Annotated in this window: 73 protein-coding genes and 1 tRNA gene (1 of these 74 cut by a window edge); 3 read left to right on the forward strand and 71 right to left on the reverse strand. The window is 47.6% G+C overall.

What is annotated here, in order from left to right:
• The 27 genes from WC592_03365 to WC592_03495 all read right to left on the reverse strand — a co-directional run.
• Positions 1–1,620, reverse strand: a 1,620-nt coding sequence (locus tag WC592_03365) for an NAD+ synthase (GenBank protein MFA4981490.1), incomplete at its 3' end; no start/stop codon positions are given.
• A 3-nt stretch (positions 1,621–1,623) separates the two neighbouring features.
• The gene (locus WC592_03370; protein MFA4981491.1) at positions 1,624–2,340 is read right to left on the reverse strand and encodes a GAF and ANTAR domain-containing protein; all 717 of its coding nucleotides are present in this window, start codon (positions 2,338–2,340) and stop codon (positions 1,624–1,626) included.
• 4 nt (positions 2,341–2,344) lie between these two features.
• Complete coding sequence (locus tag WC592_03375; GenBank protein MFA4981492.1) at positions 2,345–3,295, reverse strand: radical SAM protein; 951 nt, start codon at positions 3,293–3,295, stop codon at positions 2,345–2,347.
• Between the two features lie 5 nt (positions 3,296–3,300).
• Positions 3,301–4,188 (reverse strand): HD domain-containing phosphohydrolase, encoded by an 888-nt coding sequence (locus WC592_03380; GenBank protein MFA4981493.1) that lies wholly within the window; start codon positions 4,186–4,188, stop codon positions 3,301–3,303.
• Positions 4,189–4,210: 22 nt separating this feature from the next.
• Positions 4,211–4,924 (reverse strand): PilZ domain-containing protein, encoded by a 714-nt coding sequence (locus WC592_03385; protein MFA4981494.1) that lies wholly within the window; start codon positions 4,922–4,924, stop codon positions 4,211–4,213.
• A gap of 10 nt (positions 4,925–4,934) precedes the next feature.
• A complete protein-coding gene (locus WC592_03390; protein ID MFA4981495.1) occupies positions 4,935–5,075 on the reverse strand; it encodes a hypothetical protein in 141 nt (46 codons plus the stop codon).
• A 21-nt stretch (positions 5,076–5,096) separates the two neighbouring features.
• Positions 5,097–5,624, reverse strand: coding sequence for a M23 family metallopeptidase (locus WC592_03395; GenBank protein ID MFA4981496.1), 528 nt, complete (start codon positions 5,622–5,624; stop codon positions 5,097–5,099).
• A 116-nt stretch (positions 5,625–5,740) separates the two neighbouring features.
• Complete coding sequence (locus WC592_03400) at positions 5,741–6,172, reverse strand: hypothetical protein (GenBank protein MFA4981497.1); 432 nt, start codon at positions 6,170–6,172, stop codon at positions 5,741–5,743.
• A gap of 89 nt (positions 6,173–6,261) precedes the next feature.
• Positions 6,262–6,708, reverse strand: coding sequence for a GatB/YqeY domain-containing protein (locus tag WC592_03405; GenBank protein ID MFA4981498.1), 447 nt, complete (start codon positions 6,706–6,708; stop codon positions 6,262–6,264).
• Between the two features lie 73 nt (positions 6,709–6,781).
• Complete coding sequence (locus WC592_03410) at positions 6,782–6,985, reverse strand: cold shock domain-containing protein (protein ID MFA4981499.1); 204 nt, start codon at positions 6,983–6,985, stop codon at positions 6,782–6,784.
• 174 nt (positions 6,986–7,159) lie between these two features.
• Positions 7,160–7,663, reverse strand: a complete 504-nt coding sequence (def, locus tag WC592_03415; protein MFA4981500.1) for a peptide deformylase — start codon at positions 7,661–7,663, stop codon at positions 7,160–7,162.
• Positions 7,664–7,666: 3 nt separating this feature from the next.
• Complete coding sequence (gene panD, locus WC592_03420; GenBank protein MFA4981501.1) at positions 7,667–8,014, reverse strand: aspartate 1-decarboxylase; 348 nt, start codon at positions 8,012–8,014, stop codon at positions 7,667–7,669.
• Between the two features lie 16 nt (positions 8,015–8,030).
• A complete protein-coding gene (locus WC592_03425; GenBank protein MFA4981502.1) occupies positions 8,031–8,381 on the reverse strand; it encodes a hypothetical protein in 351 nt (116 codons plus the stop codon).
• Positions 8,375–8,764 (reverse strand): PilZ domain-containing protein, encoded by a 390-nt coding sequence (locus tag WC592_03430; protein MFA4981503.1) that lies wholly within the window; start codon positions 8,762–8,764, stop codon positions 8,375–8,377. The genes WC592_03425 and WC592_03430 overlap by 7 nt, the downstream gene beginning before the upstream one ends.
• Before the next feature lie 63 nt (positions 8,765–8,827).
• Complete coding sequence (locus WC592_03435; GenBank protein ID MFA4981504.1) at positions 8,828–10,540, reverse strand: alpha/beta hydrolase; 1,713 nt, start codon at positions 10,538–10,540, stop codon at positions 8,828–8,830.
• Positions 10,541–10,544: 4 nt separating this feature from the next.
• Positions 10,545–11,123, reverse strand: a complete 579-nt coding sequence (locus WC592_03440; GenBank protein ID MFA4981505.1) for a hypothetical protein — start codon at positions 11,121–11,123, stop codon at positions 10,545–10,547.
• On the reverse strand, positions 11,120–11,659 hold the full coding sequence (locus WC592_03445) for a DUF4416 family protein (GenBank protein MFA4981506.1): 540 nt from the start codon (positions 11,657–11,659) through the stop codon (positions 11,120–11,122). Before WC592_03445 ends, WC592_03440 begins: the two co-directional genes overlap by 4 nt.
• A gap of 2 nt (positions 11,660–11,661) precedes the next feature.
• The gene (locus WC592_03450) at positions 11,662–12,159 is read right to left on the reverse strand and encodes a PilZ domain-containing protein (GenBank protein MFA4981507.1); all 498 of its coding nucleotides are present in this window, start codon (positions 12,157–12,159) and stop codon (positions 11,662–11,664) included.
• A 26-nt stretch (positions 12,160–12,185) separates the two neighbouring features.
• Positions 12,186–12,548 carry a PilZ domain-containing protein gene (locus WC592_03455; GenBank protein MFA4981508.1) on the reverse strand — a complete coding sequence of 121 codons (363 nt, stop codon included), beginning with the start codon at positions 12,546–12,548 and terminating at the stop codon, positions 12,186–12,188.
• A 27-nt stretch (positions 12,549–12,575) separates the two neighbouring features.
• Positions 12,576–12,926: a histidine triad nucleotide-binding protein gene (locus WC592_03460; GenBank protein ID MFA4981509.1), complete on the reverse strand. Its 351-nt coding sequence runs from the start codon at positions 12,924–12,926 to the stop codon at positions 12,576–12,578.
• 1 nt (position 12,927) lies between these two features.
• The gene (locus tag WC592_03465) at positions 12,928–14,001 is read right to left on the reverse strand and encodes a DUF362 domain-containing protein (protein ID MFA4981510.1); all 1,074 of its coding nucleotides are present in this window, start codon (positions 13,999–14,001) and stop codon (positions 12,928–12,930) included.
• A complete protein-coding gene (locus tag WC592_03470) occupies positions 13,991–14,488 on the reverse strand; it encodes a DUF523 domain-containing protein (GenBank protein MFA4981511.1) in 498 nt (165 codons plus the stop codon). Before WC592_03470 ends, WC592_03465 begins: the two co-directional genes overlap by 11 nt.
• Entirely contained in the window at positions 14,485–15,045 is a 561-nt protein-coding gene (locus tag WC592_03475; protein MFA4981512.1) for a flavin reductase family protein, read from the reverse strand. Before WC592_03475 ends, WC592_03470 begins: the two co-directional genes overlap by 4 nt.
• 28 nt (positions 15,046–15,073) lie before the next feature.
• Positions 15,074–15,406, reverse strand: coding sequence for a hypothetical protein (locus tag WC592_03480; GenBank protein ID MFA4981513.1), 333 nt, complete (start codon positions 15,404–15,406; stop codon positions 15,074–15,076).
• 29 nt (positions 15,407–15,435) lie between these two features.
• Positions 15,436–15,786: a PilZ domain-containing protein gene (locus tag WC592_03485; protein MFA4981514.1), complete on the reverse strand. Its 351-nt coding sequence runs from the start codon at positions 15,784–15,786 to the stop codon at positions 15,436–15,438.
• Between the two features lie 138 nt (positions 15,787–15,924).
• A complete protein-coding gene (locus WC592_03490) occupies positions 15,925–16,257 on the reverse strand; it encodes an exosortase system-associated protein, TIGR04073 family (GenBank protein ID MFA4981515.1) in 333 nt (110 codons plus the stop codon).
• A gap of 78 nt (positions 16,258–16,335) precedes the next feature.
• Positions 16,336–16,704: a PilZ domain-containing protein gene (locus tag WC592_03495; protein MFA4981516.1), complete on the reverse strand. Its 369-nt coding sequence runs from the start codon at positions 16,702–16,704 to the stop codon at positions 16,336–16,338.
• Positions 16,705–16,853: 149 nt separating this feature from the next.
• Between WC592_03495 and WC592_03500 the strand changes: the two genes are divergently transcribed.
• Both WC592_03500 and WC592_03505 read left to right on the forward strand, forming a co-directional pair.
• A complete protein-coding gene (locus tag WC592_03500; protein MFA4981517.1) occupies positions 16,854–17,669 on the forward strand; it encodes an XrtA/PEP-CTERM system-associated ATPase in 816 nt (271 codons plus the stop codon).
• Positions 17,666–18,229 carry a hypothetical protein gene (locus tag WC592_03505; protein ID MFA4981518.1) on the forward strand — a complete coding sequence of 188 codons (564 nt, stop codon included), beginning with the start codon at positions 17,666–17,668 and terminating at the stop codon, positions 18,227–18,229. The genes WC592_03500 and WC592_03505 overlap by 4 nt, the downstream gene beginning before the upstream one ends.
• 8 nt (positions 18,230–18,237) lie before the next feature.
• Here the strand turns inward: WC592_03505 and WC592_03510 are convergent, their stop codons facing one another.
• The 43 genes from WC592_03510 to WC592_03720 all read right to left on the reverse strand — a co-directional run bounded on the left by WC592_03510 (position 18,238) and on the right by WC592_03720 (position 53,613).
• Complete coding sequence (locus WC592_03510; protein MFA4981519.1) at positions 18,238–18,645, reverse strand: thioesterase family protein; 408 nt, start codon at positions 18,643–18,645, stop codon at positions 18,238–18,240.
• 3 nt (positions 18,646–18,648) lie between these two features.
• The gene (locus tag WC592_03515) at positions 18,649–19,110 is read right to left on the reverse strand and encodes a GNAT family N-acetyltransferase (protein ID MFA4981520.1); all 462 of its coding nucleotides are present in this window, start codon (positions 19,108–19,110) and stop codon (positions 18,649–18,651) included.
• Between the two features lie 62 nt (positions 19,111–19,172).
• On the reverse strand, positions 19,173–19,607 hold the full coding sequence (locus WC592_03520; protein MFA4981521.1) for a secondary thiamine-phosphate synthase enzyme YjbQ: 435 nt from the start codon (positions 19,605–19,607) through the stop codon (positions 19,173–19,175).
• On the reverse strand, positions 19,604–20,701 hold the full coding sequence (gene aroB, locus WC592_03525; protein MFA4981522.1) for a 3-dehydroquinate synthase: 1,098 nt from the start codon (positions 20,699–20,701) through the stop codon (positions 19,604–19,606). The genes WC592_03520 and aroB overlap by 4 nt, the downstream gene beginning before the upstream one ends.
• A complete protein-coding gene (locus WC592_03530; protein MFA4981523.1) occupies positions 20,701–21,006 on the reverse strand; it encodes a small basic protein in 306 nt (101 codons plus the stop codon). Before WC592_03530 ends, aroB begins: the two co-directional genes overlap by 1 nt.
• A gap of 100 nt (positions 21,007–21,106) precedes the next feature.
• The gene (locus tag WC592_03535) at positions 21,107–21,736 is read right to left on the reverse strand and encodes an SPOR domain-containing protein (GenBank protein ID MFA4981524.1); all 630 of its coding nucleotides are present in this window, start codon (positions 21,734–21,736) and stop codon (positions 21,107–21,109) included.
• Positions 21,737–21,787: 51 nt separating this feature from the next.
• Entirely contained in the window at positions 21,788–22,483 is a 696-nt protein-coding gene (locus WC592_03540; GenBank protein ID MFA4981525.1) for a hypothetical protein, read from the reverse strand.
• A gap of 6 nt (positions 22,484–22,489) precedes the next feature.
• Positions 22,490–25,585, reverse strand: a complete 3,096-nt coding sequence (locus tag WC592_03545; GenBank protein MFA4981526.1) for an ATP-dependent DNA helicase — start codon at positions 25,583–25,585, stop codon at positions 22,490–22,492.
• A gap of 31 nt (positions 25,586–25,616) precedes the next feature.
• Positions 25,617–25,877: a hypothetical protein gene (locus tag WC592_03550; protein MFA4981527.1), complete on the reverse strand. Its 261-nt coding sequence runs from the start codon at positions 25,875–25,877 to the stop codon at positions 25,617–25,619.
• Positions 25,878–25,905: 28 nt separating this feature from the next.
• The gene (locus tag WC592_03555) at positions 25,906–27,426 is read right to left on the reverse strand and encodes an HD domain-containing phosphohydrolase (GenBank protein MFA4981528.1); all 1,521 of its coding nucleotides are present in this window, start codon (positions 27,424–27,426) and stop codon (positions 25,906–25,908) included.
• A 63-nt stretch (positions 27,427–27,489) separates the two neighbouring features.
• A complete protein-coding gene (locus WC592_03560; GenBank protein ID MFA4981529.1) occupies positions 27,490–28,641 on the reverse strand; it encodes a deoxyguanosinetriphosphate triphosphohydrolase in 1,152 nt (383 codons plus the stop codon).
• Positions 28,642–28,661: 20 nt separating this feature from the next.
• Positions 28,662–29,129, reverse strand: coding sequence for an HIT domain-containing protein (locus tag WC592_03565; protein ID MFA4981530.1), 468 nt, complete (start codon positions 29,127–29,129; stop codon positions 28,662–28,664).
• A gap of 11 nt (positions 29,130–29,140) precedes the next feature.
• Positions 29,141–29,968, reverse strand: coding sequence for a thymidylate synthase (locus WC592_03570; protein ID MFA4981531.1), 828 nt, complete (start codon positions 29,966–29,968; stop codon positions 29,141–29,143).
• Positions 29,969–30,025: 57 nt separating this feature from the next.
• Complete coding sequence (locus tag WC592_03575; protein MFA4981532.1) at positions 30,026–30,511, reverse strand: metallophosphoesterase family protein; 486 nt, start codon at positions 30,509–30,511, stop codon at positions 30,026–30,028.
• Entirely contained in the window at positions 30,508–32,193 is a 1,686-nt protein-coding gene (locus WC592_03580) for an ATP-binding protein (protein ID MFA4981533.1), read from the reverse strand. The genes WC592_03575 and WC592_03580 overlap by 4 nt, the downstream gene beginning before the upstream one ends.
• Positions 32,194–32,245: 52 nt before the next feature.
• Entirely contained in the window at positions 32,246–32,914 is a 669-nt protein-coding gene (locus WC592_03585) for a LysM peptidoglycan-binding domain-containing M23 family metallopeptidase (protein ID MFA4981534.1), read from the reverse strand.
• Positions 32,915–33,306: 392 nt separating this feature from the next.
• Positions 33,307–33,380: transfer RNA gene (locus tag WC592_03590), tRNA-Gly, on the reverse strand.
• A gap of 22 nt (positions 33,381–33,402) precedes the next feature.
• Positions 33,403–34,302, reverse strand: a complete 900-nt coding sequence (locus WC592_03595; protein ID MFA4981535.1) for a PfkB family carbohydrate kinase — start codon at positions 34,300–34,302, stop codon at positions 33,403–33,405.
• Positions 34,303–35,580 (reverse strand): phosphomethylpyrimidine synthase ThiC, encoded by a 1,278-nt coding sequence (gene thiC / locus WC592_03600; GenBank protein ID MFA4981536.1) that lies wholly within the window; start codon positions 35,578–35,580, stop codon positions 34,303–34,305. It abuts the gene before it with no gap.
• Positions 35,581–36,213 carry a thiamine phosphate synthase gene (gene thiE / locus WC592_03605; GenBank protein ID MFA4981537.1) on the reverse strand — a complete coding sequence of 211 codons (633 nt, stop codon included), beginning with the start codon at positions 36,211–36,213 and terminating at the stop codon, positions 35,581–35,583.
• Positions 36,158–36,604 (reverse strand): thiamine-phosphate pyrophosphorylase, encoded by a 447-nt coding sequence (locus tag WC592_03610; protein MFA4981538.1) that lies wholly within the window; start codon positions 36,602–36,604, stop codon positions 36,158–36,160. Before WC592_03610 ends, thiE begins: the two co-directional genes overlap by 56 nt.
• Entirely contained in the window at positions 36,601–37,071 is a 471-nt protein-coding gene (gene rfaE2, locus WC592_03615) for a D-glycero-beta-D-manno-heptose 1-phosphate adenylyltransferase (protein ID MFA4981539.1), read from the reverse strand. The genes WC592_03610 and rfaE2 overlap by 4 nt, the downstream gene beginning before the upstream one ends.
• A gap of 1 nt (position 37,072) precedes the next feature.
• Positions 37,073–37,639 carry an SIS domain-containing protein gene (locus WC592_03620; protein ID MFA4981540.1) on the reverse strand — a complete coding sequence of 189 codons (567 nt, stop codon included), beginning with the start codon at positions 37,637–37,639 and terminating at the stop codon, positions 37,073–37,075.
• A complete protein-coding gene (locus WC592_03625) occupies positions 37,636–38,667 on the reverse strand; it encodes an ATP-dependent 6-phosphofructokinase (GenBank protein ID MFA4981541.1) in 1,032 nt (343 codons plus the stop codon). Before WC592_03625 ends, WC592_03620 begins: the two co-directional genes overlap by 4 nt.
• Positions 38,668–38,793: 126 nt before the next feature.
• Positions 38,794–39,399: an alkaline shock response membrane anchor protein AmaP gene (gene amaP, locus WC592_03630; protein ID MFA4981542.1), complete on the reverse strand. Its 606-nt coding sequence runs from the start codon at positions 39,397–39,399 to the stop codon at positions 38,794–38,796.
• Positions 39,400–39,424: 25 nt separating this feature from the next.
• A complete protein-coding gene (locus tag WC592_03635; protein ID MFA4981543.1) occupies positions 39,425–39,814 on the reverse strand; it encodes an Asp23/Gls24 family envelope stress response protein in 390 nt (129 codons plus the stop codon).
• A gap of 32 nt (positions 39,815–39,846) precedes the next feature.
• Positions 39,847–41,196 carry an acetyl-CoA carboxylase biotin carboxylase subunit gene (gene accC, locus WC592_03640; protein MFA4981544.1) on the reverse strand — a complete coding sequence of 450 codons (1,350 nt, stop codon included), beginning with the start codon at positions 41,194–41,196 and terminating at the stop codon, positions 39,847–39,849.
• Between the two features lie 41 nt (positions 41,197–41,237).
• The gene (gene accB, locus WC592_03645) at positions 41,238–41,684 is read right to left on the reverse strand and encodes an acetyl-CoA carboxylase biotin carboxyl carrier protein (protein MFA4981545.1); all 447 of its coding nucleotides are present in this window, start codon (positions 41,682–41,684) and stop codon (positions 41,238–41,240) included.
• 113 nt (positions 41,685–41,797) lie between these two features.
• On the reverse strand, positions 41,798–42,853 hold the full coding sequence (locus tag WC592_03650; GenBank protein MFA4981546.1) for a Xaa-Pro peptidase family protein: 1,056 nt from the start codon (positions 42,851–42,853) through the stop codon (positions 41,798–41,800).
• A complete protein-coding gene (gene aroQ / locus WC592_03655) occupies positions 42,853–43,290 on the reverse strand; it encodes a type II 3-dehydroquinate dehydratase (GenBank protein ID MFA4981547.1) in 438 nt (145 codons plus the stop codon). Before aroQ ends, WC592_03650 begins: the two co-directional genes overlap by 1 nt.
• Positions 43,241–44,269, reverse strand: a complete 1,029-nt coding sequence (locus tag WC592_03660) for a lysylphosphatidylglycerol synthase transmembrane domain-containing protein (protein ID MFA4981548.1) — start codon at positions 44,267–44,269, stop codon at positions 43,241–43,243. The genes aroQ and WC592_03660 overlap by 50 nt, the downstream gene beginning before the upstream one ends.
• Positions 44,270–44,315: 46 nt before the next feature.
• The gene (locus WC592_03665; protein ID MFA4981549.1) at positions 44,316–45,245 is read right to left on the reverse strand and encodes a DNA recombination protein RmuC; all 930 of its coding nucleotides are present in this window, start codon (positions 45,243–45,245) and stop codon (positions 44,316–44,318) included.
• A gap of 5 nt (positions 45,246–45,250) precedes the next feature.
• Entirely contained in the window at positions 45,251–45,550 is a 300-nt protein-coding gene (locus WC592_03670) for a DUF1844 domain-containing protein (GenBank protein MFA4981550.1), read from the reverse strand.
• Between the two features lie 27 nt (positions 45,551–45,577).
• Positions 45,578–46,363 carry a patatin-like phospholipase family protein gene (locus WC592_03675; GenBank protein MFA4981551.1) on the reverse strand — a complete coding sequence of 262 codons (786 nt, stop codon included), beginning with the start codon at positions 46,361–46,363 and terminating at the stop codon, positions 45,578–45,580.
• A gap of 1 nt (position 46,364) precedes the next feature.
• Positions 46,365–47,201 carry an AmmeMemoRadiSam system protein B gene (gene amrB / locus WC592_03680; GenBank protein MFA4981552.1) on the reverse strand — a complete coding sequence of 279 codons (837 nt, stop codon included), beginning with the start codon at positions 47,199–47,201 and terminating at the stop codon, positions 46,365–46,367.
• Positions 47,198–49,834: a pitrilysin family protein gene (locus WC592_03685; GenBank protein MFA4981553.1), complete on the reverse strand. Its 2,637-nt coding sequence runs from the start codon at positions 49,832–49,834 to the stop codon at positions 47,198–47,200. Before WC592_03685 ends, amrB begins: the two co-directional genes overlap by 4 nt.
• Entirely contained in the window at positions 49,819–49,989 is a 171-nt protein-coding gene (gene rpsU / locus WC592_03690) for a 30S ribosomal protein S21 (GenBank protein MFA4981554.1), read from the reverse strand. The genes WC592_03685 and rpsU overlap by 16 nt, the downstream gene beginning before the upstream one ends.
• 58 nt (positions 49,990–50,047) lie before the next feature.
• Positions 50,048–50,446 carry an NYN domain-containing protein gene (locus WC592_03695; GenBank protein ID MFA4981555.1) on the reverse strand — a complete coding sequence of 133 codons (399 nt, stop codon included), beginning with the start codon at positions 50,444–50,446 and terminating at the stop codon, positions 50,048–50,050.
• A gap of 23 nt (positions 50,447–50,469) precedes the next feature.
• Positions 50,470–50,715, reverse strand: a complete 246-nt coding sequence (locus tag WC592_03700) for a hypothetical protein (GenBank protein ID MFA4981556.1) — start codon at positions 50,713–50,715, stop codon at positions 50,470–50,472.
• Between the two features lie 17 nt (positions 50,716–50,732).
• The gene (locus WC592_03705; GenBank protein MFA4981557.1) at positions 50,733–51,290 is read right to left on the reverse strand and encodes a LemA family protein; all 558 of its coding nucleotides are present in this window, start codon (positions 51,288–51,290) and stop codon (positions 50,733–50,735) included.
• A gap of 25 nt (positions 51,291–51,315) precedes the next feature.
• The gene (locus tag WC592_03710) at positions 51,316–52,203 is read right to left on the reverse strand and encodes a TPM domain-containing protein (protein MFA4981558.1); all 888 of its coding nucleotides are present in this window, start codon (positions 52,201–52,203) and stop codon (positions 51,316–51,318) included.
• Positions 52,200–52,925: a hypothetical protein gene (locus WC592_03715; GenBank protein MFA4981559.1), complete on the reverse strand. Its 726-nt coding sequence runs from the start codon at positions 52,923–52,925 to the stop codon at positions 52,200–52,202. Before WC592_03715 ends, WC592_03710 begins: the two co-directional genes overlap by 4 nt.
• A 43-nt stretch (positions 52,926–52,968) precedes the next feature.
• Positions 52,969–53,613: a hypothetical protein gene (locus tag WC592_03720; protein ID MFA4981560.1), complete on the reverse strand. Its 645-nt coding sequence runs from the start codon at positions 53,611–53,613 to the stop codon at positions 52,969–52,971.
• Positions 53,614–53,749: 136 nt separating this feature from the next.
• On the opposite strand from WC592_03720, the gene WC592_03725 reads away from it, so the two are divergent.
• Positions 53,750–54,469, forward strand: coding sequence for a lysophospholipid acyltransferase family protein (locus WC592_03725; protein ID MFA4981561.1), 720 nt, complete (start codon positions 53,750–53,752; stop codon positions 54,467–54,469).
• A gap of 1 nt (position 54,470) precedes the next feature.
• Here the strand turns inward: WC592_03725 and WC592_03730 are convergent, their stop codons facing one another.
• A protein-coding gene (locus WC592_03730; protein MFA4981562.1) for a glycogen/starch/alpha-glucan phosphorylase crosses the window boundary here: on the reverse strand, positions 54,471–54,784 show its 3' end. It continues 2,164 nt past the right edge of the window; 314 of the gene's 2,478 nt are visible here — the last part of the coding sequence; the start codon falls outside the window, past its right edge — the gene reads right to left on this strand; the stop codon is at positions 54,471–54,473.

A 54,784-nucleotide genomic window follows, 5' to 3' on the forward strand; every position in this document is an offset into this window, starting at 1 on the left:
GGTGATCTTGATTCCCGGCGGAGACTGTCTGCGCTTATACTCGCTCTTATCTACCATAGACAGTACTTTGTTTACAAGCCCCTTTTCAAACCCCATGCTTACAATCTCGTCACTGCCTTTGTCCTCTTCCACATATGCTTTTAGCACCTGGTCCAATATGTCATAAGGCGGAAGCGTATCACGGTCTTTCTGGTTATGTCTTAGTTCGGCAGTCGGCTCCTTCGTGAAGACCTCATTTGGTATTACGGCGTTGATGGAATTCCTGTATTTGGCCAATTTATAAACCAGGGTCTTTGGAACATCCTTTATAACGGCGAACCCGCCGGCCATATCCCCATATAATGTGGCGTATCCTGTACTCATCTCTGACTTGTTGCCTGTCGTCAAGGTAAGACAGCCGAATTTGTTCGATAGCGCCATCAACATATTACCCCTGATGCGCGCCTGCAAATTTTCCTCGGTAATGTCCCTTGCCATGCCGGAAAATTGCGGCTCGAGCGCCATTAAATAGAGCTTAAATATCTGCTCTATCGAGATTACTTTGAATTCTATACCAAGTTTTTTGGCCAGATCCCTGGCATCGGCCTCTGACTGGGCGGAAGAGTAATGCGTAGGCATATATACGCCTATACAATTATCCCTGCCTAGCGCATCGGCTGCCAGCACTGCCACGAGAGATGAATCTATCCCGCCGGACAGTCCAACCGCCACTTTCTTGAAACCGTTCTTTTGAACATAATCTTTGAGGCCTAATACGAGGGCCTGATATATTTCAGCAGTCGGGTCGAACGGACGGGAATCTGCTTTTTGCAAGCCGGGCCTTGGCTTTTCTGTGATATTACCATCTAATAGGATAGCCCACTTGTCCGCCGTCTTCTTACCTGTAGGGATGTCGATATCTAGCGCCAGTAGTTCTTCCTTGAAAGCGGCCGCTCTTCCCGTGATCTTACCGGCGCTATCGACGATCATGCTCTGCCCGTCGAATACCAGCTCATCCTGGCCTCCGACGAGATTTGTATAAGATATCGATACATTATTTGCCTTGGCCTGGGAACGAACCAGTTCTTCCCTTTCCCTGATCCTACCCGCATGATATGGCGAAGAATTTATATTGATTATTAAACCGGCCCCGAGAGACGCCTGGGTTTTTACAGGCCCTTCCTTATGCCAGATATCTTCGCATATGTTTACGCCGAACAATAATCCGCCCAGGCTGAAAATAACCGCATCGGATCCGGGTTTGAAATAGCGTTTTTCGTCGAATACACCGTAATTCGGAAGGAACATCTTATGGTATATGCCCCTGACCGCTCCTTTATATATTACAGCGGCTGCGTTATATATGTCGTGCCCTGCCTTGTCTACAAACCCGATGATCGCAACCGTCTCACCCACCATTTTTGCCAGGTCCCGCAGACTTTCCAGATTATCGTCGACAAATCCTGTCTTCAGCAAAAGGTCTTCCGGAGGATAGCCGGTTATTGCAAGCTCCGGGAACGATATTATATCCACCCCCAGGCCTTTTGATTCTTTCAGGCGATCAGCTATCTTGCGGCAATTACCTTCCAGGTCGCCGACAGTGCAATTTATCTGCGCAATACCAAGACGAATCTTCCCCATAGACTATTTCCTCTTCATCTTCTCGATGAGTATGATGGCTTCGGCTATCTCGCGCATCGATTTTCTCGAATCCATGCTCTGTTTCTGTATCTTCCTGAACGACTCTTCTTCAGACATGCCCTGCTCCCGCATTAATATCCCCTTGGCGCGCTCTATCATCTTGCGGGTCTCAAGCTCTTCCTGGATAACCTTAGTCTTGACCATGAGTTCGGCGTTTTCTATTACTATAGCCGCCTGATTGGCGACTGTAGTGAGTATGTTTATCTCATCTTTCGTAAATTTATGCGGATACGATGTGTAATTATTGAGCACTCCTATTACCTCGCCTTTTACAGCAAGCGGTACTGAGAGGAGCGATTTCAGGCTCTCCTTAGCCGCTATGTCCTTATATTTATACTCCGGCTCCTTCGATAGTTCATATACCGCTATAGCTCTGCTCTCACGGGCGACTTTTCCCGCAATTCCTTCTCCAAGCCTAAGATTAGGTTTTTTATTGTAAACCTCGCTCATTGACTGCGTGGCTTTTAATACCAGTTCGCCCGTCTTGTCGTCGAGCAGCATAAGAGAACATATCTTAGAGTCCATAATCTCTGCGGTCACAGTGACTATCAGCTTAAGTATATCCTCCAGGTAGAGATTGGACGTTATGGTCTTGCTGACTCTCGAGATGGCCTCAAGCTGTCTTGCCGCAGATACCGATTTTTTATGCTTGGCTGCCATTGCTTTACCTTGGTTGTATGTTGGTCCCCAAAAAACGGCCGTTCTGGTCGTCCGGCATTTCCTGTATCCAGCCATTATTTAATCCCAAAACGGCTGCCTCGTCAACTACATTCTTATATTCGGCATTAGTTACGCCTCGGGATATTCCCTTAAAGTTATAAGCCTTGTAGGTCGGATAGTACTGGCTCATTATGCTCAGATAAGCGTTTTTCGATACGGAATCCTTGATAAACCGAAGGCTTTCGATAGTTCCGGATATATTTTCCGGCAATACCAGAAGCCTTATTATCAACCCTCTCTTTGCTAACCCGTTGTCGTCAAGTATCAGGTCGCCGACCTGCGCTTGCATCTCTTTTAAGGCGCTCCTGTTGAATTCCCGATAACCCGGCGCGTCAGAATGCAGCTTAGCCATCGAATTATCCGAATACCGCATGTCAGGCATATAGATATCGATTACGCCGTCCAGGATCTGTACTGTTTCAGGCAGGTCATAACCGCTCGTATTATAGACTATCGGTATGGAAAGCCCTTTTTCAACGGCGATCTCAAGCGCGTCTACAATTTGAGGCACAAAATGGGTCGGACTGACGAGATTAATATTGTGGCATAATTTTTTCTGTAGATAGAGCATTGATTCCGCAAGGCCTGATGCGGAGATCTCTTTTCCCTTGTCTAACTGGCTGAAGTAGTAATTCTGGCAATACGCGCATTTCATGTTGCAATGAGTGAAAAATATCGTCCCGGAACCTTTTGTGCCTGAAAGGGGCGGCTCCTCACCATAATGGGCAGAATAACTATATACTGCGGGATTTAATCCGGCGCGGCAAAACCCTAGTATACCGTTTGTCCTATCGACGCCGCATTTTCTGGGGCAGATCCTGCATTTTTCAAGAGAGCCGTTTAGCAGTTTCTTCGCATGCCTTATTGAATTCAGCCTGGCGTGTGCATTTTTCAAAGGATTTACCTGTATTTATCATGGGTCATCTCTTCAGGGATTTTCTCTCTCGGTATCTCGGATATACGGATATCCCCTGCCTTAGGCTTATTTTTCCTGGCGAAGCTTATAAGCATCAGGACAATTTCCCTGTCTATCCTGCCCTCCCGTGATTCTTTAATGAGATAATCAAGGCTCGCTCTTAATGAAAAGGCCTTTCCCCTATACGGCCTTTTTGTCATAAGCGCATCCATTATATCAACAGGGCTTATCAATTTCGTATACTTATGAATCTTGGAAGAGCTCTTTGGATATCCGCTGCCGTCCAACTTTCTATGGTGTTCGAGGCACGAAAAGGAGCACTCTCTCCTGTCTTTCTTCAGGTAATAATTCAGGAGAAGGAATCCGCAAACCGGATGCGTCTCAATGATAGCCCTCTCCTCATCGGACAGTTTATCTCGTTTGTTCAATATCTCTATTGGTACGCGGGTCTTGCCGATATCGTGCGTAAAACCGCAATGAGACGCTATTTCTCTGTCGTATTCTTTCGGCTTGAAAGCAAGCGATAACTTGATGACGAAAGCCGCGACGACCAGTACGTGGTAATAGGTATATAGCAGGTTATTCTTCATGATGCTAAGTTCGAAGATAATGTCGTTTTCGAGTTTTAACCTGCCGGCTACTTCACATATCTCCTCCCTCGATAACGGCGGCTTGAACATGGTCATGTATCGCTTGTCGCGGAAGACCTTCTGAAGATCGGTGAATATATCGGTATTTTGTAACGGGACTCTCGCCTGGTTATGCTTATCTCCCATCGACCATATCTTCTTGACTACATCATGCGTTATTTCTCTATCTTTTTTTGCGAGAAGTTGTCCGTAGATAGTGTATAAGTCTTTTGACAGGCGCATGCGTATACCTCTTTTTAAATATTCAAAGCGGTTCGGCTCTATGAGTTACGTTTTTATCGATGAACTCTATGATTGCCTGCTCTTTTTCCGGCGTTAAGTGAATAAATGTCACACCCATGCCGGGGTAGTAATGCGACTGGAGTTCCTTGTCGGCCATCCACGATACTTTTCCGTTGGCGGCCAGAACCGCCGGTGCGCTTGGTAAGCTGAATTCCAGGTCCAAAAGGCTGTTTATCGGGAACGTGTAGGGTGAGTATATGTATACGCCCGCCGCGCTGATATTCAATACCCTGCCGTCAAATATCTTCGTTTTTTTCTTATCACCCATCATCTTGTATTTAACACTGATGTGTATATCGAGGCGCTGGAAACGCCGCCTGAGCTGCATCTTCGATATTCCCTCATCATAAAAGCTGTTTATCGCCGACTCCTCGTCGGTATATGTTTCAAATATTGAGTCCAGCTTGACCACTTTGAACAGTTCAATTACCGCTAACGGCACGTTCAGTAGCTTCATCTTTCCCTTATGGTTTATGATATTTTTGTAAGCTATAGCAAGTATCGAAAGGCCGTTATAATCGACCGTATCGGAATTCTCGAAATTAAGTATCAAGTTGACTTTTCCGGTGTTTACGAGCCAGCCTACCATCTCAATAATATCGGATGAGTTTATGTCAACTTTCCCGTCTATATCAAGGATATTTATGCTGTTCACTTCCCTTATCCTTATACCCATGGATCCTCTCTTATTGTTGTCTGAAGAAAAATGTGCTCAGTCCTTGCCCCATCCTGTTAACATCCTTACCTACGCCGGATACTGTTTCTCCACAACCGGCCAGCATGCAGCAAATGCATACGATGGCTGCCAATATGGAAGCTTTCGACATGTAATACCTCCTCTGGGATGTTCAGCGGTCCGTCTTCATCAGGCCTCGAGGGTCCTGAGCCGCGCCGTCTTTTTTGATCTCGAAGTGGAGATGTGGTTGTATTGCCTTTCCTGCCGCATTCCCTGTTTTACCTACGAAGCCGATGATCTCGCCTCTGCGCGCTTTCCTCACTGAATACTCGCTCCAATCGGAAAGATGGCCGTATATTGTCTGGTAACCGTCGGGATGATATATCATTACATATTTCCCATAACCGGTCGGGACATTTCCGCAAAAGAGCAGGCCGCTTCTTGACGCGTATACAGGGGTGCCCACACCAGCCGATATGTCTATGCCGGAATGAGTCCGGCCGTTGCGCCTTTTAGCGCCGAACTCACCGTCACCCTTAGCGTCATTCCTTATTACTAAATTCTTGCCGGTTGTCTTTATTGGACAGCTGAAGTTCGGCTCTACTATTTTATATACCAGCACAGAAACGGGCTCATATAATAAAGAAGTTATCAGCGCTGTAACTACCACCGTTATGAAAAAAAAGAGAAGTCGACTCATTGTGTATATTATTATACTTTATAGTAGAAAAAGCCATATCTTTTTTTTAAAAAATATGGCTTTTTCTTTTGTCCGTCTACTCCCTTATTTAGGCAGTAGGTATATCGCATTTAAAATTACTGCTTTGCCGCGTCAACCGGCAGAGTAACTACGTCCTTCGCAGCTTCTCCGGTCATCACAGCGGTATCATTCGCCGTCTCGCCTACCATTAAGGTTGTACCCTTAACAGGCTCGATCGTAACGTCTTTTATCTTGCCCGGATCTTTCGGCATCGCTCCCAACGCTTTAGCTTCGTTAGAGACGATATCCATGCTCTTCCTGCCGGCGTCAACGACGATGTTAGCTCCCCGCTTCGTCGTCTTAGCGACATTTTCGGCGGTCTTCTTAACTACGTTTACAGGATATTTAGCGGCTTTCGCGCTAAAGTCCTTTACGTTCTTTGCCTGGATCGGAGTCCCCGCCGATTTCTCAGCAGCAAAAGATGCCGATACCATTACAAAACAGGCGGCCATCGCTATACAGGCTATTACAATGATATTCTTTTTCATTTTTTCCTCCTTTCGATAGAATTTACTATACTACAATTAATTTTAACAATCAATGTAAATAATTTTTTATTGCATCGCGCGGCGGATCTTCACGCAAGAAGCTTCATTACGATCCGGTTTACGGTCTTGCCGTCGGACTTTCCCTTTGTTTTTTCTATTACTGCCTTCATTACTTTGCCCGTCTCGGATTTTTTAGTTGCGCCCAGCTTGACGATGCAGGCCTTTACTATTTCCAGGAGCTCATCTTCTGTAAGCTGCTTGGGCAGGTATGACTCCAGTATTTTCAATTCCAATGTTTCTTTATCTGCCAGGTCTTTCCTGTTGCCTTTATGGAATTGGTCAATGGATTCGCGGCGCTGCTTAACCTGCCGTTGTATTATCTGCAAGATATCGCCTTCCTGCGGTTCTTTTAAATTCTTTTCAAGCTCGAACATCCTTATGGCCGATATCAGCATCCTGAGGACCGACAACTTTACAGCATTGCCGTCTTTTAACGCTACCTTCATGTCATTTTCTAAACTACGATATAAAGACATAATAAATACCACCCCTTACTTTTATATGTAAAAGTGATTTTTAACGCCAGGTAGGTGATTGAAGCCGCTCTATTTAGGCCATCTTTACGACCTTTGTGGCCTGGTCTCCCTTAGGCCCTTTCACTATCTCAAACTCGACCTTATCACCTTCTTTTAGGGACTTATATCCTTCACCTTCAATAGCAGTATGATGGACAAAGACGTCTTTGCCTTCATCGGCTACGATGAAACCAAAGCCCTTCTTGTCATTGAACCACTTTACTGTGCCTTGCGTCATTTCTATTTTCACCTCCTCAAGATATATTAGACCAAAAAAATGCCACTTGAAGCTTTTTCGTCGGGCTTCGCATGGCATCCATCAATTTCATATTTTTTCTTGTCACTAATACATCACCTAAATATTGATATAACTATATCATGTTATTAGGGTTTTGTCAATATTTATTTATTTTTATATGCGTTTTCCTTTAATACGGCTTGAACCGGGCAGTTTTGCCCTTAGAAAGAATTTCTTTATTGGGGGGAGGTGGTCTATAATTAAAAACCCTGAGAGATGGTCTATCTCATGCTGGACTGCCCTGGCGAGCAGTCCATCGGCACGCAACTCCACTACCTCATTCTTCTCATTTAAAAAACTGACAGTTACGGACCGTGCCCTTTTAACTTTTACGCATGCATCCGGAACGCTAAGACAGCCCTCTTCGTCTTCGACAGCGCCTATCCTTTTCACTATTACGGGATTTGCCATCCTGATTATGCCGCTGCCTATATCTACTACCGCAAGCTGCTTATCGATCCCTACCTGGAGCGCCGCCAGCCCTATGCCGTTATTGATGTACATCGTTTCGGCCATATCCGCGAAAGCGGCGATCTCGGAATCAGTGACACAGGATATCTTGGCGGCTTTTTTTCTCAAGATCTTGTCAGGAAACACTCTTATCTTTAATGCGCTCATATACTATTTCGGCCTATTCTGAGAATCGACCTTTACGACTTTCAGCTTTACCTTTTTAGCCTCTCTGTTTTCTTCTAATACGTAAGACAATATTATGACCAGGTCTCCCGCCTTGCCCAGGTGAGCCGCGGCTCCATACAACCCTATAATACCCGATCCGGCCGCTTCTTCCAGGGCGTAAGTCTCAAAACGCGCCCCATTATTGACGTTTACGACCTGGACTATTTCGCCCGGATATATGTCCGATCGCTGAAGAAGGTCTTTGTCTATTCCTATGCTTCCGTCGTAATGAAGATCGACCTTTGTTATCTTTGCCCTGTGTATCTTTGACTTACACATCATCCGTAACATGCTCAACCCTCTTATATTATTCGCCTATTTCCGTAAGGTTTTCTCCGTCAAAATATAGCTTTTTAGTTTTGGAGAGATAGCCGGCATCAACCGGTATTGCGCTGTATTGCGCTCTATAGGTCCACACCTCTCTAGGCCCTTGTTTCTTCTCATTGCCTTCTACCGTCCTGACATCGTCCGGCTTGCCCCAAATGGATTCTACCTGCGTTTTGGACATTCCCAACCTGATAGATTCTGTCCCGAGGGGGTGTTTAACCATCTCTTCGGGATCCGCGATCTCTAACGTAGAGCAGCCGTATAGAACGACAGCCGATAATAATATCGATAAAATCATGGATTTCAAACGTCCGGGGCTCCTTATCAGCATCTCTTTTTTTCCTCCGGTAGGCTATATATAATATCACACAAAAACTTTAGCATGATGTCCTTCTTCCCTTCCTCGATGTCGATAAATTCAATGCCGACATCTGACGGGGAGTTATCTTCCAGGGAGAGCTTTTTATTCCATATGATCTTTCCTCTGGCTTTCAGCGAAGTATCCGCATCCGGTATATTTAGCTGCAATTCTATCAGATCCGATCTTTTTAACCCCTTATCATGCGTCTCAAACCTTATCCCATCCGCGGAGATGTCTTTGGCTATGATACTGCGGGTTTTCCCGTCCAATCTGCCTGAATATGATATATTCAAAGGGGCTTTAAGACGTAAGTATTTCCGCTTTTCTATGATCTCACGCGGAGCCTTCCTCATAACTAGCTTCTCCTGTTTGGGATATGACTATATCATATACGCTGATTACCGTCAAATAAAAAACTACGATTTTACGGCGGCGTCGGCCTGCTCGGCCTGCTCAGGCATTTTATGAGGTTCGGGAGGCGCTTCCTGGAGGTTGACATCAAGCCATGCTTTTATGTTTTTCAGCGGTTCTTTTGATATTTCATAATGCATTCTGTGAACGCCGTCATTAACCAGCTTTCCCAGAAAATGGCCCAGATAGCTATAATATGCGGTCGTCGTTGGATTCCCAGCCTGGCCCAGGGCAGCTTCCAGCCGCGAGATCGTATCTTCGGGAACGTCCTCATCGTCTTTACTCTGCATTATCAAAACAGGGCCATTAATTTTTTTAACGATCTCGATCGGATCCTCCTGCATGCTCTCTTTCATATTCTTTACGAAACACTTCTTGCCGAATATGTATATCCAATTATGGCGGGCATCGCGCACTCTTTCTCTTCCTTCGCGGATCGACTTGACCACTGTTTTCAAATATTTATCGGTCCACTTCTCTTTTGCGCCTTTGGTTTTAATCGCTTTCAACATATCGTCTTCCGAGGCAGGTCCCAGTACGGGCGCAATCAGGATCATTGCTCTAGCGTTCTTTTTTCCTGACAGGGCTTTCATTGCGTAATAAGCCCCTTCCGCATGAGTGATTATGCCTGTGCGTTTTGGATCGACTTCTTTCTGCTCGGCCATGAATCCTAAGGCCGCACTCACATCCTCAGACAGGTCGCCGGCCGTCGAAGCCGAAGAACTGCCTTCGCTTAAACCGATACCTCTTTTGTCAAAGTTGAGTACGCAAAAGCCGTTTTTTGCAAGATAATCTGCGATCCCGGTAAATAGTCCCTGGTATCGACGATCCTGAGGGCCATCGCCGCCTACCAGAAGCAGGGCCGGATGCGCTCCTTCTGCTTTTGGCGCTGTAAACGTTCCGGATAATTGGATAGTCTTATTCTTAAAAGACACCGCCCGCTGAGTGTATGCGTCGTCTGCCAGGACGTATTCCTCGGCCTTTAATGTCTTGGCGGAGAACCTCCGGGTTATCTTCAGCCCTATTTTCGGTATCTCCAGCCTCATAATGCTTTTATCCGATTTCGCAATCCATAAGTTTCCTTGAGGATAATTTCTTATTTTCAGGATAAGGTTCTCTGTCTTTATCCTGCGCCTGTCTATCTTCAAATACTCATCTTTAATGGAAGTAAGCGTAACAAACCTTTGCATGGGAGGCAGCGACGGATCGGAGAAGATAGTGATAGTGTTAAATCCTTGCGACCTGCCGCGCCTGAAGTTGTAGTTCTCGATCAGCGGCATATATGTCACGGGAGAATCGTCTTCGAAGACAAAGGTCTCTTTTTTTATCGGGATGTTCTCCAGACATGCGAATTTAGAATAAAATGAGGCTACGAACGATAAGGACCCGTTCACGTTCTCCAGATGGGCGGTTTCAACAGATTTGTTGCCGTAACCTTCCCTGGAGTAGCTTTCTAAATTGTATTGCCTATCCAGTGTAAGTTTGGATTTGAACTCGGTAAGCGCGGGGAAAAAGGGTGTCTCCATTACGGATTTATATATAAGTTTGTCATCCGTTAAAAACTTATCTATTCTTATGGTTCCTATATCACGCCCCTCAAGATTTACCGCGTAATAGTATATCTTGTGTTTCTCCCTGTCCAGATATATGAAGGATGATATAAAGAGAAGGATGCTCACCATTAGCAGAACGGATACTATGAAATAAATGGTTTTCATCGTATTAAAACTCTATGGAAAGGATCTCGGAGGCAAGCCTGCCGGCCCACCTGCCTGATCCTTCAGTTGGTCCGGACTCAGCTTTCAATTCGGAAGCTATTTCGCCCGGACAATTGTTCAATATCTTTTTAAAAGGCATTGTCTCATTCGGCCTGATCGGGATCTCGGACCGGCCGTACAAATAAGGCATTGCTGCCTGTGTCAGGTTTGAATCGCCGAGAGACGGTTTATTGGGATGGAAGGTTACCTCGTATATTACGGCGCCGTCTTCGTCGAGTAGTTTAACTTTTATGAGTAAACCGGTTACAACCCTATTGCCTTTGTTTTTTAAGACTCCTTCGATAATAGGGTTTCCTTTTAGCGGCCCGCTATTTTCCATCTTGGCGTTCAATTTTGATATATCTATGAACTTTGCGTAAAATCTGGCATTGATCTTCTCGAGCTCGTAAATATAAGATAGCCTGAATTCCTCGCTCTTGATCTCCTGGTAAACTATGTAGCCTACCAGCGTAAGGACTAGAACGCAAAATATCACAAAGCTGGAGACGAACGCAACTATCAGGCTCTTTTTCTTTATTATCATGGTTTAATGCCCGCTTTCGAGATCTTCTTCTTATATAGCTCCCGTATAGAGCCAAATATATCTATATAAGGCTTGCTCCGGTAGTCAGGATAAGTCCATGGCCAGGGGTTGTACCTCCTGTCTTTATAGAACAATGTGATCTCCGCGAAGATGCCTCTGTTGAGATATATCCTGTGTGAATAGTCCTTTGTGGAAAATAATATAAGTTTGGAAAGGGTCAGGTATCCGGGATCGATATTTACCGTTCTATTACCGTCCACTAAGAACCGTTTTTCCAATTTATTGGTCTCTATCTTTGCGTCCCATATGTTCTTGAGGCCGACGGGTTTTTCGAAACTCACGAATTTTCTTTTTAAACCCTCCCCCATCTCATCTTTGTAATACTCTGTATGCGTGAAATCGAGGATCCCGCTTTCAAAGTCTATCCTCCCGTAGGTCCTACCCAGTCTTTTTTCGACTTTGTGGAAGATGGATACGTCTTTTGAGAGAAGCCCGACTATGAGATTGACTTTGTCTTGGCTGCGCAGAGCGCCCATATTCAGGCCGGGGTCTCGCCTGGATTGAAGACTATGGAACGGATATAATCTCTGAAGTTGCTGCCGGGAGCCTCTTTCACTATACGAAATCTGATCCCCGCGTGGAACAACCTCTTCCCGGTCGGGTCTTTCTCCGGGGACTCTTCGGACCATACGACTATTCCTTCTACCACAGGCGCATCTTGTTGATGCGGCATAATTATCCTGATATTTAACTTAGTTTCTTTGAAAAGTTTTTTGTCGAGCTGGAGCTTTATGCCGCCTTCGGATATATCGACGGTCGTGCCATTCGCGTTCGACCCCGGCTCTTTTATTATAGTATACACAACCTCGAGGTTCTTCTTGAACCGTACGTGCTTTCGTCTTTCGTCTCCGTCCCAGTATTCCTTTACGACTGCGTGGGGAAGACGGTTCTTTATTGTGATGATGTCGCTTCTGTATAACATATAAAATATAGCTGCCAGCAATATTATGAACATTAATTCAATGGCTAAGATCATCTGTGGTTTCCTTTACGCTTTTAAAGCTACCCCTTTTTTGCTATATAGTTCGAGATGGCTTCCCTGTTCTTCTGAGAGAGGTTTTCGAAAAAAATAGCGACATCATGGTGTTTGGTAACTCCATCGATTATAACCGGGTGGCCCCTTACTACTACACCCTCCACCTCAATTACGCTCTTAACGTCCTTGTCGTTTTTGGACGGATCGGGGAGCATCAGCATAAGTTTGACCCTTGACATAATCGGTACCTCCCTGTCGACTTTGCAGTATATGCCGGACGCGCTTATGTTAAGCGTATGCGTCATGGTGTCGTAATCACCAAGATTTAATTTTAACGTGAGGGCATCGTCGTTGATGCGGGGAAAGGATCTCCTGTCTTCTTTTGTCATCTATATATAACTCCTTATTTAGTGTTCCTATCCGGGCGGCCAGACAAACTTTCTGCCGCCCAACAGATGCAGGTGTATATGAAAGACATCCTGGCCTGCGTCCTTATTGCAATTCAATACAATCCTGTATCCGGATTCATGGATATTTTTTTCTTTAGCGATATTCTTTGCCGTAAGGACCAGCCTGCCTATCAGGTGTATGTTGTCATCGTCAAGATCGGATACCTTGTCTATGTGGTATTTAGGTATCACAAGTATGTGGACCGGAGCCTGAGGCTTTATATCCTCGAACGCAATCACCATATTGTCTTCAAATACTATTTTTGCCGGTACCTCTTTATTAGCTATTTTGCAGAATAAACATGAGCCAGGTGCCATATCATAACCTCTCAAGCGTATAGCTTAAGCTTCCTAATCCGCTTTCCTCAGCATATCTCAGCTGGCTCATCCAATCGGTTCCAGGAAAGGCCCGCCTTAAGATATCTTTGCCGGTTCGTTGATTAATAAGGTCTACACACGCCTTATCGATGCTTACCGGATCGGTCGACGCCACTATCCCGAGATCGTCAATCACCCTGTCTTCGTCTTTAGCAAGGCAGTCGCAGTCTTTGGTAACGTTGATAAGAAAAGATATGTATCCGACTTTTCCGCTGACGGCCTTGACTACACCATGCGCATATTCTACCATCTTTTCCTGCAGATTTTCAAGGGTTTCGCTCCATTTTATGTCGATAGCTTTCGTGCGGCACACAACTGCGCATTCCCCGCAGCCCTTGCAGGACGCTTCCGATATTCTGACTTTCCTTTTTTCCAGCGTTATGCACGACGCCGGACAATACTTTACGCATTGCCCGCACCCTATGCAAAGATCCGGCTTGATTTCAGGAACGACCCCGCAATGCTGCTCATATTTACCCCGTCTCGATGCGCATCCCATGCCCAGGTTCTTTATGGCTCCTCCAAGACAGGTCAACATATGTCCGGTAACGTGCGTCAGCGCAAGCAGACTATCGCAGTCAGCAATGTCGGAGGCTATCTTCACTTTATCGAAATGTTTTTTAGAAACGGCTATCTCTGTGAAATTTTTTCCTAATAGACCGTCGGCTATCAATACCGGAACGCCTACATTGTTGATATTATATCCATGCTTATCAGCGAGCTTTAGATGGTCTACTGAATTTGTCCGCAAGCCGCCTTTGTATATAACATTCGCATCGGTAAGGAAGACGTTCTTGGTCCTATCCTTTACAGCCCGCACCGCCTCTCTTACCCATTGATGCCTTATATGACCCTTATTGCCTTCTTCACCGAAGTGCAGTTTTATGCCTGTGAAATCGTCCTTGCCGATCATGCCCAGCACTCCGCTTGCGTCAATAAGAGATGCCAGTTTCTCTGAGACCGACTCTATTGTATCGTCATTACCGGCGCTTATGTAATAGACCTTACTTGGCATAGATCGCCGCCTTTTCGGTAAGCACAGTGAAGCCTTTCTTCAATAGAAGGGCGGCAAAGACGCCGTTACCTTTCTTTAAAACACGCCTGAAAGTCCCGTCGTAAATACGGCCGTATCCGCAAGAAGGGCTGTTCGACTTAAGTATCGCTTTTTTTATCCCGTGACGATCAGCGAGGGCAAGCGCTGTTCTCGCCCCTTTCAGGTAATAGCCGGAGACGTCTTCACCGGAAACAGCGGCTACTTTCGCTTTTTTCATCAGAACTTCCTCACCGCCTTTGCTCATTATTTCAGCATTCTCGCGCGGTGTAGGCAGCCCTCCCAGGACCTCCGGGCATACGGGAATAGCCCGCCCATTTTCCACCAGCGCCTTTATCGATCTTCTAAGTTTGCCCTCTCCCTTGTATGTGCAATTTATCCCGGCAAGGCACGCGCTTACTATGAATTTGTAACGGACGTCTTTCTTAATAACATGTTTGCGTGCGGTCATTTTGCTGAAAATCCGTAAAAACCTATCTTTTTACCGAGGTCCCAGTATTCGCCCTGGTTGTAAACGAACGGTTGTATCCTGGCGTAATCGAAATGTCCGTCCATATCAATCGCCTCGGTATCGGCATGGATGGCCAATACCTCGCCTATGAACATATCATGCGCGCCGAGTTTTACAATGTCCTTGACGACGCACTCGATGTTGACCGGGCACTCCTGTATCATGGGCGAGCGCACCTTCGCGGACGCTACCCTGGTAAAGCCGAACTCTTTGAATTTATCAATTTCTTTCCCTGATCGAAGCCCGCATTGATCAACTTTGTCGATCAAGGACTTGGTAGGTATGTTCATTACAAAATCGCCCGTACTCTTGATCATTTTGTAAGAATGTCTGGAGGGTCGTATGGAAGCGGCCACGCTCGGCGGCTCTGAACATATTATGCCGCACCAGGCTATTGTTATTATGTTGGCTCTCTCGCAATCTTTTTCTATGCAGCTTATCAGGACAACAGGAATGGGGAACAGGCCTGTGCCGGTAGGGATATCCGATTTTGGCATTTTGCTCTTTATGACTATTTGATAGTTACTACGCTGCTTCCTTAGGGCCTTCTTCCGGATTTTCCGCTTTTTTCAAAGTTGACTTAAAGCAACGTTTGGAACAGTAGAATTTTTCGTTCCTGTAGTACCACTGTTTATGTTTTATGGACTTGTTGCAGGCTGCGCAGTTCGCCGGCTTCTCTTTTTTAACTTCCGTTTTCTTCGGCGCCTCTGGGGTTTTGGCAGGCGCTTCTGCTGCTTTTGCTTGAGGTGCTTGCGGAGAAACCTGCGGCTTCTCTGCTTTCGGCGTTTCCGTCTTCGGTGCCTCTGTCTTCATTTCCTCTTTCACTTTTATTTTTTCTTCTTTCTTCTCTTCAGCCATATTTCACCGTTATTAGTTTGTCCTTTATTTTATTCTCCATCCAGGAGCCTGAGCCATTGCAAGTATATAAATTCCAGCAACCTGCTTCTATCGAGATTATCTATCTTCTTAAATTTGACACCGGTCTCATAGAAGTTGCCGCGGTGATCGTTCTTTTGCCACGCAACTTCACAATTCGCAAAAATAGGGACATTGTCCCCGGGGACATCTACAGAAAGATTCAACTCCTCCCCTTCGCAAAGCTCTTTATCCACGAGGATGAGGGCGCCTTCCTTGGATATGTTCTTTACCTTATAGGAAGCCTTTCTTTTATCCTTAATGAATTCACACAGAGCGTTGAGCGCCGTTTCAAATCGTAAAAACCGTCTTCTCTCGGTCACTTATACCTCGCTTTATTGTTTATTATAGTATCTATCGGCTTGCTTAGCAATAGAAATGTTCTTTATATCGCTATAAAAAATAAGGGGATAAAAATTTCTTTCTATCCCCTTATTTACCATCCTATTAACGGATAGTTGTTATTTGCTCTTGAACACAAATTCTGGCTCAATAACCGGCGTATAGCCTTCCGGAATCGGGAACGGGAATGTGACTGTCTCGTACACTCCTGCTCCTGTCCTGACGATGGTCATCCCAACGCCTTTCGCTAGACCGATTGTGATACCAGAGAGAGGATTGTCTTCTACGCTGGTGTCGTATATGTTTTTAGGAAGCTCGATCCACCCTGTGACTATATTCGCGAGTCCCCTGTAGATCTTCTTACCGGGATCTTGCGCATAGCTTGATGTCGCTATATTCAGAATCATAAATATAGCTACACATATTATTATACCCTTTAATAGATTTTTCATTTTATAAATTCACCCCCCTTCATTCTGTAATTTGTTCAAAGTATAACACATGAAAGCAGGTTTGTCAAGGCTTGAAGGCTATTTCCGCCTCTGGTTCTTCAGGATCTCTTCGACTATCTCGGTTATCTTTTCCCTGTCTTCAGGCCGGATATCGATAAATTCAACGCCTGTGTCATACAGATATGAGCCTTTCTTTGAGGAAGACTTTTTTACCACCCACACTACGGTCCCTCCGCACTTTATCGGCGGATGGCTTTCGTCGAGGAACAATTCAAGGTCAACGCCCTGGAATAATCCAAGGTCTTCCTTGACGATTACGCATATTCCGCCTGCCCCTATGTTCTCGGTCTGTGTCGAGAGCGTCTTTGAGGTCAGCCTCTTCTTAATAGTGATCAGGCATTTATAGTTTGCTCTCGGAAATTTTCTTCTATTTATTCCGTCCCACATATTTATTCTCCTTACTAGCGCACCTGGTAACCGCTGTGAGCAAAGTATATCATAGTAAGCGCGGAAAATGCAAGAAAAAATTAACTTTTATTTGCAAGACCGCGTATATGCGTGTATAATTATTGTATAAAATAACACAAAAGGTATTAATGTATAAAGAATTCTTTGGACTGAAAGAAAAGCCTTTTAATGTAACCAGCGACCCGAATTTTCTATTTTTGAGCCGTGTCCACAAGGAGGCCTTTTCGCATCTTCTTTACGGGATAAAAGAACGAAAAGGGTTCCTTGAGATCACCGGAGAGGTAGGCGCGGGCAAGACGACTCTATGCCGAGCCCTCTTAAGTCAGCTTGACAGGAACACTAAGAGCGCGTTCGTTTTCAACTCCACCCTTCCCGAACTTCAGCTGTTGAGATGTATCCTTGAGGATTTTGGTATATTCGTCGAAAGGAACAACAAGGTATCTTTACTGCGGCAGCTGAATAACTTCCTGATAGCCGAGCTCTCAAAGGGAAATAACGTCATACTCATAATCGACGAGGCGCAGAATCTGAAGACTTCCGTGTTGGAAGAGATCCGAATGCTCTCAAACCTCGAGACCGACAAGGAAAAGCTATTCCAGATAATACTTGTAGGCCAGCCTGAACTGCAAAATAAGATAAATTCGCCGAGGCTTACGCAATTGAAACAGCGGATAGCGGTCAGGTTCCACATAACGGCGCTTGAAAAAGATGAAGTGAGCGAATATATATATCATAGGCTGTCTGTCGCAGGCTCCAATGGACAGATACGCTTCCCCGAAGACGCGCTGGATAGGATCTTCGGTTTTTCGGGAGGGATACCGCGCCTCATCAATATGGTATGCGATAAATCTCTCTTGGCGGCCTATGCGATGGAGGCCAGGGATATATCCCTACCTATAGTCGACCGCAGCATACAAGAATTAGAAGGAGTGATAAAGAGATGAGCATAATACAGGATGCCTTAAAAAAAGTCGAGAATAAGACGTCAATGGTGAAAACCGTCCAACCGGCTAAGCTGACGGATCCGGTAAGGAATGAATTTAAAACAGCGCCGGTTTTTCAAGAAACCGGGAAACCCTATATTCAAAAGGGCAAATCCCCGGGCAGGGGCAAGTCCATGCACACGTTTTTCCTGATAGCGGCGTTTGTATTGTTGATCGGCGCCTCACTTGCGCAGTTTCCGTGGGAAGCGCGCGAAAAAGGTGTCGCCTCTCCGGGCATTGAACTCATTGCCGAACCGTTCAGTAAGGTGGACTTGCCCCCCATATCTAAGACATACAATAAGACGCAGAGCATACCGACATTCCTCCACAATGAAGCAGGCCGGCTTCCGGGTTTTGTGCTTAACGGCATAATGGAGTTGACCGATGGCCCCAAGGCGGTAATTAACAACCTGATCGTCGCCGTAGGTGATACTGTAGACGGAGCGGTGGTATCGAAGATAGATAGGAAGAACGTGGTGCTCAAAGTCAGCGACTCAGAGATAAATCTGGATATGAAGTAAGGACGGGCTCAAACTTTCGCCCGGCATGCCTCGTGGATGTTCCTGATCTCGGCTGGTACCCTTACCGGCCTGGAGGATTTGTTCGTGAAGACGTGAACGGAATCACCGGCAGCTATCATCTTTTCCCCGACGAATAATTTATACTCGAATTTCATGCTGGAATTATTCATCTCTGAGACGCCTGACTGTATTGTGACTACATCGTCGTATTTTGCGCTCGCCTTGTATCTGCACCTGGCCTCCGCTACCATCATGAATATGCCTTGATCTTCCAGCTTACTATACGATATGCCTAGCGAGCGCAGGTATTCGGTCCTCGCTATCTCGAACCACACGAAATAGTTCGCGTAGTATACGACCCCCATATTATCAGTTTCCTGGTATCTGACCCGGACCTGAGTTTCAAAGGATTTCATATATTATAATGACAACTCCAATTTGTGGATCCTGAATCCGCCGACTTCCAGCTTCTCTGTTTCTTTGAACCCCTTCTTTAAACAGAGCTTCATTGCGTCCGCCATCCTGTCCGTGCACCTGAAATAGATGCTCTTATATCCGTTCTGCCTGCAAAAATCTATCGCGCTGGATAGAAGCTGGGTGCCATAACCGAGTTTCCTGCGTTTCGGGTCTACGAACAGCCTCCGGAGGAGCGCTTCGTCTTTGGACTCCTGTTTTATACCCACAGTACCTACGACTTCTCCGCCGTCGTCGATGACGAAGAAGGAATCTCTCTCGCCGCCGTACGTCTCCCCTATCCTCTCCAGGTCGCTGTCAGAATAAGCAGATTTATCAAATGGATATTCTTTAGCCAGGATCGTCAGTATCAGGTCTTTGACGCCCTTAGCGTCCTCTTTCGTGAACTGCCTTAAAAGATGTGGCATATTATGTCTCCTGTCTTTTTATGGTATAGGAAAGTATAAAACTTTCCTAAACCACTGAAACTTCATAAGGAAAGTTCTGAATCCGCCTTCGGCGGGATGAAGTTTCTTGTGATATTAACGAGAATGCCTCTCTGCCGGGGCCCGTCGAATTCGCAAAAGAAGATACCCTGCCAGGTTCCGAGCTTAAGCTTGCCGTCTTCGACAAAGACGGTCTTATCGGTCCCGACTATAGTAGATTTGATATGCGCTGCGGAATTGCCTTCGGAGTGCTCGTAGTTGCCGTCGAGAGGCGCCGCTTTTTCCAGGCCGCTTAGTATGTCGCGTTTTACGCTGGGGTCGGCGTTCTCATTAATGGTAAGGCCCGCTGTAGTGTGAGGGACAAATATCTGGCACGTGCCGCTATTTGTCTTCGATCTCTTGAGAGCAGCCTCCACCACGGGTGTTATGTCGATCATTTCCGTCCTCATCTTTGTGGTGATAGGTATATTGATGATCATCTGTCCGAAAACATGGATTCTACCGCTTCTTTGATTGCCCTGTAGGGCACATTATCTACGGCTACGGCCCTGCCTATCTTTACCGGCAGGACGAACCTGTTGCGAGCGCCTGAAAATTTTTTGTCATGCAGCTGGGACTCATATATATCGGAAAACCTCAGACCCTTCACGGTTGTCGGCAAGCCGCAAGCCTTAATGAGACGCTCGATGCGCATTACGCTTTCAGGGTCTATCTTTCCAAGTCTCATGGATATTCTTGAGGCCGCTATCATGCCGAGACCTACGGCTTCGCCGTGGTTGTATCTGCCCGAGTACCGAGATGCTGCCTCTATCGCATGCCCTATCGTGTGACCGTAGTTAAGGAGCGCGCGGGAGCCTTTCCTATCGAACTCGTCTTCTTCCACTATGCGCGCCTTGATCAGGCTTGAGCGCGAAATTATACGTTCAAGCGCTGCCCTTTCTCCGCGGAGTATTTTACCGTGGGAAGATTCTATGAAGCGAAAGAGCCCTCCGTCTTTGATCACTCCGTATTTTATTACCTCTGCCAGTCCGTTCCTGATCTGCCGCCTTGAAAGCGACCTCAATAAAGAGATATCAGAGAGGACTATCTTAGGCTGATAAAACGCTCCGACGAGATTTTTCGCGACGCTCAAGTCCACAGCCGTTTTTCCGCCGATTGCGGAATCGACCTGCGCTAATAACGTTGTCGGAATCTGGACGAAAGGCACTCCCCGCTTATATACAGCCGCGACGAATCCGGCCAGGTCCCCTATTACACCTCCGCCGAAAGCTATTATCGATATCTCTTTACGTCTGTCGTAAGAGGCGATCCTGGCAATGAGATCCACTGCTACGCTGGCATCCTTAGCCCGTTCAGAGTCAGGTACCGTCTCGAGTCTTACTGTAAACGCTTTGTTCACAAGCGATCGCTTAAGTTTCCGCCCATGCAGGTTAAGGAGTTTTCTGTTGGATATTATTACAACGTCTTTCCCTATGCCCTTCAGATCCAATAAAGCGCCGGACCGGCCGATCAAATTCCAGCCTATAATAATATCGTAAGATCTATCTTTCAGGCTGACGCTTACCCTGCGCACTATTTCTTCTCTCCTGTCCCGGCTTTCCCGGTGTCCTTTGCTACCGCACCCTTGGCTGGAGCAGCTGTCTTTGCGGCTCCTGCTGCCGGCGCTGCGGTTCCTTCTGCGCCTTCTGTTTCAGCGGCGGCTGCCTTCTCTTTCTTTATCTTAAATTTCACTACTTTGACTTTTTGCAGTCCAAACACAGAATCCTTATCTTTCCAATCTTCTTTCTCTTTTAGTATCTTGATACGCTCATAACGTTTCAAGACGGACCTGTGCTGCCTATCCTTTCCCTCACCATGCAGACTTGGATGTTGCGACATTGTTTACCCCCGATTTGCTGTAGTCTCACTCGTGCAAATCGTCCCGAGGAGTTTCCATCTCACTTCGGTGACGAGGGACTACATTTATGAAATTTACTGCCTATAGTTGCTTTAAATACGCGTCCTTGAATTGACGCCTTACTTTGATCAGGTCCTGTTTTGCCTGGACGCTGATTGCCGACTGGTATGATCCCGTCCGCACTTGAAAATATTTTCCCGAGGGGACTATATATGCGCTGATCCCCTCTTTTCTTAAACGCTCCACTTCCTGCATCGCCGTATCGCGCCTCGTCAGCGTAACCGCTATTATGGTGTATGGTTTCACGACAGCTTGTGCCTTTGGCTGCCTTGCCGCGGCATTGACCGCAAGGCTCTTTCTGCCGGCGGCAGTGCTTAGGTTTTGCGGCGGCGGAACAGATGTTGAACCTCGCGTTAATTTCACGGTGCGCACATGCGGTTCCGCAACGGACACGGCTGCTTTTGCCCTACATTCTGAATAGGCCGCGGTTTTAGGACCCTTTATCGATTTACCGGCCTCGACCCCCAGCGCATAGACCACGACCATTGCCATGATAATGCCTATGGCAATAAACACGGTCTTTTCTAGTGTGAGGGTAAATACAAATTTCCTCTCAAGATCGGTTTTTTGGAATATTCGGCCAAACCCCGGAAACGACCTTTTAGGCTTATCTAACTCAAAAAACTCTTTTTGCTGATTATCTTCTTCCATAATAAATTATCTTATTATAACATATATGCATCATTAAATCAATTCTGTCCTCTACCTGGAGATCGTATTAATATTAAGCCTGAATAATTTACTTGAGATGTTTATTGACGGGGATTTGTAGTCGCCCGACAGTCTAACGGCAAGACTTTTCCAGCCGTCCTTTTCATCGGTCAGCAGGGCGCCGGTTAATTCCCGGGGTATCTTCTCGAGCGGCTTTCCTCCAAAGAACACCTTTATGTCAATATTGATCGCATTGTCATAATCAACACTCCCCGAAACTTCGAATTTTATCTCGTCGCTCGTTGCGGAAAAATTCTCTATATCGACACCGTCTTTGCGCGACCGGACTTTACCGCTTATCTCCTGATATGACCATCGGCTATCGAATGGAATAGCTATCAGGCCCTCCAGGCTGTCGAACGACGCAAGTTTTCCGGGTGATCGGTTTGTAAAATTAACGTCTTTTAAACGGAAGATTGCTCCTCCGCCTTTAGCAGGGAATCCGCGCCACAACGGCGTTATCCTAGCGTCTTTTGAGGATATTCCTATGCCTGTCTTCCTGTCGGCGGCGTTAAGGCTGCCGAATGCGAACTTGCCTGATGAGACGCTTAAGGACGTATATGAAATGTCCAAATTATTAGCTTTTGAGAATATGTAGACGGCCAATGGACCGAAAAATATATAGACTGTTATAGCTATCGTAACCATTATAGCGGCAAAACAGACAGCTCTATTTAGTATACACATAGCACTTTATCCCCAGCATATAGGATCGAAATCGCACATCCCGCATTTTTTATCGTCCCGCATGACCAGCTTCTCAAACCGCAGGCCCCGGATGTCTCCCGCTGCTTGCTTGATGAGCTCTTCGAGGGAATCCACCATTTCGTCCGAAATGGCCACCGACTTTGTGACATAGTCGCCTTTTTTATAACCCTGTGCTTTCAACGGCGTCGAGACCGGTTCTATGAATACGAGGGCTCCATGGCTTACATGCATGCCCCTTGATTCTTTTTTATCTCTTTCGAAAAGCAGTTTATAGCATACGAGCTGTCTTAAATAACCATCGCACTCGGGATCTGAGGGGTCACGCGACTTTTCTATGTCGCGAAGGTGATTATCGGGTTTTCCCGTCTTATAATCGAGTATTCTCACTAATCCGGCTTTTTTGTCTTCGGGCTCGACCTTATCGTATTTACCGGTAAATATTATGTTATCCCCGACTGTTATGAGCAGCTTCTTCTCGAGCCCTATCGGCATAACGGGATCCTTTGAAGCGATCTCGAACCAGCCTTTGAGAGTATCGGACTTGTTTAAACAGTCGCGCTCCATAACCTCGTCGACACCCTGAAAAGAAAGTTCGCTCTTGAAACATTCCAGAAAGAAAGAAAAGTTCGGAAATTTTCTATTCTTCATGAATGCTTTATAGGTATCTTCCAGGGCCTTGTGGACGCAATTCCCGAATACCAGGCTCTTCTTCTTCGGGCCGGGGAGCTTTAATACGTCATTGTATAAGAATTTTCGCCTGCATGTCATATATGTATTGAGCCTTGTCGGATTCAATGTCAAGTTCCCGATCATGTCCTTCAGAACCTCTTCGGTCCCGACAAAAGGATCGTTAAGGTCCGTGGTCTCCAGCGATTTTTCGAGGAGTTCCTCTTCCTTGACATTCTCGGGAGATTCCTGCGCTATGTCCAAAGCGCTTAAATAGCGGCTGGGAACCGCGTCCTCCGTCGGGCTGGCTGTGAATATCAGACGCGACTTTGCCCTGGTAACCGCCACATAGAAGAGCCTGGTCTCATCCTGTAAAGCAAGCTCTTTAAGTTTCTCCTTCCCCCGCACCTCCTCTTTAGATTTAAAAAGATCGGACGGAAGTATGATCATATCGGGACGCGGCCTGGAAGGCCAATTCTTATTGTGCAGGCAGAACGGTATTATGACGGAATTGAATTCCAGTCCTTTTGAGCCGTGCGCAGTATAGACCCTGACGCCGGCCTGAGTTAAGGTCACGAGATTACCCTGAACGGCAAGGCCGTGCTCTTTCCGAGTCTTCATCTCAAGCATGAAGTCATCCAGCCTTATCGCGGGGTTTGCCACGTCGCTCGCCTTTACCATATTCACGAAAGAGGTGAGCCCTCTGAGCTGACGGATCTTAAGGATATCGTTACCGTCATATTCGGAAAGTATATGCTTGAATATACCGGCCTCTTTAACGAAATCCATCAATATCGTATGGACGGACCTCGTGCGCGAATCTGTCAACAGCCTGTCTATTACACCAGCGGCATGCTTAAGCCTGTCCGACTCCTGGAATTTCAACTCTTTATCGTCCCTGGAGAAATATCTCAACAATTCTCCCAGAACGGTTACCCTCCCCTTTCCCTTCTTCGCGTTAATAGCGTTTACATGGCTTAAGAACGTCAGGACGTCCGAATGGGGTATGCGGAAATAGTCCGCCGTGAGGACCTTGTAAAGGGCAAGGTCCTTTAATCCGTGCTCTCCGGGGTCTATGTAGGCCAGGTCAAGGACATCGAGAAGCTGTTTGACGCGCTTTTCCCCGCTTATATCCTCTTTACCATCGGTAGCGTAAGGGATCCCGGCCTTTAAAAAAGCGTCTATTATCTTGAGTATATCACTCCGCTTCCTTACGAGGATGGCTATATTATTGTAAGGATGGGCTCGCTCTTCTTCCGGCAGATTCCGGTCGGCTTCGATATGATCCTTCAGCTCCCGGACCTTGTCTACGATATACAGCAGTTCTTCTTCGGAGGTTGTGAATTCCCTGAATAATATCTCTGTGTTTCGGTAATCCTTTTTTGCTTGCAGGGTCTTTTCACCCATACGTTCCGCGTGGGGTATAAGGTTAATTATCCTGCCGGATATATTTATCAGCTCTTTGGATGATCGGTAATTTTCTTTAAGAGAAATTACCGAAATACCGGGAAACTGCTTGCATAAAAGCTTAAAATTACCTACGCTGGCGCCCTGGAACCTGTAGATGGACTGGTCATCGTCGCCGACGCAGGCAAGGTTCGATCCTTTTTTGCCGAAAAGGGTGAAAAGCAGTTTCAGCTGCGCGCCGTTCGTATCCTGGTACTCATCCACCATGATATATTTGTATTGGTCGCGGTACTCTTCGCGCAGGGCAGTCTCTTTCTTGAGTGCCTCTGTGGCAAATATTATCATATCGTCGAAGTCATACCTTCCGCGTTCATCGAATATATCTTTTGACTTGCCCGCTTTTAGCTCTTCGTACCTGGCGTAGACTATTGAGAACGCGCGCAGTCGTTTTACGTATTTATCATCGAGTTCCTTATACAGGCTCTTAGCGTCTTTCAGGTAATCGTCAAGTTCCCGCGGTGTTATGCCGTCTTTTTTCAGGTCTCCTATTTTATTCAGTATCTCCTTTAAATAAGTATACGGCGCCCTGAACGGGCGTATGTCATCTACGCCCTTTGTATTGTCAAGTATATACTCGATGACCCTCATCCGTTCGACGTCATCCATCTGTATCCTGTCCTCTACATAATTGGCGGCGTCTTCAGACTCCTGGATGATAGAGTTGGCGAAACTGTGGAAAGTGCCGACTTCGACATCATATCCCTGAGGGCCTATGACGGCGGCGAGGCGCTCCTTCATTGCCTTGGCGGCTGAATTTGTATATGTCAATATGAGGATATTCTCGGGCCTTGCCTTTCCGCTTTGCAGTATAGAGCCCGCCCTTACGGAAAGCAACTGTGTCTTTCCGGTGCCGGGGCCTGCCAGTACCAGCAAGGGGCCTTCAACAGCGTCAACGGCCGATCTTTGCAGCGGGTTCAATTGATTATAGAATTTAATATATTCTTTCATATATTCAAGGGGGTGTTTTTATCTTGCGGGCCTATTTTTTCTTAAGGAGCTTTTCTATCTGCGATATGAGCTTGCTGTCACGCGTGTAGCTGTAACCCGTAGTAGACGTTGCGCGATGAGCAACAAGGATATTTGATTTAACAAGGTCTTCGAGGGCGTCCTTTACCTTGGCGCGCTCACCTCCTACCCAGGTTGCCACTCCTCTTGGTGTATCTATAGAAGCCTGGTTTTCATGAAAAAACCTTATTATCTTTACGTGTGTCTCGGATTTGGCAATTTTATCGATATCCATCCCGCTCTTTCCTCCAGGTTTGAAGATCCTAATGTGTCCTGTATAACTCCTTTTCAAGCATCGACCTTATATCTTTTCTGTTCATGACTTTCAGGAATACATCCACTACTTTCGGATCGAATTGCGTACCGGAGTTTCTCCTTATTTCTCCTATGGCCTCGTCTATCGTTTTTGCTTTTCTGTAAGGTCTTTTTGTTATCATTGCCTCAAACGCGCTTACCAAAGCCATTATCCTCGCGCCAAGCGGTATCTGGTCCTTCCTTAATCCCTTGGGATAGCCGGAGCCGTCATAATGCTCGTGATGATATAATATTATCGGGACGACCGTTTTTAACGCCTTCATGTGCTTGATTATCTCGACCCCGACAATTGGATGCTCCTTAACTATCTCATACTCTTTGCCGGTAAGCTTCGTCGGTTTGGAAAGCACCTTGTCAGGCACTACTATCTCGCCGGCGTCGTGCAGGATGGCCGCGTATTCGAGGCTCTTCAGGTCTTCCCCTTCCAGATGCAGCTCCTGCCCCATACCGAGGGTTATCTTCAGGAATGACGCCTGTGGAACATAGGTGCCGGGCGCGCGCGTATCGAGCACTTTCGCCAGCGCTTTGATACTGCCCATCGTAAGTCTCTGCTGGTCCTTGTAAAGCTCCGCGTTCTTAATAGCGATTACCGCCTGTTCCGCCATGGTCGCCATTATTTCCTGGTCGAATGCGGTGAACGGTTTATTGTCGACTTTATCGTAAAGGGTTATAACCCCTATCACGTCCTCGTCTATTAATGGTGTTGCCAGATAGTTCTCGCCCCTTATGGGCCTTCCGAACTTCACCGCTTTGCCGGGAGCCCATTTTCCTACCCGGACCTTTTTTAAACGGGATTTCTTTTCTCTGAGATCTACCGTCGCTTTAGGCAGGAGCGTCCTTCTCTTCGCGTCGACCAGTTTTATAGAACACCTGTTCGCTCTCATGATCTGCAATGACAGCCTGGCGATCCGGGGAAGAAGCTCATTTAAATCCAGCGTAGAGCCTATAAGCCTGTGGACCGTGTGAACGGTGGATAGGGCAATGGCGCGAGGCCGTATTGTTTCATACAACTTTGACAGCTCAAGCTCCTTCTGGACTTCCCTTACGATCGTATCCGTGAATGCGGTAAAGACATCGAGCAATTGTTCTGAAACGTCCTTTTTTGCATAGCATACGCCTAAATAACCATACAGCCTATCGCCCTGTACGAGAGGATACACGAAACCGTGAAGGCCGTCGGCGCATTCGAACCTGGTTAGAACCCTCGTCTCCGAAGCCTTCTTGATTATGCACAAAATGGTATCAATGCATTTTTTCCTGTTGCCTGTATCGGATCTTTTGTAGCATTGGCAGTTGCCCTGGATAACCGTTTCCAGGTCGGAATATTTGGGATTTGGTTTTTCGACTAGCCACCAGGTAGTAGGTTTTATGATGCAGCCTATGCATTCCTCTTCCTTCTTCAGGCCCACGCTCCTTCTCAGCCTGTCGAAGAGCTCATTCTGGTATGTACTATCTCTATTTTCTTTCATCTGAGAGTTGATTATAGTGCTGTTTTTGACGCATGTCAATAGGCTTAAGGCGCATTGCCCGGTTCACACCCTCTCATACGGTTCGAAAAACTTCTTGTATTCGTCGAGCGCGTACCGATCCGTCATGCCCGCTATGTAATCGCAGATTACGCGGTGCTTATCTTCTTTTTTCAACCTGCTCTGTGTGGTCGGAGGAAGCTGCTCCGACTTATCGAGGTAGATATTGAAAAGGCTCGTGATAAACCTGTATGCTTTGCTCGACATCCTGACTACCCTGTAATGCTGATAAAGTTTCTCCATGAGAAAATCGCGGATCGCTTTTCTAAGCGGCTGCATCTGTTTTGACGAGGCAACCACCCTCTCGGGTATCTTTACAGTATCCTGCGGCTTCCGTATCTTGAACTTTTTAATATTGTATTCTGTCTGGTTCAGGACGTCCGTCACCTGGCAGTCGATGAGAGCGCGGATGATCTGGTATTTCCTTATCTCGTCCTTCAGATGCGGGTACATCTTCCTGACTTCCTTATCCTTTTCGGTCCATAGCCTGACCCGCCTTAAGTCCTCTTCCTTTACGAGGGCGCTCGTTATGCCGTCGTCGAGGTCGTGGTTGTCGTAAGCTATCTCGTCGGCGATGTCCACTACCTGTATCTCCAGTATCGGCGAACCCTTTGATTCAAATGGTATAATAGGCCGCGGCCTGTCATAAGGCGTCGAGTGTTTTATTATGCCTTCCCTCACTTCATAGGTAAGGTTTAGCCCGGGGAAATCAGGATACCTCTCTTCGAGATGATCCACTACCCGCAGCCCCTGAGCATTGTGGTCGAAGCCGCCGCGCTCTCTCATTATTTCATGAAGCGCGTCCTCGCCGGAATGGCCGAACGGCGTATGCCCGAGGTCATGCGCCAGGCTTATAGCCTCTACCAGGTCTTCGTTGAGACGAAGCGCGCGCGCAATGGATTTTGCGATCTGCGCGACCTCCAGGGTATGGGTCAGGCGCGTCCTGTAATAATCGCCTTCATGGTTCACAAATACCTGGGTTTTATATTCGAGGCGCCTGAAAGCGGTAGAATAGATTATCCTGTCCTTATCACGCTGATAGCAGGACCTGTATGGATGTTCTTCTTCCTTATAGTGCCTGCCTTTAGTAAGGCGGCTCTTCTGCGCGTAAGGCGACAGCAATTCTTCTTTCTTCTCAAGATCTCTTCGTTTCTGCATTTGACGGCCCCTTGCGAGCCCTATTTTGTGCGCAGCAATTTGAAGACTGCGTCAAGCGATTCCGATAATATCTTGGCGCCGGCTGTTACCGGCATGAAGTTGACGTCGCCTGTCCATCGCGGAACGATATGTATATGAAGATGCCCCGGAAATCCGGCCCCGGAGACCCTGCCTATGTTCATCCCGATATTAAGTCCATGCGGCTTCATCTTCTTATTTATGTTCGATGTGACCCTATTTACCAGCTTCATCAGGTCGAGCAGTTCCTCGCCGGACAGGCATTCCAGGCTCTTGACATGCCTTAGCGGCGCTACCATGACATGGCCGTTGTTGTAGGGGTAGATGTTTAGCATGGCAAAAGAATGGCTCGATCTGGCGATGATATGATATTTTTTGTCTTCGGCCTTCTTATCTATGCAAAAGACGCACTTTTTGTTCTTTTTGAGGTGCATATATTTACTTCTCCATGGCGCCCATAATCTATCCACGTCTATTCCCTTTATTTTTTAACAATAGTTTTCTCGTTCTCAAGCTTGGCACGCGCGTCCTCGAAGAACGGCTTAGCGAATTCCGTAGGCCATGTCCGTTCCTCGAATGACCGCTCGTTAACCGTCTTAAGGAATTTCTTAAAGTCTTCAATATAGCTTCCGTATATATGGAAGCTATCGCTTATATCTACGTATCTGCCTACGCGGACCTCAGCGCCCAGCCCCTTAGATATTTCTTCGGCGATGACCCGTTGAAGGTCTGTAAGCGCAAATATATTCATGAAGCTGGCTTTGTAGGCGTCCCTTGACCGCCAATGCGTATTCATGTTAAGCGCATATTTGCCGTCGGGAAGCTTCGTCAGCCGGCACCATATGCGTTGAAGGCACGGCGGGTCGTCGGTCAGCGGATCCGTTCCCGGATTCCATGTTATGCCCTGGGCCCTGCGTGAATACGGCGTCTGGATAAGCTTTTTAATGATGTAGTCGATCTGGTCAATGTCCATACCGTCCACTCTGAAGTTGGCCAGCCGCTGGTGGTATGTGTATGTCCATTTCCCTTCTTCAGGTTTTATCCAATAATCGTGTATGCCAAGGACGACCTCCTGGCGGTATATCTCAAGGTCTTCCAACCCGCCCGGGAAAGCCCTATGTATCCTCGGCTCGCTCATAGGCTCGGAGACGACCATTATCATTGTGCAATCCCGGCTCATCGGGTCGTCCGTTTTGTCGTATTCCGTCTTGATGTTCAGGCCGTCTTTCCAGGCAGCCATGACAGCTTTTTCCCACGCTTCCGGTAATGTTCGGCCCTCAACTTTTATTACAGGTATCTCATTTATCATGTCTACTCCTGAATTAAATGTAAAAGGCTTATACTTTTAGCTTTTGACTTTTTCCTCTTACCTTAATTTTATGATCTTGCCTTCTATCTTCTTGTCCGTTATTTCCAATATCCCGTAGGAATTCACTGTCGCAAAGACTTTGTCGGTCGGGCTTCCGGGATTGAAAAACAGGATGCCGTCTTTAACAAGATTTAAGGGTATGTGGGTATGGCCGAATACGATGGCATCTACATCGGTAAACTCTTTCTTAACTGCCTGCAACATATCGTTCGGCGCGCCATAACCGTGTATCAGGCCGATCTTGAATTTTCCGGCCTGTATCACCTCTTTTCGGTTCAATAGATCGCCAAGGTTCATGGCATCCATATTTCCGTACACCGCCGTCGTCTCTTTCATTCCTTTTAGTTTCAGGTAAAAATCCTTTTCGATGAAATCACCCGCATGTATGATCATGTCCGCTTCGGATATCGAATCATATATCTCTTTCGGCAGGTCTTGCGTTACCCGCGGAATGTGGGTATCCGACAGCACTACTATCCTCATAAAATGGCTATCCTTTTTTCGCCATAAAAATTCAACAACGTATTGGCGGTAGATGAATCCCATACGGATATCTTCAATTCCTTGGCGAGAAGTTTTGCGTTCTCGTCTATACCTTTCAGCGATATCATCACTTTATTGGATACTTTTAAACTAGACGACTTCACGTTCTTTATGTAATTTATAACGTCATTTTCGGTGATGTCATGCTCGTATGGCTGCACGATCCAAACGTTGCCCCTGAACGAACACGATATGTAAAGTTTGGAGTCGGGAAAAGTCCTTACTTCGACTCTGGTGAAATGAGGAAGCCGCACATTTTTCGCCTCGATCGTTACGAGCTCATTCCCGAACAGGTTGAAAAGCTCGGCTAGACGCTGGGGCACTCCCTTCTCTAATTCTTTCAGGAAATGGTCCAGACACTCCCTTATGTCGCCGGCAAACAGGGCCATCTTATCGAAGGCCCCGTCTACAAGCAGGTCTTTCCTTCTTTGGTAAACGTATTTCAACCAGAATTCGAGCATCGCATCGTCTATCCTGAAGAATACGCCGTTCTTTGAAATAAGTCCGAGCTCCGAAAGGAAATCGACGCCTTTAGATATGTCGGTCTTCTTCGCCTTAAGGGCATGGGCGATATCAGCCTGTTTATTGCGGCCGTTGGCGATAGCTACGAGGATAGATATATAGTTGTCCCTGTGCCGCGTGTCCAACAGATTCAGGATAAAATTGAGCAGATACTGGTGAATTATGCCGTTAGCATTATAAACGAGGTCGAGGATGGCGCCGCCCAGGACCTCCCTGTCAACATAGCTCGACATGCGTTCAAGCGCGAGATCTTTTGCGCGAGACGCTATTTTGTCCAGGTAGAAAGGATTTCCGTCGGTAAGCGTGATAAGGAACTTCTTTAGCGGGGGTTCAATGTCGACCCCGCCCAATTTCATATCGATGAATTCGCCTGACGTTCTCAAGTCAAAGTTGGCCACCCTGACCACTTCGAAATTACCGAACAATAACGACAGCTTCTCGGTTATGATCTTTTTGATGGCCCTGTTGCGTGAGCTCGATACTATATACATCGTATCTTTCTGCACCATGATAACCTTCCCGAAATTCAGGAAAGGATTTTTTATGCCCAGGAGCTCCAGGTTGTCGAATTCGTCCAGTATGACTATGCAGGATTGCCCGGATTCTTCTTTCATGACGGACGTCAGCCCCAAGAGACCCATGTACGCCTCATCGAGCTGACCGTGATCCGAATATGAATTTACATGTTTTATGGCAAGGCTTGTTTTTGGGAATACATCCCTCGCCCTTTCCAGAAGGGCATCCATTTCGACGGGCACATCTTCTCCGGCCTTGACCAGAGAGTTGTAGAGCATGGTCGCTATGAACTTATTCGAGAAGGACCTGAAGTTCTCTCTTACCACCTCGACATATACCGGCACGAAACCTTCTTCCTTTATCGTATGGAGGAAATGGAGTATTATGGAGGACTTTCCCGCCAGACTCTGGCCTGTGAGCGCTATATTCTGCCTGTACCCGTCTTTAAGGGCCCAGACACGCTTATTGAGCAGATCGAGTATCTCCTGTCGACCAAAAAATCTCTCGCCTATTGTCGGTTCACTGAACATGAAATAAGCTTTCTCCGCCGAAAGCGGATCCGCCAATATTTTTGGCGGAAGCATTCAGCTTTCAGCTGTCAGCGCTGATGACTGACAACTGATAGCTGAAAGCTATTTAACGCGGCAGATAATATGCCGGGTTTTGAGGTTCTCCGTCTTTGCGTATCTCGAAATGGAGGCAGGACTCCTGCGCCCGGCCCGTCCTGCCGACCCTTGCTATCACATAACCCTGCGTAACTTCATCTCCTACCTTTGACAGTATTTCTGAATTGTAGGAATAGACGGTCTGGTATCTGTCACCATGGTCCAATATCACCGTCTTCCCGAAACCTTTTAAATACGCGTCGCAGTATACGACCTTCCCGGCCCTCGAAGCAAGTATGCTTGTTCCTTCGCGAGCCTCAATGTCGACGCCTTTGTTTATGACCTTACCTATCTTTGCGCCAAACGGCGAAACAACACGGCCCCTTACGGGCCAGATAAACGTGTCTTTTGTGCTCGGTTTGTATACACTGGAGGCGCGTTCTTTAACGCGGCCGGGTATCAACAGCACCTGTCCTGTGCTGATCAATGTCGAACCCTGGAGCGAATTTGCGTGTAATAACGTTTTGAGATCTATGTCGTATACCCTGGATATACTCCAAAGAGTATCGCCGCTCTTGACCGTATATCTCAGCGCTCCGGTAGATACCGGCGCGGCGCTGGGAGTGTAATGAGCTACCGGAGCAGTAGCGCAACCCGATAAAAGCGCGATAAATAGAAGAATTAATGATATTTTTTTCATAAATAAAGGTTACTCTAGTAACATCAGCCCTTTCATATGTAGTCCCTCGTCAGCATATAGTCTAACTCCAACTTCCTCGGGATCAAATTTCGCTTGAGTTAAACTATGGCGAAATTTGGAGCGAGCGAGGGGAATCGCCCCTCCGCTCGTCATAGCCTCGCTTCGGGCGGCCAAATTGGCCTCGTCCGGAGGCCTCGGCACTTCCTCGGACATTAAGTCCTCGGTCGCTGTCGGGCATAGCCCTTTTCCTTCCGTAAGGTCGGCGCAATTTGGCGTTCGATTCCCTGCAGCTTTTGATACCATTCTTTTCATATGTAGTCCCTCGTCAGCATATAGTCTAACTCCAACTTCCTCGGGATCAAATTTCGCTTGAGTTAAACTATGGCGAAATTTGGAGCGAGCGAGGGGAATCGAACCCCCGTGACCAGCTTGGGAAGCTGGTATTCTACCATTGAACTACGCTCGCGTTTTGACACTGTTTTACTCTTTCAAAATTTCGTTATCTTTTCAAAATGCCTGTACCTGGCTACGATATCGGCAAACGATAGCTTAAGCAGTCTATCTACACTGAAATCCTCAACAGCGAAAGAAGCAAGCACGCTTCCGTATATTATGCTTTTACGAATACTGGGCTCGTCTATGCGCCTTGAGCGGCTCAAATAACCCATCATGCCTCCGGCGAATGTATCCCCCGCGCCTGTGGGGTCATACACGTCATCGAGGAGATATGCGGGAGCGATAAAATGAGAATTTTTAGAAAAGTAGATAACACCATGCTCACCCTTTTTTATGACGACCGCTTTCGGACCCATGGACACTAACTCCCTCGCGGCCCTCATCAGGCTCGAGCGGCCGGTGAACTGCCTGGCCTCGGCGTCGTTCAATAATAATATATCGACTTTTTTAACAACCTTTTCGAACGCCCGCTTCTTGTGCGTGATCCAGTAATTCATGGAATCGCAGGCAACCAGTCTCTGTCCGGACATCTGGCCTAAAACGCCGTATTGCAGTTCCGGGTCTATGTTGGCAAGAAAAAGTATCGGTGATTTTTTAAGGGTATCCGGGATCTCGGGCTTGAAATCCTTAAATACGTTCAGGCGCGTATATATCGTATGCGCTGTATTAAGGTCGAAATCGTAAACGCCTTTCCACCTGAAGGTCTTCCCGTCGACGGCATGGAGCCCTTCGATGCCTATGGACCTCTTCCTGAACAGGTCGAAATATTTTTTCGGGAAATCCCTGCCGACCGTAGCTATTATCCGGACTTTACAGAAAAAAGATGCTGCTACGGAAAAAAACGTTGCCGAGCCGCCCAGGGCCTCGTCCCTCTTGCCGAAAGGCGTCTTTACGGAATCGATGGCGACGGAACCTACGACTAAGATACTCATCTAAAGGCACCTTTCCGACATCTTTATCGAACAATACTCGCCGCACATAGTGCATACATCCCGCGTCCCTGGTTTTGAAGCGCCCCTGTATTTTTTTGGCTTCACATCATCGATGGCAAGGGCGAACTGGCGTTTCCAGTTCCTCTGGCGCCTCGCATTTGAAAAATCTCTGTCCCATTGAGCAGCGCCCTTTACGCCCTTTGCAATGTCGGCGGCGTGGGCCGCTATCTTGGAGGCGATCACGCCCTCTTTGACGTCTTCGAGCGACGGCAGTCTCAAATGTTCCGACGGTGTTACATAGCAGAGGAAGTCTGCGCCTAAACTTCCAGCCAGCGCGCCGCCTATAGCGCCCGTAATATGGTCATACCCGGGGGCGACATCGGTAACGAGAGGGCCTAGAACATAAAATGGAGCTCCGCTGCAAATCTTTTTCTCCAGGTTTACATTCGTCTCTATCTGGTCTATCGGGACGTGGCCGGGCCCTTCGATCATGACCTGTACACCCCTCTTAACGGCCCTCTTTTGGAGCTCTCCCAACGTTAAGAGTTCAAGTATCTGCGGAGTGTCGGTTGCGTCCGCTATGGCGCCCGGACGCAGGCCGTCGCCGAGACTTAACGTTACGTCGTACTTTTTCGCAATATCCAGTATGCAATCAAAATGTTCGTAGAAGGGGTTTTCTCTATTGTTCCTCAGCATCCAGTCCGCTATGAATGCGCCGCCCCTGCTTACTATATCCAGGATGCGGCCGTCGCGGCGCAGCGCGTCGATGGCTTTTCTTACAACGCCGGCGTGTATTGTGAAAAAATCCACTCCCTCTTCCGCCTGAGCTTCCAGGACCGAAAATATATCGTCCGGCGTAATGGAGCTTATGGAGCCGCTATCTTTTAACGCGTTTATAACGATCTCGTATATCGGGACCGTGCCGACCGGGATCTCGGACTCTTTAAGAATCCTGCTCCGGGTCTTGCCGACCTTCGCGCCGGTTGATAGGTCCATTATGGTGTCGGCGCCGTATTTTACGGCAAGACGGAGCTTCTTCAATTCGTGAGATATGTCGGATGAATCTTTTGAGGTGCCGATATTGGCGTTTATCTTTGTAGAAAGACCTTTTCCTATCGCGCAAGGTTTCGATATCCGGCGGCGCTCGTTCTTGGGTATTACTATCGTGCCGCAGGCTACGCCTTTTCTGACAGCATCCGCGTCTATCCGCTCTATCGCGGATATACGCCTCATGAGACCCGATATCTTACCGCTTCTGGCGATCTCTAATTGCGTCATTTAGACAAGCGATCCTTTCAGTTCCTTGACAGACCGGAAAGGATCATGCGACTGGCATACCGCCCTGATGACGGCCACCTTTTTAAATCCCTTCTCTGAGAGTTTGCGTATGTTGCTATTCTTTATTCCGCCTATCGCAAAAACCGGTATTCTGTATTTAATCATCTTGGAAAGGTTGTTAAATCCGAAGGCCTTACGGCGGCTCTTGATGGGTGTCATAAATACGGGCCCGGCGCCGAGATAATCGGCGCCTTCGGATATCGCCTTTCCGGCTTTTTTTATATCGTTAACGGATACGCCGACAAAAGAATCTTTTCCCGCCAGCCTCTTCACGGTAGTCACGCCGAAGTCTCCCTGTCCTATATGGATGCCGTCGCTGTCAATCGCGCAGGCAACCTCCGGCCTGTCATTGATGATAAGTGGAATGCCGTATTTATCGGCTATCTTCTTCAATGCCCTGGCGGTCTTTATCATATCCTGGGAAGAGGACTTCTTATCACGAAGCTGAAATATATCCGCCCCGGCCTTAGCCGACATTTCTGCCGTTGCGAGGAGCCTCTTCACACTCAAAAGATCCCTATCGAGTATCACGTAAAGCGAGGATCCTTTTAACAGCCTTTTTTTCGATCCCATAAACCTTGAACCTCAATGTAGAGAACCTGCCCGAAGCCTTCTTATCGACCAATTTAAGAAACTCTTCCAGGACCCTGAGGGATTCTTTGACCCTCTCCATATTCGCGCAGAATATGTCGCATGGCCCCACCCTGTTCATCTCGCTTTTGTACCTGGAGGCCCTTCCGATGTCCCCTTCAGGATCCCTCGACTCGACAAGCTTGCCGAAGCCGTCGGGTAGGCCTTTCATGACGAAAGATATCCCGTGGCGCGCGGATTTCAATTCGGATGTTATGGACGGGGAGCCGAGCATAAAACGCGCTATCTCTTCACATACCCTCAATCCTTCCCGAGACCTGTTGAAGTTGGCATCGAGTATGCGCAAAATGTCTTTTTTAAGTATCCTATTCATTTTGACATCTTTTTTATCAAGGATGTAGTGGAGTAGCCTTTTAGAAAGGGAACGCTGACCACCCGTCCGCCGTGAGCCTTTACAAAATCCCCTCCCACGATATCTTTCAGTTTCCAGTCGCCGCCTTTGGCCAGGACATCCGGTCTTAACACTTTTATCAGCCTTTCGGGCGTATTCTCGTTGAAGATGACGGCGAAGTCTACGAAATAAAGGCTGGCTACGATCTTAGCCCTGTCGGCTTGAGCGTTTATCGGCCTCGAGGCCCCTTTTATCGATCTTACGGATGCGTCGGAATTGATGCCCACGACCAGGATATCGCCCAGCTCTCTAGCCATCTTCAGGTATTCGACATGGCCCGCATGTAATATGTCGAAACAGCCGTTGGTGAAGACTATTTTTTTGTCCCGTGATCGTAATCCGGATAGTATACGGCTTAATGCCTGCGCCGATTTTACCTTGTGTTCCATGTCAGGAGATAGCCCCTTCTATCAATTCGCATAAGACGTGGCATATTACCAGATGCGCTTCCTGCACTCTTGGCGTATTTTTTGAGCCTACAACTATCGAGATATCGCATTCATCTTTGAGTTTACCGCCGGGAGCGCCTGTGAGACCTATTGTTTTTATCCCTATAGAGGCGGCCTTCCTTATGGCTGCGATGACGTTCTCTGAATTACCGCTCGTGGATATGCCTAGAGCGACGTCTTCCTTCTTTCCTAAGGCCTCGACCTGCCTTGCAAAAGACGCGCCGTAGCCGTAGTCGTTCGCGATGGCTGTAAGGTTCGAGGTATTTGTCGTCAATGCGACCGCAGCCATAGCCTTGCGCTCCTTCTTGAACCTGCCGACCAGTTCAGCGGCGATATGCTGGCTGTCGGCGGCGCTTCCGCCGTTCCCGAATACAATGAGTTTTCCGCCTGCCTTCAGAGATGCTATGATCACCTTGGCCGCTTTTTCAATATCAGCGGCTGCACTACCGGAGAGGCTTTTTTTTACCTCAATACTCTCTTTTATTATCTCGATTATTTTATTTATCATGAGAATGTCTTGGTCAATTCATACAATTTTATGTCAACGGTCTTTAGTTTGCCTACGCCTTCCTGGAGAGGGACGTCTTTTATCTCTGCCCCCGAAAGGCTCGTCATATAACCAAACTTGCCGGCCAACACGAGTTCCATCGCTTTTACGCCAAACCTCGTCCCGAGAACACGGTCGAAAGCTGTGGGAGAGCCGCCGCGTTGTATATGTCCAAGCACCGTTGAGCGTGTCTCGATTCCGGTGCGCTTCTGTATCTCGCCGGCCAGCCGCTCTCCTATGCCGCCCAACATGACATGACCGAAGGCGTCGAGTTTCGTTTCCTTTGTAACAAGGTCCGAGGCCTTGGGCTGCGCGCCCTCGGCTACCGCTACTATGGAATAGAGCTTGCCTCTCGCGCGGCACTTCTTGAGTGTGTCGCATACATCATCAATATCTATGGGCACCTCGGGTATCAGGACGACATCGGCCCCTCCCGCAAGGCCCGAATAGAGGGCTATCCAGCCTGCATGCCGGCCCATGATCTCGACGACCATTACCCTGTGGTGGCTCTCGGCCGTAGTCCGTATCCTGTCTATGGCTTCCATGGCTATGTTCACAGCCGTATCGAATCCGAACGTGAAATCGGTCGCATTGAGGTCGTTATCGATAGTTTTCGGAACGCCGACAACATTGACCCCCTGTCCTTCCTTGTTAAGCTTGTTAGCGACACCGAGCGTATCCTCGCCGCCTATAGCGATAAGGGCATCCAGTTTCAGCTTCTTATATGTGTCGATAACCTTAGCGACGTCCTCTTTGTTCTTATAAGGATTCGTCCGCGAAGTCCCAAGGATTGTCCCGCCTTTCCAAAGTATGTCTGCGACAGAATCGACTCCCAACTCCATGGTATCTGCCGATATGAGTCCTTTCCAGCCGTTCTTTATGCCCACGACCTCGACCTTGTTCTCGACAGCCTTCCTCACAACGGCGCGTATAACCGCATTCAGGCCCGGGCAGTCCCCGCCGCCTGTCAAAACTCCAACTCTCTTCATGATCACTTCCTCCTTAAGTAAAAAGTCAAAAGGAAAAAGGTAAAAGTTATGTGTCGCTATCGCGACATTTATATTTAGGTCCGACGGACACTATACTTTTGCCTTTTTACTTTTACATTTTTTCTTTTAAAAATTACCGTATTCGATGCTGCCCTTGTACTGCTGCGCCTTGTCGTCTTTCTTCGTATCCTTATGCGTCTCTTCTTTATGGACGATCTTTACGACGTGGACCTTTATATTGATAGGCTCATCGACGCCTAACATGTCCTGCACGCGCGACTTGACCACGTTCTGTATCTTCTCGGTCGTCTCGGGGATATGAATGTCCGAGAAAAGCGTTACCTTGTTCACTATGATTATGCCTTTCTTGCCGGCCCGTACATTGGGCTTCAACTCCTTGACTTCAGGCATCTGTTTGATGGCCCTCTTGATGAAGTCTTCGATAGCGGACAATGATATTGTGACCTGGCCATCCGGATTCTCAAAAGCTATAGTCCTTTCCCGCTGGAACTTTCCCATCGTTAACTGCACGACCATCAGGCTTATGAAGATGATCAGTATGCCCGTGATACCAAGTATCAACCTTATATTGGCCGTCGCGTAAACGGAGTTAATCGCGTCGACCACCATTTCCGGAGGGATCATGTTCAACGAGACGACTATCAAAATGCCGCCCATCAGGAGGAATACCAGCGTGTAAAAAAACAGTATCAACCCATTTACGAATCTCATAAATACCTCCGTTTCTTTGAACCCGTTAATTTTTTTTCTTATCAGCGCTTACGGGGAGGCGTACGCCTTCGACAGCCACATCAACTTCCGACAATACCAGCCCGGTCATCTTCTCTACCGCGCGTTTGACGTTCTCCTGGACCTCGTCGGCTATGCGCGGTATGTCAACACCGTACTCCACCAGTATAAAGACCGTCAACTTGACCTCGCTCTCCTTGGTCTGTATCCTTACGCCGCCCCCGAATGATTTTCTTAAGAATACGTCGCAAATGGTCCTGCGTATCCCCCCGCCCATCTTATAAACACCCCTGACCTCCAAGGCAGCGATGGACGCTATGGCAGTGATGGCTTCGTTACTTATCCTTACCATCCCGAGGTCGGTGGTCCTTTCTTTATGCGTATGCTCTTTGCTCATAACTGAAGATCCCTCCGATATGACCGTGCAGGTCACTCCGCTTTCTGGAAAAGGGTCTCGATAAAATCTGTCGAGAATTTTCCGCGTATAAATGCGGGGTTGTTCATCACCTTTTTATGGAACGAAATCGTCGTTTTGATCGGCTCTATAGTGAATTCATCCAGCGCGCGTTTGCAGATACTTATAGCCTCGGTCCTGTTCTTGCCGTGGACGATCAACTTGCCTATCATCGAGTCGTAATAAGGGGATATCTCATATCCGCAATATGCGTGCGTATCTAATCTTACGCCGCGGCCTCCGGGCAAATTTAATGTCGTTATCCTGCCCGGCGACGGCATAAAATCATTGTCCGGGTCTTCCGCGTTTATCCGGCATTCTATCGCGCTGCCGCTGAACTTTATATCGTCCTGTTTGTAATGGACCCTGTCACCGAATGCTATCCTCAGTTGCTCCTTGATCAGGTCGATACCTGTGATTGCCTCTGTGATCGGATGCTCGACCTGTATCCTGGTGTTCATCTCCATGAAGTAGAACGACTTGTTGTCATCTACCAGGAATTCAACGGTGCCAGCGTTCAGGTAACCTATGCTCTTAGCGCATTTGACTGCGGCCTCGCCCATCTTCTTCCTTAGTTTGTCATCGAGGATGGGAGACGGGGTCTCTTCGATAAGTTTCTGGTGCCGCCTCTGTATGGTACAATCCCTTTCGCCGAGATGGATTATGTGGCCGTGTCTGTCTCCAAGTATCTGTATCTCGATATGACGCGGCTTCTCTATGAACTTTTCCATATATACGGCGGGGTTGCCGAACGCTGCCTCAGCTTCGCGCTGCGCTGTCAGGAGGGCTGAGATGAGCCTGACGTCATTATGGCATATGCGCATCCCTTTACCGCCGCCGCCTGCGGCAGCCTTTACTATGACCGGATATCCCAGTTCCTTGGCAACCTTCAGGGCCTCTTCCTTCGTCTTCACAACGGTCTTGGAGCCCGGGATAGTGGGAACGCCCGCCTTTTTGGCCGAGTCTTTGGCGGCCATCTTGTCTCCCATGCGCCGTATGTTCTCCGGCGTAGGTCCGATAAATTTTATCTTGCACGATTCGCATATCTCGGCAAAGTGGGCGTCCTCCGCCAGGAAACCGTATCCGGGATGGATCGCCTCGACGTCCGTTATCTCCGCGGCGCTTATGATGCTCGGTATGTTGAGATAGCTGTTCGCGCTTGCGGCGCTTCCTATACAGATCGCCTCATCGGCATATTTTACATGAAGGCTGCTTATGTCGGGCTGCGAGTAGACCGCTACGGTGCGTATGCCGAGCTCTTTGCACGCCCTTATTATCCTGAGCGCCACTTCACCCCTATTCGCTATTAATATTTTATTGAACATAGCTTGGCTTTCAGCTGTCAGCGTTGATGGCTGATGCTTAATTACGCCGGTTCTATCACGAACAACACTTGCCCGAACTCGACCGGCTCCGCATTATCGACCTGTATGTCGACTATCTTGCCCTTCACCTCGCTCTTTATCTCGTTCATGAGCTTCATTGCCTCGATGATGCATATCACCTGCCCGGGCTCAATGATATCCCCCATATTGACATAAGGCGGCGCTTCCGGGGACGGCGCCCTGTAAAAAGTCCCGACCATAGGCGCTTTTATCTCTAACACGTTCTTCTTCTCGACCTTTTCCGCGGCCAGAGGCTGCTGTTTAGGCTCTGCCGCCGCGATCGGCTGCGTCACAAACTCGACCGCTTTATCGTAGCCGTTCGATCCCTTCCTGAGTTTTATCCTCACGCCCTCTTTTTCTATCTCCAGTTCAGTAAGGTTGTTCTCGTTCATAAGGTTGATCATATCTTTTATTTCTTTAATGTACATCAGCGCCCTCACTTTCTAATATCGGCATAACCAACATAGTTATTAAGTCTGACTTAATTACTTAATCGCTTAATTGCTTAATCACTCATATTGCTTAACCTGAATTTCTCGTGTCATTTTGTTAATACTTCGCATCCATTCTTCGTAACCAGTACCATGTCCTCGATCCTGACGCCTCCGAAACCCGTTATATATATCGCGGGTTCGACGGTAAAGACCATGCCCTCCCGGGCTATCCCTTCGCTCAACGCTGAAACATTGGGGCTTTCGTGGACCTCCATGCCTACCCCATGGCCCAGCGAATGGCCGAAATGCTTTCCAAAACCCTTCGCATTTATATGGTTCCTTGCTGCTTTATCAATTTTGGACAGGCGCTCACCCGGCTTTATTGCCGCAATGCCCTTATCCTGCGCTTCACGAACCACATCGTATATCCTTTTAAATCTATTCGAGACTTTGCCCAATACTACCATCCTCGTGATGTCAGAATTGTAGCGTCTTAAGGTGCAGCCAATATCGATCATCGCGAAACTGTTTGTCTTAATGACATTTTCACCCGGCTGCGCATGCGGTTTCGACGCGTTTGCGCCTGACGCTACTATAGGTTTAAAGCCCGCCTCCGCGCCATGCGTAATAAATTCAAGCTCTATCTTTTTCGCCAGGGAAGCTTCCGTGACACCGGGCACAACGCAAGATATCGTTCTTTCCAGGACGGCTTTTGCAAGCTTTATAGAGTCCCGTATAAGCGCTACCTCCTGGCGGTCTTTTACGGACCTGATCCCCTCCACAAGGTCCCTGATGGGCACGAACGTCGCTCCGGGCGCCAGGTCTTTCAAGCGGCCGGACACTTCATAAGGCAGGCTCATCGACTCAAAGCCTATCTTCTTCAATCGGTTCTTTGAGATGATCGACTGGAGCGTCTTATAAGTGGACAGCTTGACAAGCTCTATATCGAATCCCCGTACCCCGGATCTGGCCTCTTCAATATACCTGGAGTCCGTCAGGAAAAAATCCTTCTCCCGCGTAGCCAGTATAATAGAATCGCCGCCTAAGAAACCGCTCAAGTAAGATACGTTGGTCTCATTGGTGACAAGAAACGAATCTAATTTTCTTGCCTTCATCTCCGCTTCAAGAGAAGCGAGCCTTCCGGCAGGATTTAGTTTTAACATCACTTACCTATCAGGTCGACCAATGCTTCCAACCCCAGGCAGTAGCTCATCATCCCAAAACCAGAGACCTGGCCCTTTGCCACAGGCGCTATAAGGGAGGTATGCCTGAACTCTTCCCTTGCGTAAATATTGGAAAGATGGACCTCAACCGTCGGAATATCGACTGCGCTTATGGCGTCCCTTATGGCTACGCTCGTGTGCGTGTATGCCGCAGGGTTTATGAGTATCGCATCGAAGCGGCCCTTAGCCTTGCCTATGGACTCGACGATCTCGCCTTCGTGGTTCGACTGGATTATCTCCAATTCCACCTTTTTCACTTTTGCGGTTTTCTTAAGACAGGCGTTGATCTCGTCAATGGTGACTTCGCCGTATATATTTACTTCCCTCTTACCTAGAAGGTTTAGATTTGGGCCGTGTATGACCAGTATTTTGCGCATAATGCTCTCCTTGATTTTGGCGGCTTATTTCCTGTAAACGGAACTTGAATTGCGGGCTGAAAGCGTATATGATACCGCCGACCAGGCTCATTATAAGAAGGATCAAAAGCCATAATACGCTTACCGCGAACGAGTTCTCCTTGCCTATGATAGGCCCAAACAGTACGACTGTAGACCCTTCCCTCAGGCCGAGACCGTTTATCGAGGGTAAAAGGCTCATTGCGCTTATTATAGGCATCCTGAGCAGGATGTCCATGGCCGGCAGCGACGAACCGATAGCGAAGGCCAGGATCCCGATGCTCGCGAAAAAAAGGATCTGGCTTATGATCGATATGACGAGAGACTGCCAGATCAGTTTCATGTGATATTTATATTTATGGACGGAATCGTATGCCTTCCTCAGCTTGCCCTCGATCGGTTTAAAAAGGCGCAGCAAAACGGAAAAATTCTTGGCGAATTTTTTGTTGGTCATGAAGATTATGGCAAGGACGGAAACCGCTGTGATGGCGTATATCATCGACCTGACGGTATTGTCTATGATATGGTTCTGGACGAACAGGAGCGCAAGAGAGGCCATGAAGATCATCGTGAACAACCCGATCACCCGGTCGACGAAGACGGACGTATATGACTCCATCTTCCTGGAGAACTTTCTCGACAGGTAGTAGGCCTTGACTACATCGCCTCCTACGGATGTCGGGAGAAAATTATTGAAGAAATAGCCAATGAAGGTCAGGGAAAAGGCTTCTTTGAACTTTATCGACATGTCGCCTTGCGCCTCGATGATCAGTTTGAACCTGTACGACCCGAGCGATATGGCCGCGATGAACATCCCTACGGCTATAGAAAAAAGCTTCGGATCAGTCCCTTTCAATACATCTAAGATCTCGCCGTACTTATCCCTCATTATATACAATAATATAAATATAAGAGCGATGCTGACGAAGACCCGTAAGAAACTTATGATCTTAGTCTTCATGGAAATAATAATTTAACATATTGTAATTAATATGTAAAGAGGAAATTTAGCGGGATTTGTGCTCCAGGCTGGATATATGCTGCTCGATCTTGGCTATAGCGCCCTGGGCTTCATTGTTATGTTTCGAGTGCGCGTTCTCGATATGGCCTATTATTATGTTGTAGATCGACTTAAACCTCTCATAATCATTGCGCAGGCCCGTGACCTTGCCGAGTATCTCTTTGGCGTTCTCTTCTATCTTAAGGGCCTTCATCCCCTGCAATATGGTCATCAGGTAAGGATATATCGTTTGAGGCGACGTAGGATAGACGCGTTTCTTTAAGGCGTAGTCTATGAGGCTGTTATCTTCGCCGAATTGCTTATTCTTGACGAACGCCTCATAATATACGCCTTCCGACGCTATATACATCAGGGCAAAGTCGGTCGTCTTTTCGCCGGGCAATATGTACTTTGAGGTCTCGTCGATGCGTTTCTTGACCGCAGCCTGAAAAGATTTCCAATAGCTTCGCTTCTCGGCCTCATCGGCCGCCGTCACCATCTTATTGAAATCTTCGAGAGACAATTTCGAATCTATCGGGACTATATATTCCTTGAACTTTACGACGAAATCGACTATCCCGGAACTTAACCGGTATTGGGTCTGGTAGCTGTCGCTGGGCAGGACGTCGTGTATCGCCTTTTCCAGGAGTCTTTCGCCCGCGGCTCCCGCGCCTTTCGGCATCACAAATAGATTTCTTAAGCCCCTCACCTCGTTCATAACTTCGTTGATCTGCAAGGCCTTCTGGTTAAGGCTTCCCATCCTCTCATTCAGCCGCTCCATTGTATCTGAGGCTTGCCGCCTCATTTCATCCGTCAGGGGCATCTTCTCATTAAGTTTGCAGAGACTGGACGAGATGTCGCGCAGGCGTATAACCAGATAGAATATCGCGAATCCGAGTATCGCAAGGATGACGGCAAGAACTATGTTGAAGAGCATATATTTCAGCCTTTCGGCAGGGCTTGTGTTTTATTGACGTACTTCAACCGCAGGTCGCACAGGAACGTATCGAGGGCCTCTTCTTCTTCCTTCGACAGGTTATTCTTAGTCTTCTCCTTCAGCATCCCGAGCGTGTCTATGATAAATTTCGCATGATCCAGGTTCGCATCTTTCTTCTTTGTAAAGGGATTTTCTATATCGCCCAGAGCGATAAACGCTTCCATGGCAAGCCCTGACAGGAATATGCCAAACCCAGCTTGCGGGATCTCCCTTTTTCCAGCTCCGTTATCCTTTACATCAGCCATTTCAAACTCCCATGTTTAAAAGCAGGATTATAGATTAAGGTCTTTCTTTATCTGGTCGATCTTTGCCTCCGCGGCCCACATCCCCCTGTGTATAGCTTCTTCGGAGCGTTCAAAGCTGACCTGGTCTATGTTTCCGAGATCTACCTTTATCACCATATCGCCCTCATCCGCCTGGTATTTGTTAAGTTCTTCTCCCATTATTTGGAATGACTGTAATATCACCTGAAATATATTGTCCAGTTTACCCTGCTTGACGCAGAAGCCGACGTCGACCGCGATCACATAGCCGTCTTCCAACCCCCTGGCGATCTTGGTCGGGACGCTGTTCTTAATGCCTCCGTCGCACAGAAGCCTCCCGTCGATCTCGACGGGATTAAAGATGCCGGGCCATGAGCAGCTGGCCCGCACGATCTTTGTCAGGTCTCCGTGTTGATGGACGACCTCCTGTCCGGTCTCGATATCGGTAGTCACGGCCGCGAACGGGATCCTGCAATCGTCGAACTTTTTGCTGTCCAGGAGCGACTTGATCATATTCTGCAATCTGTTGCCCGCCAATAACCCCATTTTCGGGATCGTCGGGTCCAACAGCTTGTTTATCGACACGCCTACGGCCTTCTTCTCCATCTCCTGCGGTGTTATACCCGTCGCGTAACCCGCGCCTATCAGGGCCCCCATACTCGTTCCCACTATCCTGCTTATCTGTATCTTTTCCCGCGCAAGGACCTTAAGGACGCCTATATGCGCTACACCCCGCGCGGATCCGCCGCCAAGCACAAGTATTACTTTTTTTTCTTTCCTGAAAATATCAAACATGTCACGCGCCTTTCCCGGAATTATTTTTATATACGACGATGCCGGCATAACCTACTACGGACGAGTAATCTCCGGTGGCATCCCCGCTGTTAGCGTACTCCACAAGCCGCGCCGTATTAGCGCCGAGCTCTTTGGCCGCCGCGAGCATTATTGCCGTCGGGGCGCATCCGCACATGGTGATGTCAAGTTCCGAGATCCTGTTCATCAACTTATCCTCGTCGAGCGCCAGAACGGCTTTGATGGCCGCATCGTCTTTCTTCCTTGCCGAGTCGGCGCTTTCGTAATGCGTCATGTCGCTCGACGCTACTATCATCGTATCATTTTCCATATTAAGGCCTTTGATCGAATTGGCGATTGCCTTGCCGATCCTGCGGTAGATATCTACTGAGGCCGATGCTATGACGATCGGGACGAAACGGAAATCTTTTTGCATATACTGGATAAAGGGGAGTTGGACTTCTATGGAATGCTCAGACGCATGTGAGATGTCGTCGAATTCGACCAATCCGCAATTTTCCTTAATGCCCTCCGCCAGGGCGCCGTCCACTTTGACGTCCCCGAGGGGCGTCTTCCACGATTCAGCTGTCGTAATACCAAACGGCGCGCCCATCCCTGTGTGGTTCGGCCCCATAATAATATACGCGGCCTTTTGAGTTATCGACGAGAAGACGCTTCCCGCGACATGTCCTGAATACATATATCCCGCATGAGGCGATACTATTCCTATAGCGTCCGTTCTTGTCGCGCCGCCTTTGCCGATGAGGCCCTTCATCTCTTTCAGCAGCGAATCCTTTGAACCGGAGTAGAACTGCCCGGCCACCACAGGTTCTCTTTTCATCTTATTCCTTTTGAAGATATCACGACTTCGGCATGCGCTTTTCTATTGAAATATCTATTTGCGACACGCTTTACATCCTCTTTGGTGACTTCCTCTATTCTCTCTTTGTATTTATAAACATTATCGTATCCCAGGCCGTAGAGCTCGTCCAACGTTGCGGTATAAGAATAGAAGCTATTGGCCTGCGTTTCGAGGTCGAATTTTGTCAGCAATTCCCTTTTTGCAAAGTCAACTTCTACCTCGTCCGGGCCCTTCGTGTTGATATCGGCCATCTCGAGAGCCAAAGCCTTGCGGGCATCCCCGATTTGATTTTTGGATGTTGCGGCATAAAGGACAAAATAGCCTGTATCAAGAGTCTGTTTTTGAGCGCATCCAAGTGCATACGCCAGGGAAAGTTTGCCCCTAAGGTTGCTGAACAACCTTCCTGAACTTCCGGATAATACAGAACCCAGGACGCTTAACGCGTATTTATCTGTGTTCTTTATATCCGTTGTGATGAACCCGATCATTATAAGGCTTTCCTGCCGATCCATCTCTACGTCTGCTTTCTTATCTGCGCGTAAAGTCTGCGGCATAACGGCGGCAATATCAGTTTTGGCCGTTCTTACATCTCCAAATAGACGCTTCACCCTATCGGCCATCTCCGTGGGCGCCATATCTCCTGATATCGAAATCACCATGTTACCAGCCACACAATACCTTTTATAAAATTCTAAGAGGTCATCGCGGCTTATAGAGCTTATCGTCTGACTAGTACCGAGCCGCCTGAAGCCGTAAGGCGACTTACCGAAAAGCTCTTTTCTTAAAATGTCGGATCCTTTCCGGAAGATATCATCGTCTTCTGCCTTTATCGCGGCCAGCGTCAATTCTTTCTCTTTATCGATCTGGTCCTGTGGGAATATGGAATCGGTCATGATATCTTTCAAGATATCAAGGGCCTTGCCGGTGTCGGGTTTTAACACCTCTATATTAAGACCGAAACTGTTAAAACCGCTGAATGCGGCTATCCTACCGCCGAGGGATTCTATAGCCCCGGCAATATCCTCTTCTTTCCTCTTTGAGGTCCCTTTTAACAGCATCTCGGAAACGAACCTTGATAAACCGCACTTATTTTCTTTCTCGACTGTCAGCCCTCCCATCATGGCCAGCGTTATCGAGACCACGGGCAGGGATCTGTCTTCCCTTGTCAGGATACGCAATCCGTTAGTCATGACAGTCTTGCCTATAGTGCCGATAATAACGGCTTGCGGTGCGCTTTCTCGCATATCTTCTTTATATCCTTTTGGGACGAGCCTTACAACCGTCATATTCGTTTCGGTTAAATATATGTCCGCGGCCTTCTTAACATCTTCCACGGTTACCGACTGAATGCCGTCGACGTACTTCGCGGAGAAATCATAAGAGCCTGTAAGTATATAACCGGACGAGATGTCTCTTGCCCGCGCGTCGACGGCCTCGAGCGAAAATATATAATCGCTCAGTACCATCCTTTTCGCCGCCTCAAGCTCCTCATCACCGATATCGACGGTTCGTATTTTTTTTACCTCTTTCAGGATCGCGTCTTTCGCAGGGGCAAGGCTCTCTTTATCCAATATCGCGTTGATGACGAACAGGCCGGGATCTCTAGGGGTGTAGTTCCAGCACGAGACAGAGTGGGCGAGCCTCATATTTTTTACGATCTCGTTATTCAGCCTGGAATTATTGCCTCTCCCAAGGACCATCGACAATACGTCCATCGCAAAAAGGTCCTTATCCAGTACGCTCGTTGAATGGAACCCGATCGCCAGGTAGGCGAGGTTTGCGGGCAGCTCTTCTACGGCGTCCCTTGCAGCGATCTGCGCAGGCTCGATGGCGTGGATATCCGGCGCCCCGTAATTGGGTGCTCTGAAATCCCTGAAATCATCTTCAACAACCCGGATAACAGATTCTCTATCGATCCCGCTTACAACGGTGACGACCATCCTGTTGGGGACATATTTCCTGTTATAATATTTGAAGAGGTCTTCCCTCTTAAGCGCGGTAAAATTCTTCTCATACCCTATTGGAGGATATTTATACGGGTGGGCAATATATGCTGTCTCGTCCAGCAATTTCATGAGACGGCTCTGCGGTTCATCCGAGTTCAGCTTTATCTCGTTAAGTATGACTTCCTTCTCTTTTTCAAACTCCACCTTATCGAAGGATGCGTTCAATAGCATATCTTTCAATATGGCAAGCGCCTCTTTCAGGTATTTCGCAGGGACGACTATGTAATAATCGGTAAGATCTTGAGAAGTGGAGCCGTTTACTATCCCGCCGTAGGATTTGATCTCTTTTTCGATATCGCCTACACCGCGCTTCCCGGTTCCTTTGAAGACCATATGCTCCACGAAATGAGTTATCCCGGACCCCATGTACTCATCTTCCGAACTCGAGCCGGCAGATATCGTGGCATGGATAGCCGCAAGCTTTTCGGCAGGAACATGTACGGATAAAACAGTGAGGCCGTTCTCCAAAATTTTTTTAGAGACGGCCTCACTTGGAAGATCGATATTTCCCGGTACGGCGAGTGTTTCAACCGGTGAAAGAATACAAATAATAACTGCTGCAAGGTTGATTAAGAGATAAGGATGTTTTCTTAAAATGACTTCCACCCCATTTTTCTTTTGCGGCGTTTCCGTTCGCTCGGTTTTTCGTAATGCTTTCTCGCCTTAAGCGTTTTTAGTATTCCTTCAATCTCAATTTTTTTCTTAAAACGTCTTAGCGCCTTCTCCAACGGTTCATTCTCGCCAACGTTGATTTTCGGCATTAATTATCACCTCCGGTTTATATATTATCATGCGAAAAGGTTAAGGTCAAGGCTTAAGTCACAGCCTCTCATATCCCGCTTTAAGTTTTACCCAAAAATCCTCGCATTTCACAGGTGTAGCATATGAACTCCTAGCGTAAAAATATATCTCATTATCCGAAGAGACGACTCTCACATTCCTTCGCTGTTTTTCAGGGACCTTGTCCAGGTATTTTTTTATATAGTTGTCCGCGTTCTTCGCCGGCATTATTTTTAACTTAGGGCTGTTCCTGTGGTCGATATCCAAAAATTCCCGCGAGCTGTCAAATACGACGATTATCGGGTCGTTATGCGTAACCTGAAAATCTTCAAGATACGCTATCAGGGTTATCACTGAATCGAGCGAGCCATCGTCATCATCCCGTATGTCGGAACGCCTGTTCCGTATAAGGTTCCATCCGTCTATAAGTATCGGCATTATCTTAATATCCGCCTGCGAGCTTATTTTAACACGCCCTGGAGTTCCTGCATCTGGACGGAAAACTTGCTGTAAATGTCCGATGAGGCCCTCACAAGCCATATGGAAAGTATTACAACCGCTATTGTTATCAATATCTTCTGCCAGGTCCTGAGAGAAGGGCTGATCCATGCCAGCGGCAGAGCAAACGGGCCGATAGCCAATAAGGCCACTATTACAGCAGTCGGTCTTAAGTACCACTTGGCTTGCTTCTGATCGGGTCTATCCATAGTCATACGCCCCCTGTTTAGAATTTAACTACAGGCGCGGCCCTTTCAACCCGCCCTGCTTCTATGTAGGCTGCAGCCTCCTCATACCCAAACATGCGCGCGATCAGATTAGATGGGAAGCGCCTCACTATGATGTTGTAATCCCTGACCGCCTCGTTATAACGCATCCTTTCGACTGCAATACGGTTCTCGGTGCCTGCAAGCTCGTCCATAAGTTTCAGGAACGGCTCGTTCGCTTTCAGGTTCGGGTAATTTTCCACAACCACCATAAGTCTCGATAGCATAGTATCGACCTGAGCGCTGCCTTTTATCTTGTCCTCGATAGACCCGGCATCCTGCCATTGGCTCCTGGCCTTTGTAATGTCTTCAAGCAGAGTATTTTCGTGCGTTGCGTAACCTCTGACGGAGTTTACCAGATTGCCGATAAGGTCGCCTCTGCGCCTTAGCTGGCTCTCGACCTGCGCCCATTTTGTCTTCACATTCTCATTCTTGGAGATGATGCCGTTGTAAATACCGCCGAATCCAATTATGATAAAAAGAAGAAACACCGCCAAAATAATCAATTTTCTATTCATCTAGGTACCTCCTGGTTAAAATCATTTAAAATCCTCCGCCTGCTCCTCCACCTCCGCCTCCGCCGCCACCGAAGCCTCCGCCTCCGAATCCGCCTACTCCGCGGCCGTAACCGCCGGTGGTAAATCTTCCTCCGTAAGTCTGCGCGCCAAAAAAGTTCTTTCTCTTGTGTTCCGGCAGCCTGTTCCAATAGCCGTACCGGAACAGCATTGAAGAGGCGTAGCCCAGCAAGACAGAGAGTGAAAGGTATGGAGAATTACCGAAGAAAGCCGCGGCGAAAATGAGCGTGAACGGCAGACCCACAAAAACAGGCCACGGAAGGTTCCATACAAAGAAAAATATCGCTACAATGACGGTCATTAAGATCTTGCCCGGCATATCGGTAATATCGTCGGTTGTTTCAAGGTCTCCTACAGAGATATTTTTGTCGGCCGATAGCATTTGACGGGTGAGCGCCAGAATGCCGTTATATAGCCCCTCTCCGTAACGGCTTTCCTTCAGATAGGGGACCATATACTTCCTGCCTATCTCGCCGCACAGCCCGTCGGGCAAGATCCCCTCAAGACCGTAACCGGTTTCTATGCGCCAGCGTCTCTCCTTGACGGCTATGAGCAGGAGGATGCCGTTATCTTTTCCTTTTTTCCCGATCTTCCAATTGTCAAAGATCATCCTGGCATAGGTCTGTTCGTCATAGGGCGCTATCGAATTTATTGTAACTACGGCGGTCTCTGCGGTCGTCTCCGCCTCGACCTTGGCGATCAGTGCGCCTATCTTGTCCTTATATTCATGCGATATGACACCGGCAAAATCGTTTATCCTCCCTTGCGGTCCGGGAATATCTTCGGCGTAGACAAGACCGCCCAAAAGAAGGAAGGTCAGGATCAACACTATTCTCCCTGCCGGTAGCCGTTTCATATATTATCGACAATACGCGCGATCTTTTCCAGCTGATCGACAAAAGCCGTGAAAAGGAAGTCCGTCTCCTTGAGGCTTAAAGGCAGGTTCTTCTTTTTTGCATCCATTACGGTATAAAAAACCTCCATGTCGATCCGGAACAACTCCTGTATCTCCTTCAAGGCAGCCTCACCGGAATACGCAGGCGTAATGCCTTTGACCCGCAGCATATTTCGAAGGATGTGGAAAGATGAAGTGAACGATCCGAACAGGAGCTTTTTAAGGCGCGGCCCGTCTTTTGTGACCAGGTAAAGCCGCTTCATGTTGATCGTCTTAGACTTCAACTCCTGTTCGCACTGAAATCGCAGGTTCTTTGGGTCTATGAATATGCTTTGCAGGACGTCGCTGCCGTAAAGGACGGCATGGTTCTCTTTCATGTCCATGAACTCGAGAGGAAAGACATCCGATGAGGTCTTGATGTAGTCCGGTGTGAAGAATAGCGCGCTTAAGTCGCGGTATTTACGGCTCCCGACCACATCGGCGGCCATGGACAGGTTCTTTAAGCCCGTATCATACAAGACGACAAGGACATTTATATTAGAGTACTTGCCTGCGTATTCGCCGCTCGCCGCGCTGCCGTAAAGTATTACGGAAACAAGCTCTTCTTTGTAGATACTCTTCATCTTCCCGACAAAATCTTCCAGTATATGCTTAACTTTATCGGGCAGCTTCAACCCTTCCATGAAATCTCCCACTTACTATGAGCTATCAACTCCAGACTATGAGCTAATTAATTTCCGATTCTATCTTGCTTATCAGGCTGGCGATATCTCTAAGCGTAGTCATCGGCAGCATCTTGGATATCTCGATATCTTTTTTCAGTGTCTTCAGGGACGTTAAGAGCCTTTTGATGACGGCCACCTTCTTCTTCCGCCGTGCCTCATCCGGTTCCAGCTCTTCACGCTGTTTTATCAACGTAGTCAGGTCCTTTTTTACCTCGCCGGCATCCTTGCCCATTTCCAGGACGTATTTCTTTATGCGGGAATAGTCTTCATGGTCGAGCGTTGATTTGTCTTTCGCAAGCCTGAGAACATTTATAGATTCATAGCTTGGTATCGAGGACGGCTCTTTCATGTCGGGATGGTCTTTCTGCAGGAAACGCGGCTCTTCCTTTTCGAGGAAATAGTAGGACTTAAGCAGTTTCAATGCCGTAGCCTTCTTTATCCCTATCTCCTTTGATGTGTAAGCGTCAAAAGTGGCATATCCCCATTCTTTATAAAGCCTGTCTTTCCAGACAGAATACAGCCCTTGCCCAAGATCTATCCATGACGTCTTGAAGCTCTTGACGCTCTGCAGGATCCCGTACCGTATAGAGCCTTCCTCTAAGGCGCCCATCCTCTCTTCAATGCGTTCGAGAGACTTAGTCTTCATGCTGCTCATCCGTTACTCCTCTCTTTGAGCTTATTCTCTTAAGCGGATTAAATTATATCGCAAAAACGATTCTTTTTAAACTAATTAATTGCATCTTTTTATTGACAACCATACCCCGCTAATTTATCATATTGACATGCTTAAAAAGATGGCATCCTCCGCATCAATATGGATCATAACTTTCACCCTTACTGCCGTTCTTTTTTTCGTGATGCTCTTCCTTACCATCATACTGTTTCCTTTCGATCGCAAAAGGAAGATCGTCCATGCACAGTGTTTCTGGTGGGCCGGCGCTGTGGTATACTCAAACCCTTACTGGACCCTTAGAGTGTCCGGCCTGGAGAACATCGATCATAAAAAAACCTACATAGTTGTCGCCAACCACCAGAGCCTCGCTGATATAGCGGTGATATATTTTACAAGGATGCAATTTAAATGGGTGGCAAAGGCTGCCCTGTTCAAAGTGCCGTTCATAGGATGGTGCATGTCGCTCGCCAGGCACATAAAACTCGCCAGAGGAAATTTCGGGAGCATCAAGAAAGTCTACAGGGAGGCTGCCGGGTGGCTGAGGAGCGGCGTTTCGGTACTGTTCTTCCCGGAAGGCACACGCAGCGGGACTGATGAGATGGGCGATTTCCAGAACGGCGCTTTCAAGCTTGCCATAAAGGAAGGCGTTCCCATACTTCCTATATCGATCAGCGGGACCCGCGATACTATACCTAAGGGCAGCTGGATGTTCGAGACCAAAGTCGTCGGCGTCATGAAAGTCCTGCCGCCTATAGAAACAGCAGGATTCAGCCCCGCGGATTTCAGTCGTCTCAGGGACATTACCCGCTCTGCAATAGGGTCTTCTTGAACTACCGCCTGCTGTATGGCACGCGCCAAATTTCCTTAGCGTATTCCTCTATAGTCCTGTCGCTTGAAAATTTTCCGCTTTTAGCTACGTTGATGATAGACTTCTTCGTCCATTCCATCTGGTCTATATACAGTTTGGAGACAGAATCCTGCGTCTTGCAATAGTCATCAAAATCAGCGCATACGAAGAAATAGTCCATATGCACCAGTGACTGCACCATGGGATCGAACAGGCCGAATTCTACCGGCGATAGAAAATTACTATTGATCAGATGGAATATCTCGCCAAGGTTCGGGGAACGGTCTATATAATCCT

The organism is Candidatus Omnitrophota bacterium (assembly GCA_041648975.1).
GTDB lineage: Bacteria > Omnitrophota > Gorgyraeia > 2-01-FULL-45-10 > 2-01-FULL-45-10 > JAQUSE01.

Bases quoted from the DNA above. Each gene is read 5' to 3' on its own strand.
- WC592_03370 (MFA4981491.1), bottom strand. From the start codon at position 2,340: ATGGCAGCCAAGCATAAAAAATCGGTATCTGCGGCAAGACAGCTTGAG.
- WC592_03380 (MFA4981493.1), bottom strand. From the start codon at position 4,188: ATGCGCCTGTCAAAAGACTTATACACTATCTACGGACAACTTCTCGCA.
- WC592_03385 (MFA4981494.1), bottom strand. From the start codon at position 4,924: ATGGGTATAAGGATAAGGGAAGTGAACAGCATAAATATCCTTGATATA.
- WC592_03390 (MFA4981495.1), bottom strand. From the start codon at position 5,075: ATGTCGAAAGCTTCCATATTGGCAGCCATCGTATGCATTTGCTGCATG.
- WC592_03395 (MFA4981496.1), bottom strand. From the start codon at position 5,624: ATGAGTCGACTTCTCTTTTTTTTCATAACGGTGGTAGTTACAGCGCTG.
- WC592_03400 (MFA4981497.1), bottom strand. From the start codon at position 6,172: ATGAAAAAGAATATCATTGTAATAGCCTGTATAGCGATGGCCGCCTGT.
- WC592_03405 (MFA4981498.1), bottom strand. From the start codon at position 6,708: ATGTCTTTATATCGTAGTTTAGAAAATGACATGAAGGTAGCGTTAAAA.
- WC592_03410 (MFA4981499.1), bottom strand. From the start codon at position 6,985: ATGACGCAAGGCACAGTAAAGTGGTTCAATGACAAGAAGGGCTTTGGT.
- def (MFA4981500.1), bottom strand. From the start codon at position 7,663: ATGAGCGCATTAAAGATAAGAGTGTTTCCTGACAAGATCTTGAGAAAA.
- panD (MFA4981501.1), bottom strand. From the start codon at position 8,014: ATGTTACGGATGATGTGTAAGTCAAAGATACACAGGGCAAAGATAACA.
- WC592_03425 (MFA4981502.1), bottom strand. From the start codon at position 8,381: ATGCTGATAAGGAGCCCCGGACGTTTGAAATCCATGATTTTATCGATA.
- WC592_03430 (MFA4981503.1), bottom strand. From the start codon at position 8,764: ATGAGGAAGGCTCCGCGTGAGATCATAGAAAAGCGGAAATACTTACGT.
- WC592_03435 (MFA4981504.1), bottom strand. From the start codon at position 10,540: ATGAAAACCATTTATTTCATAGTATCCGTTCTGCTAATGGTGAGCATC.
- WC592_03440 (MFA4981505.1), bottom strand. From the start codon at position 11,123: ATGATAATAAAGAAAAAGAGCCTGATAGTTGCGTTCGTCTCCAGCTTT.
- WC592_03445 (MFA4981506.1), bottom strand. From the start codon at position 11,659: ATGGGCGCTCTGCGCAGCCAAGACAAAGTCAATCTCATAGTCGGGCTT.
- WC592_03450 (MFA4981507.1), bottom strand. From the start codon at position 12,159: ATGATCTTAGCCATTGAATTAATGTTCATAATATTGCTGGCAGCTATA.
- WC592_03455 (MFA4981508.1), bottom strand. From the start codon at position 12,548: ATGACAAAAGAAGACAGGAGATCCTTTCCCCGCATCAACGACGATGCC.
- WC592_03460 (MFA4981509.1), bottom strand. From the start codon at position 12,926: ATGGCACCTGGCTCATGTTTATTCTGCAAAATAGCTAATAAAGAGGTA.
- WC592_03465 (MFA4981510.1), bottom strand. From the start codon at position 14,001: ATGCCAAGTAAGGTCTATTACATAAGCGCCGGTAATGACGATACAATA.
- WC592_03470 (MFA4981511.1), bottom strand. From the start codon at position 14,488: ATGACCGCACGCAAACATGTTATTAAGAAAGACGTCCGTTACAAATTC.
- WC592_03475 (MFA4981512.1), bottom strand. From the start codon at position 15,045: ATGCCAAAATCGGATATCCCTACCGGCACAGGCCTGTTCCCCATTCCT.
- WC592_03480 (MFA4981513.1), bottom strand. From the start codon at position 15,406: ATGGCTGAAGAGAAGAAAGAAGAAAAAATAAAAGTGAAAGAGGAAATG.
- WC592_03490 (MFA4981515.1), bottom strand. From the start codon at position 16,257: ATGAAAAATCTATTAAAGGGTATAATAATATGTGTAGCTATATTTATG.
- WC592_03495 (MFA4981516.1), bottom strand. From the start codon at position 16,704: ATGTGGGACGGAATAAATAGAAGAAAATTTCCGAGAGCAAACTATAAA.
- WC592_03500 (MFA4981517.1), top strand. From the start codon at position 16,854: ATGTATAAAGAATTCTTTGGACTGAAAGAAAAGCCTTTTAATGTAACC.
- WC592_03505 (MFA4981518.1), top strand. From the start codon at position 17,666: ATGAGCATAATACAGGATGCCTTAAAAAAAGTCGAGAATAAGACGTCA.
- WC592_03510 (MFA4981519.1), bottom strand. From the start codon at position 18,645: ATGAAATCCTTTGAAACTCAGGTCCGGGTCAGATACCAGGAAACTGAT.
- WC592_03515 (MFA4981520.1), bottom strand. From the start codon at position 19,110: ATGCCACATCTTTTAAGGCAGTTCACGAAAGAGGACGCTAAGGGCGTC.
- WC592_03520 (MFA4981521.1), bottom strand. From the start codon at position 19,607: ATGATCATCAATATACCTATCACCACAAAGATGAGGACGGAAATGATC.
- WC592_03530 (MFA4981523.1), bottom strand. From the start codon at position 21,006: ATGTCGCAACATCCAAGTCTGCATGGTGAGGGAAAGGATAGGCAGCAC.
- WC592_03535 (MFA4981524.1), bottom strand. From the start codon at position 21,736: ATGGAAGAAGATAATCAGCAAAAAGAGTTTTTTGAGTTAGATAAGCCT.
- WC592_03540 (MFA4981525.1), bottom strand. From the start codon at position 22,483: ATGTGTATACTAAATAGAGCTGTCTGTTTTGCCGCTATAATGGTTACG.
- WC592_03545 (MFA4981526.1), bottom strand. From the start codon at position 25,585: ATGAAAGAATATATTAAATTCTATAATCAATTGAACCCGCTGCAAAGA.
- WC592_03550 (MFA4981527.1), bottom strand. From the start codon at position 25,877: ATGGATATCGATAAAATTGCCAAATCCGAGACACACGTAAAGATAATA.
- WC592_03555 (MFA4981528.1), bottom strand. From the start codon at position 27,426: ATGAAAGAAAATAGAGATAGTACATACCAGAATGAGCTCTTCGACAGG.
- WC592_03560 (MFA4981529.1), bottom strand. From the start codon at position 28,641: ATGCAGAAACGAAGAGATCTTGAGAAGAAAGAAGAATTGCTGTCGCCT.
- WC592_03570 (MFA4981531.1), bottom strand. From the start codon at position 29,968: ATGATAAATGAGATACCTGTAATAAAAGTTGAGGGCCGAACATTACCG.
- WC592_03575 (MFA4981532.1), bottom strand. From the start codon at position 30,511: ATGAGGATAGTAGTGCTGTCGGATACCCACATTCCGCGGGTAACGCAA.
- WC592_03580 (MFA4981533.1), bottom strand. From the start codon at position 32,193: ATGCTTCCGCCAAAAATATTGGCGGATCCGCTTTCGGCGGAGAAAGCT.
- WC592_03585 (MFA4981534.1), bottom strand. From the start codon at position 32,914: ATGAAAAAAATATCATTAATTCTTCTATTTATCGCGCTTTTATCGGGT.
- WC592_03595 (MFA4981535.1), bottom strand. From the start codon at position 34,302: ATGAGTATCTTAGTCGTAGGTTCCGTCGCCATCGATTCCGTAAAGACG.
- thiC (MFA4981536.1), bottom strand. From the start codon at position 35,580: ATGACGCAATTAGAGATCGCCAGAAGCGGTAAGATATCGGGTCTCATG.
- thiE (MFA4981537.1), bottom strand. From the start codon at position 36,213: ATGGGATCGAAAAAAAGGCTGTTAAAAGGATCCTCGCTTTACGTGATA.
- WC592_03610 (MFA4981538.1), bottom strand. From the start codon at position 36,604: ATGAATAGGATACTTAAAAAAGACATTTTGCGCATACTCGATGCCAAC.
- rfaE2 (MFA4981539.1), bottom strand. From the start codon at position 37,071: ATGGAACACAAGGTAAAATCGGCGCAGGCATTAAGCCGTATACTATCC.
- WC592_03620 (MFA4981540.1), bottom strand. From the start codon at position 37,639: ATGATAAATAAAATAATCGAGATAATAAAAGAGAGTATTGAGGTAAAA.
- WC592_03625 (MFA4981541.1), bottom strand. From the start codon at position 38,667: ATGAAGAGAGTTGGAGTTTTGACAGGCGGCGGGGACTGCCCGGGCCTG.
- amaP (MFA4981542.1), bottom strand. From the start codon at position 39,399: ATGAGATTCGTAAATGGGTTGATACTGTTTTTTTACACGCTGGTATTC.
- WC592_03635 (MFA4981543.1), bottom strand. From the start codon at position 39,814: ATGAGCAAAGAGCATACGCATAAAGAAAGGACCACCGACCTCGGGATG.
- accC (MFA4981544.1), bottom strand. From the start codon at position 41,196: ATGTTCAATAAAATATTAATAGCGAATAGGGGTGAAGTGGCGCTCAGG.
- accB (MFA4981545.1), bottom strand. From the start codon at position 41,684: ATGTACATTAAAGAAATAAAAGATATGATCAACCTTATGAACGAGAAC.
- WC592_03650 (MFA4981546.1), bottom strand. From the start codon at position 42,853: ATGTTAAAACTAAATCCTGCCGGAAGGCTCGCTTCTCTTGAAGCGGAG.
- aroQ (MFA4981547.1), bottom strand. From the start codon at position 43,290: ATGCGCAAAATACTGGTCATACACGGCCCAAATCTAAACCTTCTAGGT.
- WC592_03660 (MFA4981548.1), bottom strand. From the start codon at position 44,269: ATGAAGACTAAGATCATAAGTTTCTTACGGGTCTTCGTCAGCATCGCT.
- WC592_03665 (MFA4981549.1), bottom strand. From the start codon at position 45,245: ATGCTCTTCAACATAGTTCTTGCCGTCATCCTTGCGATACTCGGATTC.
- WC592_03670 (MFA4981550.1), bottom strand. From the start codon at position 45,550: ATGGCTGATGTAAAGGATAACGGAGCTGGAAAAAGGGAGATCCCGCAA.
- WC592_03675 (MFA4981551.1), bottom strand. From the start codon at position 46,363: ATGTTTGATATTTTCAGGAAAGAAAAAAAAGTAATACTTGTGCTTGGC.
- amrB (MFA4981552.1), bottom strand. From the start codon at position 47,201: ATGAAAAGAGAACCTGTGGTGGCCGGGCAGTTCTACTCCGGTTCAAAG.
- rpsU (MFA4981554.1), bottom strand. From the start codon at position 49,989: ATGCCGAAAATCAACGTTGGCGAGAATGAACCGTTGGAGAAGGCGCTA.
- WC592_03695 (MFA4981555.1), bottom strand. From the start codon at position 50,446: ATGCCGATACTTATAGACGGATGGAACCTTATACGGAACAGGCGTTCC.
- WC592_03700 (MFA4981556.1), bottom strand. From the start codon at position 50,715: ATGGATAGACCCGATCAGAAGCAAGCCAAGTGGTACTTAAGACCGACT.
- WC592_03705 (MFA4981557.1), bottom strand. From the start codon at position 51,290: ATGAATAGAAAATTGATTATTTTGGCGGTGTTTCTTCTTTTTATCATA.
- WC592_03710 (MFA4981558.1), bottom strand. From the start codon at position 52,203: ATGAAACGGCTACCGGCAGGGAGAATAGTGTTGATCCTGACCTTCCTT.
- WC592_03715 (MFA4981559.1), bottom strand. From the start codon at position 52,925: ATGGAAGGGTTGAAGCTGCCCGATAAAGTTAAGCATATACTGGAAGAT.
- WC592_03720 (MFA4981560.1), bottom strand. From the start codon at position 53,613: ATGAAGACTAAGTCTCTCGAACGCATTGAAGAGAGGATGGGCGCCTTA.
- WC592_03725 (MFA4981561.1), top strand. From the start codon at position 53,750: ATGCTTAAAAAGATGGCATCCTCCGCATCAATATGGATCATAACTTTC.